This is a genomic window from Streptomyces sp. NPDC045695, assembly GCF_056432025.1.
The window spans coordinates 260817-318487 of the sequence record NZ_JBWKJU010000008.1; the positions used below are offsets into that span (position 1 = coordinate 260817).

General features: G+C 72.1%; 50 protein-coding genes, 2 tRNA genes and 1 pseudogene (1 of these 53 only partly in view). 44 read left to right on the plus strand and 9 right to left on the minus strand.

The window, feature by feature from the left end; genetic code table 11:
* The 6 genes from AC07DU_RS17220 to galE form a co-directional block, all read left to right on the plus strand.
* The coding region (locus AC07DU_RS17220; protein ID WP_479112118.1) for an Rne/Rng family ribonuclease at window positions 1-3353 on the plus strand (3353 nt) is incomplete at its 5' end.
* 266 nt (window positions 3354-3619) lie between these two features.
* A complete protein-coding gene (rplU, locus tag AC07DU_RS17225) occupies window positions 3620-3940 on the plus strand; it encodes a 50S ribosomal protein L21 (protein ID WP_214950890.1) in 321 nt (106 codons plus the stop codon).
* Between the two features lie 13 nt (window positions 3941-3953).
* Window positions 3954-4208 (plus strand): 50S ribosomal protein L27, encoded by a 255-nt coding sequence (gene rpmA, locus AC07DU_RS17230; protein WP_008738950.1) that lies wholly within the window; start codon window positions 3954-3956, stop codon window positions 4206-4208.
* Between the two features lie 167 nt (window positions 4209-4375).
* Window positions 4376-5821, plus strand: a complete 1446-nt coding sequence (gene obgE / locus AC07DU_RS17235) for a GTPase ObgE (RefSeq protein WP_360892903.1) — start codon at window positions 4376-4378, stop codon at window positions 5819-5821.
* A gap of 70 nt (window positions 5822-5891) precedes the next feature.
* Complete coding sequence (locus AC07DU_RS17240) at window positions 5892-7508, plus strand: glycosyltransferase family 2 protein (protein WP_479112120.1); 1617 nt, start codon at window positions 5892-5894, stop codon at window positions 7506-7508.
* A gap of 64 nt (window positions 7509-7572) precedes the next feature.
* Window positions 7573-8586, plus strand: a complete 1014-nt coding sequence (gene galE / locus AC07DU_RS17245) for a UDP-glucose 4-epimerase GalE (RefSeq protein WP_360892909.1) — start codon at window positions 7573-7575, stop codon at window positions 8584-8586.
* A 100-nt stretch (window positions 8587-8686) separates the two neighbouring features.
* Here the strand turns inward: galE and AC07DU_RS17250 are convergent, their stop codons facing one another.
* Window positions 8687-9859: a glycosyltransferase gene (locus AC07DU_RS17250; RefSeq protein WP_360892911.1), complete on the minus strand. Its 1173-nt coding sequence runs from the start codon at window positions 9857-9859 to the stop codon at window positions 8687-8689.
* Window positions 9856-12735: a bifunctional glycosyltransferase/CDP-glycerol:glycerophosphate glycerophosphotransferase gene (locus tag AC07DU_RS17255; RefSeq protein WP_479112122.1), complete on the minus strand. Its 2880-nt coding sequence runs from the start codon at window positions 12733-12735 to the stop codon at window positions 9856-9858. The genes AC07DU_RS17250 and AC07DU_RS17255 overlap by 4 nt, the downstream gene beginning before the upstream one ends.
* Before the next feature lie 193 nt (window positions 12736-12928).
* Between AC07DU_RS17255 and AC07DU_RS17260 the strand changes: the two genes are divergently transcribed.
* The 7 genes from AC07DU_RS17260 (at window position 12929) to AC07DU_RS17290 (ending at window position 19446) form a co-directional block, all read left to right on the plus strand.
* Window positions 12929-13966: a glycosyltransferase family 2 protein gene (locus AC07DU_RS17260; RefSeq protein ID WP_479112124.1), complete on the plus strand. Its 1038-nt coding sequence runs from the start codon at window positions 12929-12931 to the stop codon at window positions 13964-13966.
* Window positions 13963-14397: a GtrA family protein gene (locus tag AC07DU_RS17265; protein WP_360892920.1), complete on the plus strand. Its 435-nt coding sequence runs from the start codon at window positions 13963-13965 to the stop codon at window positions 14395-14397. Before AC07DU_RS17260 ends, AC07DU_RS17265 begins: the two co-directional genes overlap by 4 nt.
* Before the next feature lie 74 nt (window positions 14398-14471).
* Window positions 14472-15599 (plus strand): glutamate 5-kinase, encoded by a 1128-nt coding sequence (gene proB, locus AC07DU_RS17270; RefSeq protein ID WP_360892923.1) that lies wholly within the window; start codon window positions 14472-14474, stop codon window positions 15597-15599.
* 99 nt (window positions 15600-15698) lie between these two features.
* Window positions 15699-16100 (plus strand): hypothetical protein, encoded by a 402-nt coding sequence (locus AC07DU_RS17275; RefSeq protein ID WP_453371485.1) that lies wholly within the window; start codon window positions 15699-15701, stop codon window positions 16098-16100.
* Between the two features lie 197 nt (window positions 16101-16297).
* Window positions 16298-17575 (plus strand): glutamate-5-semialdehyde dehydrogenase, encoded by a 1278-nt coding sequence (locus AC07DU_RS17280; RefSeq protein ID WP_479035360.1) that lies wholly within the window; start codon window positions 16298-16300, stop codon window positions 17573-17575.
* 77 nt (window positions 17576-17652) lie between these two features.
* On the plus strand, window positions 17653-18207 hold the full coding sequence (locus tag AC07DU_RS17285; protein ID WP_360892929.1) for an SCO2584 family spore wall biosynthesis protein: 555 nt from the start codon (window positions 17653-17655) through the stop codon (window positions 18205-18207).
* A gap of 69 nt (window positions 18208-18276) precedes the next feature.
* Window positions 18277-19446 (plus strand): SCO2583 family membrane protein, encoded by a 1170-nt coding sequence (locus tag AC07DU_RS17290; protein ID WP_479112126.1) that lies wholly within the window; start codon window positions 18277-18279, stop codon window positions 19444-19446.
* Here AC07DU_RS17290 and AC07DU_RS17295 read toward each other — a convergent pair.
* On the minus strand, window positions 19430-20500 hold the full coding sequence (locus tag AC07DU_RS17295) for a M48 family metallopeptidase (RefSeq protein WP_453371463.1): 1071 nt from the start codon (window positions 20498-20500) through the stop codon (window positions 19430-19432). The genes AC07DU_RS17290 and AC07DU_RS17295 overlap by 17 nt on opposite strands.
* Before the next feature lie 140 nt (window positions 20501-20640).
* On the opposite strand from AC07DU_RS17295, the gene AC07DU_RS17300 reads away from it, so the two are divergent.
* From AC07DU_RS17300 to AC07DU_RS17365, 14 genes and pseudogenes are all read left to right on the plus strand, one after another.
* Window positions 20641-20808, plus strand: coding sequence for a hypothetical protein (locus tag AC07DU_RS17300; RefSeq protein WP_360892935.1), 168 nt, complete (start codon window positions 20641-20643; stop codon window positions 20806-20808).
* A gap of 60 nt (window positions 20809-20868) precedes the next feature.
* The gene (nadD, locus tag AC07DU_RS17305; protein ID WP_360892938.1) at window positions 20869-21486 is read left to right on the plus strand and encodes a nicotinate-nucleotide adenylyltransferase; all 618 of its coding nucleotides are present in this window, start codon (window positions 20869-20871) and stop codon (window positions 21484-21486) included.
* Window positions 21487-21510: 24 nt separating this feature from the next.
* Window positions 21511-23226, plus strand: coding sequence for an LCP family protein (locus AC07DU_RS17310; RefSeq protein ID WP_479112128.1), 1716 nt, complete (start codon window positions 21511-21513; stop codon window positions 23224-23226).
* Window positions 23227-23333: 107 nt separating this feature from the next.
* Window positions 23334-23780: a ribosome silencing factor gene (gene rsfS, locus AC07DU_RS17315; RefSeq protein WP_360892944.1), complete on the plus strand. Its 447-nt coding sequence runs from the start codon at window positions 23334-23336 to the stop codon at window positions 23778-23780.
* On the plus strand, window positions 23777-24433 hold the full coding sequence (locus AC07DU_RS17320) for a histidine phosphatase family protein (protein WP_479112157.1): 657 nt from the start codon (window positions 23777-23779) through the stop codon (window positions 24431-24433). The genes rsfS and AC07DU_RS17320 overlap by 4 nt, the downstream gene beginning before the upstream one ends.
* Before the next feature lie 133 nt (window positions 24434-24566).
* A tRNA-Ala gene (locus AC07DU_RS17325) sits at window positions 24567-24639 on the plus strand.
* A gap of 143 nt (window positions 24640-24782) precedes the next feature.
* On the plus strand, window positions 24783-25016 hold the full coding sequence (locus AC07DU_RS17330; RefSeq protein ID WP_008738908.1) for a hypothetical protein: 234 nt from the start codon (window positions 24783-24785) through the stop codon (window positions 25014-25016).
* Window positions 25017-25147: 131 nt separating this feature from the next.
* A tRNA-Ala gene (locus AC07DU_RS17335) sits at window positions 25148-25220 on the plus strand.
* A 247-nt stretch (window positions 25221-25467) separates the two neighbouring features.
* Entirely contained in the window at window positions 25468-28338 is a 2871-nt protein-coding gene (gene leuS, locus AC07DU_RS17340) for a leucine--tRNA ligase (protein ID WP_453371465.1), read from the plus strand.
* A gap of 129 nt (window positions 28339-28467) precedes the next feature.
* Complete coding sequence (locus AC07DU_RS17345; RefSeq protein ID WP_479112130.1) at window positions 28468-29178, plus strand: hypothetical protein; 711 nt, start codon at window positions 28468-28470, stop codon at window positions 29176-29178.
* A gap of 85 nt (window positions 29179-29263) precedes the next feature.
* Complete coding sequence (locus AC07DU_RS17350) at window positions 29264-30109, plus strand: DegV family protein (protein ID WP_479112132.1); 846 nt, start codon at window positions 29264-29266, stop codon at window positions 30107-30109.
* Window positions 30110-30447: 338 nt separating this feature from the next.
* Window positions 30448-31266, plus strand: coding sequence for a ComEA family DNA-binding protein (locus AC07DU_RS17355; protein WP_479112134.1), 819 nt, complete (start codon window positions 30448-30450; stop codon window positions 31264-31266).
* A 146-nt stretch (window positions 31267-31412) separates the two neighbouring features.
* A pseudogene (locus AC07DU_RS17360) lies at window positions 31413-33638 on the plus strand (ComEC/Rec2 family competence protein); the annotation flags it as partial.
* Between the two features lie 145 nt (window positions 33639-33783).
* A complete protein-coding gene (locus tag AC07DU_RS17365; protein WP_479035384.1) occupies window positions 33784-34665 on the plus strand; it encodes a YceI family protein in 882 nt (293 codons plus the stop codon).
* 23 nt (window positions 34666-34688) lie between these two features.
* On the opposite strand, the gene AC07DU_RS17370 is transcribed toward AC07DU_RS17365, so the two are convergent.
* The gene (locus tag AC07DU_RS17370) at window positions 34689-34931 is read right to left on the minus strand and encodes a hypothetical protein (RefSeq protein WP_479035387.1); all 243 of its coding nucleotides are present in this window, start codon (window positions 34929-34931) and stop codon (window positions 34689-34691) included.
* Between the two features lie 73 nt (window positions 34932-35004).
* On the opposite strand from AC07DU_RS17370, the gene holA reads away from it, so the two are divergent.
* Window positions 35005-35997, plus strand: a complete 993-nt coding sequence (gene holA / locus AC07DU_RS17375; protein ID WP_479112136.1) for a DNA polymerase III subunit delta — start codon at window positions 35005-35007, stop codon at window positions 35995-35997.
* Between the two features lie 193 nt (window positions 35998-36190).
* Here the strand turns inward: holA and rpsT are convergent, their stop codons facing one another.
* Window positions 36191-36457 (minus strand): 30S ribosomal protein S20, encoded by a 267-nt coding sequence (rpsT, locus tag AC07DU_RS17380; protein WP_109778829.1) that lies wholly within the window; start codon window positions 36455-36457, stop codon window positions 36191-36193.
* A gap of 197 nt (window positions 36458-36654) precedes the next feature.
* Between rpsT and lepA the strand changes: the two genes are divergently transcribed.
* The 3 genes from lepA to hemW all read left to right on the plus strand — a co-directional run bounded on the left by lepA (window position 36655) and on the right by hemW (window position 42181).
* Complete coding sequence (gene lepA / locus AC07DU_RS17385; RefSeq protein WP_360892964.1) at window positions 36655-38520, plus strand: translation elongation factor 4; 1866 nt, start codon at window positions 36655-36657, stop codon at window positions 38518-38520.
* 236 nt (window positions 38521-38756) lie between these two features.
* A complete protein-coding gene (locus AC07DU_RS17390) occupies window positions 38757-40649 on the plus strand; it encodes an AMP-dependent synthetase/ligase (RefSeq protein ID WP_479112138.1) in 1893 nt (630 codons plus the stop codon).
* Window positions 40650-40948: 299 nt separating this feature from the next.
* Window positions 40949-42181: a radical SAM family heme chaperone HemW gene (gene hemW, locus AC07DU_RS17395; protein WP_479035397.1), complete on the plus strand. Its 1233-nt coding sequence runs from the start codon at window positions 40949-40951 to the stop codon at window positions 42179-42181.
* Between the two features lie 19 nt (window positions 42182-42200).
* Here hemW and AC07DU_RS17400 read toward each other — a convergent pair whose 3' ends face one another.
* The 3 genes from AC07DU_RS17400 to AC07DU_RS17410 all read right to left on the minus strand — a co-directional run bounded on the left by AC07DU_RS17400 (window position 42201) and on the right by AC07DU_RS17410 (window position 44474).
* Entirely contained in the window at window positions 42201-42818 is a 618-nt protein-coding gene (locus AC07DU_RS17400; protein ID WP_360892973.1) for an ADP-ribosyltransferase, read from the minus strand.
* Window positions 42819-42919: 101 nt separating this feature from the next.
* Window positions 42920-43720 carry a DUF3097 domain-containing protein gene (locus AC07DU_RS17405; protein ID WP_453285613.1) on the minus strand — a complete coding sequence of 267 codons (801 nt, stop codon included), beginning with the start codon at window positions 43718-43720 and terminating at the stop codon, window positions 42920-42922.
* Window positions 43721-43748: 28 nt separating this feature from the next.
* Window positions 43749-44474 carry an MBL fold metallo-hydrolase gene (locus tag AC07DU_RS17410; protein ID WP_360892977.1) on the minus strand — a complete coding sequence of 242 codons (726 nt, stop codon included), beginning with the start codon at window positions 44472-44474 and terminating at the stop codon, window positions 43749-43751.
* Window positions 44475-44633: 159 nt separating this feature from the next.
* On the opposite strand from AC07DU_RS17410, the gene hrcA reads away from it, so the two are divergent.
* The 12 genes from hrcA to AC07DU_RS17470 all read left to right on the plus strand — a co-directional run bounded on the left by hrcA (window position 44634) and on the right by AC07DU_RS17470 (window position 55189).
* The gene (gene hrcA, locus AC07DU_RS17415; protein WP_360892980.1) at window positions 44634-45650 is read left to right on the plus strand and encodes a heat-inducible transcriptional repressor HrcA; all 1017 of its coding nucleotides are present in this window, start codon (window positions 44634-44636) and stop codon (window positions 45648-45650) included.
* On the plus strand, window positions 45651-46790 hold the full coding sequence (dnaJ, locus tag AC07DU_RS17420) for a molecular chaperone DnaJ (RefSeq protein WP_360892983.1): 1140 nt from the start codon (window positions 45651-45653) through the stop codon (window positions 46788-46790).
* A gap of 219 nt (window positions 46791-47009) precedes the next feature.
* Window positions 47010-48101, plus strand: coding sequence for a nitronate monooxygenase (locus AC07DU_RS17425; RefSeq protein WP_360893080.1), 1092 nt, complete (start codon window positions 47010-47012; stop codon window positions 48099-48101).
* On the plus strand, window positions 48098-48841 hold the full coding sequence (locus tag AC07DU_RS17430; protein WP_360892986.1) for a 16S rRNA (uracil(1498)-N(3))-methyltransferase: 744 nt from the start codon (window positions 48098-48100) through the stop codon (window positions 48839-48841). Before AC07DU_RS17425 ends, AC07DU_RS17430 begins: the two co-directional genes overlap by 4 nt.
* 84 nt (window positions 48842-48925) lie before the next feature.
* Window positions 48926-49285, plus strand: coding sequence for a histidine triad nucleotide-binding protein (locus tag AC07DU_RS17435; protein WP_360893083.1), 360 nt, complete (start codon window positions 48926-48928; stop codon window positions 49283-49285).
* 6 nt (window positions 49286-49291) lie between these two features.
* Complete coding sequence (locus tag AC07DU_RS17440; RefSeq protein WP_479112141.1) at window positions 49292-50197, plus strand: ribonuclease Z; 906 nt, start codon at window positions 49292-49294, stop codon at window positions 50195-50197.
* 159 nt (window positions 50198-50356) lie between these two features.
* Entirely contained in the window at window positions 50357-51451 is a 1095-nt protein-coding gene (locus tag AC07DU_RS17445) for a PfkB family carbohydrate kinase (RefSeq protein ID WP_453371473.1), read from the plus strand.
* 127 nt (window positions 51452-51578) lie between these two features.
* The gene (locus tag AC07DU_RS17450) at window positions 51579-52649 is read left to right on the plus strand and encodes a PhoH family protein (RefSeq protein ID WP_479112143.1); all 1071 of its coding nucleotides are present in this window, start codon (window positions 51579-51581) and stop codon (window positions 52647-52649) included.
* A 13-nt stretch (window positions 52650-52662) separates the two neighbouring features.
* Window positions 52663-53160, plus strand: coding sequence for an rRNA maturation RNase YbeY (gene ybeY, locus AC07DU_RS17455; RefSeq protein WP_360892996.1), 498 nt, complete (start codon window positions 52663-52665; stop codon window positions 53158-53160).
* Window positions 53157-54461: a hemolysin family protein gene (locus AC07DU_RS17460; RefSeq protein ID WP_360893000.1), complete on the plus strand. Its 1305-nt coding sequence runs from the start codon at window positions 53157-53159 to the stop codon at window positions 54459-54461. The genes ybeY and AC07DU_RS17460 overlap by 4 nt, the downstream gene beginning before the upstream one ends.
* The gene (locus AC07DU_RS17465) at window positions 54458-54811 is read left to right on the plus strand and encodes an MmcQ/YjbR family DNA-binding protein (RefSeq protein ID WP_360893002.1); all 354 of its coding nucleotides are present in this window, start codon (window positions 54458-54460) and stop codon (window positions 54809-54811) included. Before AC07DU_RS17460 ends, AC07DU_RS17465 begins: the two co-directional genes overlap by 4 nt.
* A gap of 9 nt (window positions 54812-54820) precedes the next feature.
* Entirely contained in the window at window positions 54821-55189 is a 369-nt protein-coding gene (locus AC07DU_RS17470) for a cytidine deaminase (protein WP_453285604.1), read from the plus strand.
* A 391-nt stretch (window positions 55190-55580) separates the two neighbouring features.
* On the opposite strand, the gene AC07DU_RS17475 is transcribed toward AC07DU_RS17470, so the two are convergent.
* A complete protein-coding gene (locus AC07DU_RS17475) occupies window positions 55581-56879 on the minus strand; it encodes an MFS transporter (RefSeq protein ID WP_479112145.1) in 1299 nt (432 codons plus the stop codon).
* Between the two features lie 71 nt (window positions 56880-56950).
* On the opposite strand from AC07DU_RS17475, the gene AC07DU_RS17480 reads away from it, so the two are divergent.
* A protein-coding gene (locus AC07DU_RS17480) for a GlxA family transcriptional regulator (RefSeq protein WP_479112147.1) crosses the window boundary here: on the plus strand, window positions 56951-57671 show its 5' portion. 275 nt of this gene lie beyond the right edge of the window; only the first 721 of its 996 coding nucleotides appear in the window; its start codon is at window positions 56951-56953; its stop codon lies off the right edge, out of view.

Genomic DNA, 57671 nt, shown 5'->3' on the forward strand with positions numbered 1-57671 from the left:
CTCCCGCGCCGCGTGCCCGCCGCCGTGCCACCCGCGCCGTCACCGCTCCGGCCGCCGAGGCAGCCGTGGCTCCCGCGGCCCCCGTCGAGGAAGAGGCCGCCGAGGCCGAAGCCGTCGTGGAGGAGGCCCCCAAGGCCGCCGCCCGAGCCTTCACCGTGGCCGACGCCCTGGACTCCCCGAAGCGCGGCGGCCGCCGCCGCGCCACCCGCTCCGCGGCCCCGGCCGCCACCCCGCAGCCGGCCGCCCAGCCCGCCGAGAGCGCCGAGCCCGCCGCCCCGGCCCGCGCCCGCCGCGCCGCGCGTCCCGCCGTGGCCGTCTTCCAGGCCCCGGTCTTCGCCGAGCCGATGTTCCAGACCCCCGAGACCGCCGCCATGGCCGCCGCGGCCGCTGCCGCCGCCCCGGCTGAGGCCGAGGAGGAAGAGGAGCTCACCGAGGTCACCGCCGAGACCGAGGCCGCCGCCGCCCCGCAGCCGGCCGGCCGTCGCCGTCGCCGTGGCCGCGGCGCCCCCGAGTCCGCGCCGGTCTCCCTGCCCGAGGTGCTCGCCGAGGAGGAGCCGGAGGCCGAGGCCGCCGAGCTCGACGAGGAGGGCGCCGAGTTCGAAGAGGGCGACGAGTCGGGCGAGCGTCCCTCGCGCCGCCGTCGCCGTGGTGGCCGTCGCCGCCGTCGCGGTGAGGCCGCCGACCTCGACGAGTCCGCCGAGGAGGAGACCGAGGCCGAGCAGGAGAGCGCCGAGCAGGAGGCGGGCGAAGAGGAGGACGACGAGGCCGAAGAGGCCCTCGGTTCCAGCTCCAGCCGCCGCCGTCGCCGCCGTCGCCGCCGCACCGGTGAAACCGCCGCCGAGTCCGCCGAAGCGGGCGACGAGGACGGCGTGCGTACGGTCGTCAAGGTCCGCGAGCCGCGCCCGGCCCGCGAGAAGGCCGAACCGGGTACCGGCGCGGACGAGGTCCAGTCCATCAAGGGTTCGACCCGCCTGGAGGCCAAGAAGCAGCGCCGTCGCGAGGGCCGCGAGCAGGGCCGCCGTCGCGTCCCGATCATCACCGAGGCCGAGTTCCTGGCCCGCCGCGAGGCCGTCGAGCGCGTGATGGTCGTCCGCCAGAGCGGCGAGCGCACCCAGATCGGCGTCCTCGAGGACAACGTGCTCGTCGAGCACTACGTCAACAAGGAAGAAGCCACCTCGTACGTCGGCAACGTCTACCTGGGCAAGGTCCAGAACGTGCTGCCGTCCATGGAGGCCGCCTTCATCGACATCGGCAAGGGCCGCAACGCCGTCCTGTACGCCGGTGAGGTCAACTTCGAGGCGCTCGGCATGGCCAACGGGCCGCGCCGCATCGAGTCCGCCCTCAAGTCCGGACAGTCGGTCCTCGTACAGGTCACCAAGGACCCGATCGGCCACAAGGGCGCCCGCTTGACCAGCCAGGTCTCGCTGCCCGGCCGCTACCTGGTCTACGTGCCCGAGGGCTCGATGACCGGCATCAGCCGCAAGCTGCCCGACACCGAGCGCGCGCGCCTGAAGACCATCCTCAAGAAGATCGTCCCCGAGGACGCGGGCGTCATCGTGCGCACCGCCGCCGAGGGTGCGAGCGAGGACGAGCTGCGCCGCGACGTCGAGCGTCTGCAGGCCCAGTGGGAGGACATCCAGAAGAAGGCGAAGCAGATCTCGACCTCTTCGCCGAGCCTCCTGTACGGCGAGCCGGACATGACCGTCCGCGTCGTGCGCGACATCTTCAACGAGGACTTCTCCAAGGTCATCGTCAGCGGTGACAGCGCCTGGGAGACCATCCACGGCTATGTGAACCACGTCGCCCCCGACCTGGCCGACCGGCTCTCGCGCTGGACCTCCGAGGTCGACGTCTTCGCGACGTACCGGATCGACGAGCAGCTCGCCAAGGCGCTCGACCGCAAGGTGTGGCTGCCCTCGGGCGGCTCGCTTGTGATCGACAAGACCGAGGCGATGATCGTCATCGACGTCAACACCGGCAAGTTCACCGGTCAGGGCGGCAACCTCGAAGAGACCGTCACCAGGAACAACCTGGAGGCGGCCGAGGAGATCGTGCGCCAGCTGCGGCTGCGCGACCTGGGCGGCATCGTCGTCATCGACTTCATCGACATGGTCCTGGAGTCCAACCGCGACCTGGTCCTGCGGCGCATGCTGGAGTGCCTGGGCCGCGACCGCACGAAGCACCAGGTGGCCGAGGTCACCTCGCTGGGCCTGGTCCAGATGACCCGCAAGCGGGTCGGCCAGGGTCTGCTGGAGTCCTTCTCCGAGACCTGCGTCCACTGCAACGGCCGCGGCGTGATCGTGCACATGGAGCAGCCGACGTCCATCGGCGGCGGCGGCAACGGCAAGCGTGCCAAGCGCCGCGGCGGCCGGGGCGAGTTCGACCAGCACGACCACGAGATCGAGACGGTCGAGACGGTCGAGGCCGAGGACTTCGAGACCGAGGCCGAGGTGGCCGCCGAGGCCGCCGCGCCGCGGGCCCTGCCCGAGCCGGAGTTCGTCGCGGACGAGGAGCTCTACAGCAGCCCGGCCGAGGCCGAGGCCGCAGCGGGCGTGAGCGGTCGCCGCAACCGGCGCCGCGCCACCCGCAAGGCCACCGCTCCGGCGGGCGCCCCGCGCGGTGCGCACACCCCGGCGCAGGCACCGGCCCCCGTGGCCGAGGTCATCGCCGAGCCCGTGACCGAGCCGGCCGACACCGTGCTGGAGCCGGCCGCCGAGGTCGTCGCCGAGGCCGTCGAGGCAGCGGAGACGATCGAGGCCGCCCCGGTCGAGGAGGCCGCGCCCAAGGGCCGTACCCGTCGCCGTGCGACCCGTAAGGCAACCGCCCCGGCGGGTGCCCCGGCCCCCGCGGCCGAGGCGGCCCCGGAGCCGGTCGTCGTCGCGGAGCCGGAGCCCGTCGTGGAGGCCGAGCCCGCGGTGGAGCCGGAGCCGGTCGTGGAGCCGGAGCCGGTCGTGGAGGCCGCGCCGGCGCCCGTCGCCGAGGCCGAGGAGGCCCCCGCGGCGGAGGCCGCACCGGCCCGTCCGCGCCGTCGTGCCACCCGTAAGGCCACCGCACCCGCCGGTTCCCCGGCAGGGGCGGCAGAGGCCGCCGTGATGGTCGTCGAGACCCCGGTGACCGAGTCCGCGACTCCCGTCGAGGAAGCGGCCCCGGCCAAGAAGGCCGCCAAGAAGGCTCCGGCCAAGAAGGCGACCACGGCGAAGAAGGCCCCGGCCAAGAAGGCGGCGGCCGCCAAGAAGACCGTGGCCAAGAAGGCGGCCACGACCAAGAAGACCGTGGCGAAGCGGGCGACGAAGAAGACCTCGGCGGCGGAGCAGCAGACGCCCCCGTCCGTCTCGGCTCCGACCGAAGCCTGATCGCGCGTCTCGTCCGCATCAGCGGCATGACCGTGGGCCCCGCCGAGCGGCGGGGCCCACGGCCTTGCGGGAGCCCGGTTTGACCCTCCGGAACCAGCCCCGTAACCTAGACCGTCGGCGTGTCTTAGTGCGCGCCACGCTCCTGAGCACCTTCCTCCAGGCTCTGCCCGGAGAGGCCGCTCGTCCATTCCGGATCAGTGCGGGCCCCAGGCCTGCCTGAGCGGCTGGCTTCAGGAGCATCCGTCCCGAGTGAGAGAGAGATCCGCGTGTACGCCATCGTGCGCAGCGGTGGTCGCCAGCACAAGGTTGCTGTCGGCGACATCGTTGAGGTTGACAAGATTCCCACTGCCAAGGTTGGCGACACGGTCGAGCTCTCGACCCTGCTCGTTGTCGACGGCGAAGCCGTGACCAGCGACCCGTGGGTCCTGGCCGGCATCAAGGTCCAGGCCGAGATCGTGGACCACCACAAGGGTGCCAAGATCGACATCCTTCGGTACAAGAACAAGACCGGCTACCGCCGTCGCCAGGGTCACCGCCAGCAGTACACGGCGATCAAGGTCACCGGTATCCCCGCGGCTGCGAAGTAAGAGGGACTGAGACATGGCACACAAGAAGGGCGCATCGTCCACCCGGAACGGGCGCGACTCCAATGCCCAGCGGCTCGGCGTGAAGCGCTTCGGCGGTCAGGTCGTTTCCGCCGGCGAGATCCTCGTCCGCCAGCGTGGCACCCACTTCCACCCGGGTGCGGGTGTCGGCCGTGGTGGCGACGACACGCTGTTCGCGCTGCAGGCGGGTGCCGTGCAGTTCGGCACGCACCGTGGCCGCAAGGTCGTCAACATCGTTCCGGCCGCCTGATCCAGCTCCTGCTGATCAAGCGAACGTAACTTCCCGAGGGCGGATCTCAGCTCTTCCCGGCGCGAGCCGGGAAGAGAGGTCCGCCCTCGGCGCGTTGTCACATAGACACGTTTAATGGGCAGCAAGGCCTGCCCGGGACATTCCCGTATGTATCTGGAGGAACACCCATGACCACCTTCGTGGACCGCGTCGAGCTGCACGTCGCCGCGGGTAACGGGGGCCACGGCTGCGCCTCCGTTCACCGGGAGAAGTTCAAGCCGCTCGGCGGCCCCGACGGCGGCAACGGCGGCCGTGGCGGCGACGTCATCCTCGTGGTGGAGCAGGCGATCACCACCCTGCTGGACTACCACCACAGCCCCCACCGCAAGGCCACCAACGGCAAGCCCGGCGAGGGCGGCAACCGCTCCGGCAAGGACGGCCAGGACCTGGTCCTGCCCGTCCCGGACGGCACCGTCGTCCTCGACAAGGAGGGCAACGTCCTCGCCGACCTCGTCGGCCAGGGCACCACCTACGTGGCCGCCGAGGGCGGTCGCGGCGGCCTCGGCAACGCCGCGCTGTCCTCCGCCCGCCGCAAGGCGCCCGGCTTCGCGCTCCTCGGCGTCCCCGGCACCACCGGTGACGTCATCCTGGAGCTCAAGACCGTCGCCGACGTGGCGCTGGTCGGCTTCCCGAGCGCCGGCAAGTCCTCGCTGATCTCGGTGCTGTCCTCCGCCAAGCCGAAGATCGCGGACTACCCCTTCACCACCCTCGTCCCGAACCTGGGCGTCGTCACGGCCGGCTCGACCGTCTACACGATCGCCGACGTCCCGGGCCTGATCCCCGGCGCCAGCCAGGGCCGCGGCCTCGGCCTGGAGTTCCTGCGCCACGTCGAGCGCTGCTCGGTGCTCGTGCACGTCCTGGACACCGCCACGCTGGAGTCCGACCGCGACCCGATCGCCGACCTCGACGTCATCGAGGAGGAGCTGCGGCTCTACGGCGGCGGCCTGGAGAAGCGCCCGCGCCTCGTCGTCCTCAACAAGGTCGACATCCCGGACGGCCAGGAGCTCGCCGACATGGTCCGCCCGGACCTCGAAGCGCGCGGCTACAAGGTCTTCGAGGTCTCCGCGGTCGCCCGCACGGGCCTCAAGGAGCTCTCCTACTTCCTCGCCGAGGTCATCGCCAAGGCCCGCGCCCGCAAGCCGAAGCAGGAGGCGACCCGCATCGTCATCCGCCCGAAGGCCGTGGACGACTCCGGCTTCACCGTCACCTACGACGAGGCCGAGGACGTCTACAACGTGCGCGGCGAGAAGCCGGAGCGCTGGGTGCGCCAGACCGACTTCAACAACGACGAGGCCGTGGGCTACCTCGCCGACCGCCTCAACCGCCTCGGGGTCGAGGACGCGCTGAGGAAGGCCGGCGCCCGCGCCGGTGACGGCGTCGCCATCGGCTCCGACGAGAACGCGGTCGTCTTCGACTGGGAGCCGACCATGATGGCCGGCGCCGAGATGCTGGGCCGCCGAGGTGAGGACCACCGGTTGGAGGCGCCGCGCCCGGCGACCACGCGCCGCAAGGAGAAGGAAGCCAAGCGCGGGGACTCGGCCCAGCAGGAGTACGACGAGTTCCGGCCGTTCTAGTCCCCTCCCCAAGGGATCCGCCCCGGAGGGTTTGAAGGCGCCTTTACGTCGGTCGCCTAGGATCCTCCGGGTGAACAGCAGCAACCTCCCCACCGTTTCCGTCGTGGTGATCGCGTACAACGACGCCGGGCTCGTGGGCGAGGCCGTCTCCTCGGCCCTCGCCCAGGGCCCGGTGGTCGCCGAGGTCATCGCGGTGAACGACGCCTCCTCCGACGACACCGCACGGGTGCTGGACGAGCTGGCCGCCGCCCACCCCCGGGTCAGGGTCGTGCACCGCACGGAGAACAGCGGGGGGTGCGGAACCCCGCGCAACGACGGGATCGCGGCCGCGACCGCCCCGTACGTGCTGTTCCTCGACAGCGACGACATCCTGCCACCGGGGGCGGCCGACGCCCTGGTGCGCACCGCCGAGGAGCACCGCGCCCCGGTCACCGTCGGCGCCGCCGTACGGCGAGAGCTCCCCCAGCGCCACGACGTGCCGTGGATGCCCGGCCTCTACACCCCGGGCGACGTCATCGAGCGGCCGGCGGACCGGCCCGAGCTCGTCCGCGACACCCTGTGCGTCAACAAGCTCTACGACCGCGCCTTCCTGGAGGAGCACGGCCTGCGCTTCCCCGACGGCCGGTTCGTCTACGAGGACTTCGTCTTCACCTCCCGCGTGCTCGCCGCGGCCCCCCGCATCGCCGTGACCGGCGAGCTCGTCTACGTCTGGCACGTGCGCCGCGGCGCCGCCCAGGTGTCGATCTCCCTGGACCGCAAGGACGTGGGGAACTGGCGCTCCCGCATCGAGGCCCACCGCACGGCCGCCCGGAACCTCGCCGCGGCCTCCCCGGTGCTCGGCCGTGCCTGCCAGGTGAAGTTCCTGGAGTACGACCTGCCGATGTACCTGCGCGAGCTCGGCAAGGACCCCGCATACCAGGCCGCCTGGTGGACCCTCACCCGCGACTACCTCACCACCTTCGCGCAGGCGGACGTCGAGGCCGCCGCCGCCCACGCCCGCTGGATCGTACGGGTGCTGCGCGCCACCGCGACGCCGCCCGCCGACGTGGAGCGGCTCACCCGGCTGGCCGCCGACCCGCCGCGCCTGCTGCCCCCGTACGCCGTCGGCGCCACGGGCGGGCCGGTGTGGAGCGAGGAGCTCCCCGTGGAGCTGGACGGGCTGCCCGGGCTGCCGGTCGCCGCACTGCCCGTCACCGTCGACGCCGAACCGGCCGGGCGCGGCGCCGTCCGGATCCGCGTGCACGAGCTGTACGGGCGCCTCGCCGAGGCCGGGCCCCGCACGGTCCAGCTGAGCTTCCTGCCCCGTGCGGGAGGCGAACCCGTACGCGCCCAGCCCGTCGAGCTGCGCCCCGACGCGCAGGGGGGCTGGAGCGCCCTGCTGCCCTTCCGCCTCGCGGACCTGGCCGTCACGGGCCGCCGCCAGGGGCTGCGCAGGATGCAGGCGTGGAACGTGCGCGTGGGCGTGCGGTGCGCCGACGGCAGCGAGGTGACCACCTCGCTGCGCCCCCGGGGCAGGCTCCTGCGCCGCCGCGCCCTGCCCAGCAGCCGGTACGGTGTTCTGCTGGCGCAGCCCTACCGGACGGGGGCCGGCGCCCTCGCGCTGCGCCTCGCGCCGGGTCCCGAGGGCGCGCTCTACCTCGTACGCAACCGCCTCCACCGGGCCCGGGCGGCCCGCGGGGCGGGCTGAAGGCCTTCACGGCTGGAGCCCTTCACTTTCCCCACCGAAGTCGGACAGGACCAAGGAGATACACATGACGTTTCTGATCACCGGCGGCGCCGGCTACATCGGCGCACACGTCGTCCGGGCGATGCTGCTCGCGGGCCAGAAGGTCGTCGTCCTCGACGACCTGTCCACGGGCAACGAGGACCGCGTCCCCGAAGGCGTCCCGCTGGTGGTCGGCTCGGTCCTGGACCGGCTGATCCTGGACGAGACCATCGCCGAGCACAAGATCACCGGCGTGGTGCACCTCGCGGGCAAGAAGCAGGTCGGTGAGTCCGTCGAGAAGCCGCTGTACTACTACCACGAGAACGTGCACGGCCTGACGGTCCTGCTCCAGGCCGTGGCCGCCGCCGGCATCCGCAACTTCCTCTTCTCCTCCTCCGCCTCCGTCTACGGCATGCCCGACGTGGACCTGGTCACCGAGGACACCCCGTGCGCGCCGCTGAGCCCCTACGGCGAGACCAAGCTGGCCGGCGAATGGCTGGTCCGCGCCGCCGGCAAGGCGCACGGCATCTCCACCGCCTGCCTGCGCTACTTCAACGTGGCGGGCGCCGCGACCCCCGAGCTCGCCGACACCGGCGTCTTCAACCTGGTCCCGATGGTCTTCGAGCGCTACGACGCCGGCCAGGGCGCCAAGATCTTCGGTGACGACTACCCGACGCCCGACGGCACCTGCATCCGCGACTACATCCACGTCGAGGACTTGGCCGAGGCCCACGTGGCGGCGGCCCGCAAGCTCGCCGAGTGGGGCGCGGCCGGGGAGTACAAGGACCTCACCGTCAACATCGGGCGCGGCGAGGGCGTCTCGGTCGCCGAGATGGTCGAGCTCCTGAACAAGAACACCGGGCACGACTACCCGCCGGTGATCAGCCCGCGGCGCGCCGGCGACCCGGCGAAGGTCGTGGCCTCCGCCGACAAGATCACCAGCGAGCTGGGCTGGAAGGCCCGGCACGACGTCCGTGAGATGGTCACCTCCGCCTGGGCGGGCTGGGAGGCCAACAAGGTCGCGCGCACGGACCGCCACAAGGACGTCCACCAGGCCTGAGCGCCCGGACACCGACGAAGCCGCCCGCCCCGGACGCGTCCGGGGCGGGCGGCTTCGTGTGTCAGGCGCCGGGAGCGCCGGCGCTCCGGGAACTCGGCGCTCAGCGCTCCAGGAAGGCGAACAGCTCTTCCCACCGGTCGGTGATCTCGCTGCTGGAGTAGCGCTGCACCGCGCGGAAGGCCTGGTCCCCGAGCCGGTCGCGCAGCTCACGGTCGGACATCAGCGCGTGCAGGTGCCCGGCCAGCTCCATCGTGTTGCCCAGCCGGGCCAGCAGCCCGTCCTCGCCGTACTCGACGATCTCCCGTACGCCGGGCGCGCAGTCGAAGGCGGCCACCGGCACGCCCGCCGCCATCGCCTCCAGCAGGGTGATCGGGAAGCCCTCGGCCCGCGAGGCCTGGGCGAAGACCGAGGCCCCGCGCAGTGCGCCCAGTACGTCGTCGGTGCTGCCCATCCACTCCACGGAGTCGTCCAGCCCCAGCGAGGTGCAGTGCGCCCGCAGCGTCGGCTCCTCCACGCCCGCGCCGTAGATCCGCAGCGTCCAGTCGGGGTGCAGCGGCGCGGCGTCCGCCCACGCGTCGAGCAGCAGGTCGACGCCCTTCTCGAAGGCGAGGCGCCCGACGCACGCCACGACCTTCTCCGTGCGCGGGGCGGGGGAGTCCGGCATGAAGGGCAGCGGGTTCGGCATGCTGCCCACGTTCTCCATGCCCGCCCGGATCCACAGGTCCGCGTCCTCGCGGGTCAGCACCAGCAGCCGGTCGACCTGGGAGTAGTAGCGGCGGACCCGATCGCCCCGGGTGGACTTCTGGCTGGCCTCGAACGACTCGTGGCTCATCCCGATGACGCTGAACCCCTTGGTGTCGGCGAGCGCCACCCACTCCATCGCCCAGACCTGCGTGACGATGACGACACCGCCCGGACGCGCCGCCCGCAGCAGCTCGCTCAGCTGCTCCGCCTTGGCCCGCATCTGCGCCCGCCGGGCCGCCTGGCGGCGCCGCTCGGGTGCGTTCAGCCGGCCCTTGACCCCGCGCAGCCGGCGCGCCGACGGCGGGTGGGCGTCGTAGAGCGTGGTCATCTCGTACGGCAGGTCCTGCGGCAGCTTCTGCCGGATCTCCTCGGCGACCGGGGCGATGCCGACGATGTGCACGCGGTGCCCGCGGCCGGTGAACTCCCGGGCCATCTGGTGGGACCAGGTGGTGACGCCGCCGAGCTCGTCGACGTTGTTGGAGACGATGAAGATGTCACGGCCGCCCGGGGTGGCGGTCTGCTGGCTCACTTGCCGCTCCTGGTGAAGAACTTCTCGACGATCTGGCCGGCCGCGTCCCCGCGGTCGTACTCGCCGAACTCGGCGAGGAAACGCTCCCGCGCCTGGGCGTACTTGGCGTCGGCCTCCTCGAAGGCGGCGAGTGCCTGCAGGAGTTCGTCCGCCGTGGCCACCACCGGGCCCGGGGCCTTCTCCTTCAGGTCGAAGTACGTGCCGCGGATGTCCGTGGCGTACTTCTCGTAGTCGTACGCGAAGAACAGCATCGGCCGGTCCAGGACCGCGTAGTCGAACATCACGGACGAGTAGTCGGTGATCAGCCCGTCGGCGAGGGCCAGCAGCGGGGTGATGTCGTGGTGCCCCGACACGTCGATGACCCGTCCCTGCACGGACGGCGGCAGCGAGACGCTGTTCAGGTAGTGGGTCCGCACCAGCAGCGTGAAGCGGTCGCCGAGCCGGTCGGCGAACTCCTCCACGTCGAAGGGGAAGACGAAGCCCTCCACCGTGCCGTCGGCGGCCGCCCGGAAGGTCGGCGCGTACAGCAGGACCTTCTTGTCCGGGTCGATGCCGAGCTCGGCCGCCAGGGGTCCACGGACCCGCTCGCCGCTCTGCACCTCGGCCCGGTGCGCCTCGACGAGGGCGTCGTTGCGCGGGTAGCCCGTGCGCAGCAGCACCTCGTCGCGCAGCCGGAAGCCCTTGGCGAGGGTGCGGGTGTCGTGCTCGGAGCGGATCAGGAAGTGGTCGAAACGGTCGACGGCCGCCTGGAAGCGGGCCTGGCCGGCGCGGCCCTGTGCCTTGGTGCGGGGTTCGTGGAAGCCCATCCGCTTGAGCGCGGAGCCGTGCCAGGTCTGGATGTACGTGGTCCCCGGGCGCTTGGTCAGCGCCAGCGGGAAGCCCTGGTTGTCGACCCAGAACTCGGCCTGGGCCAGCGCCCGCAGGTAGGCCCAGCTCCAGCGCCGCACCAAGGTGGCCTCCTTGGGGAAGCCGGTGGGCTTGGCGCCCGCGTACGACCAGATCGCCTCGAACGGCGCACCCCGGCGCACCATCTCCTCGTAGATGGCCTTCGGGCTGTCGCTGTACTGCTTGCCCATGTGGCTCTCGAAGACGACCGTGCCCTTCTTGAGCGGCAGCTTCGAGAAGACCTCGTGGTAGACCTTCACCTTCTGCTCGCCGGAGCCCATGTTCCGGCGGCCCCGCAGGGCCTTGCGCAGGCCCCGCTTGACCACGCCGGCCGCCTTGCCCTGTATGGCGCCGTTGATCAGCGCCTGGGTGCGGACGGCGGCGGCGCTCTCGGCGGTCAGGACGTAGCTGAGGTTGCCCTTCTTGGTCATCTCCGGCTCGAAGCGGTCGGAGACCAGCCGGGTCAGCCGCGGCCGCACGCGCAGGCGGGCCGCCGACTCCAGGTCGAGCCCGCCGACCGAGACGCGCGTGGTGATCTTCTGGCCGCCGGCGGTCAGCTTGAGCCGGACGTCCCAGACGGCGTCGATGATGCCGAGGGGCCGGACGGTGCCGGCGACGTCGGCGCTGCCGGACCACTCGATCGTGTCACCCGCGTGGCGCACGGTTGTCACCGGGAAGCTGAACGAGCGCACGCCGATCTGCCGGCGGGCCCGGAATTCGAGCGAGGCCTTCAGCTCCGCGTCGGCCGGGATCCGGCCCAGCGGGTTCACGACGGCGCCCGCGAGCGTGACCGTGCCGCGCCCGTCGTCCTCGTAGGAGGTCAGACGGTTGCCCAGCTGGAGGGAGGTGAGCGGGGTGGTGTGGAAGCCCTGCTCGGTGACGTCCAGTATCCGGCGGGCCTCGGCGCCGTCGGGGCCGTCGAGGTGCTCGGCACACCAGTAGACGCGGCCGTCGCGCTCGGCGAGCGGGGAGGAGAGCCGGCCCTTGTTGGTCATGGCGTCGGCGGCCGGGAGCAGGTTGGCCCAGTCCTCCTTACCCAGCAGGTAGGCGCAGATGGCCTGGAGGTACGTGACGTTCTCGTACGCGGCCGGGTCGATGCCCGCGAGGTAGCCGTTGGCGAGGCGGGCGAACTCCTGGCGGTACTCGTCGCTGAGCAGCGGCAGGTCACGCAGGTGCAGCACCAGGTCGTGCTTGAGGAACTTGGCGTCCTTCGCGGACTTGATGTCCGCGTGGCCCTGGGCCGCGAGCAGCTCGTCGACGCGGCGGTGGATCTCCATCCGGTGGACGAAGTTCGCGATCTCGTGGCGCCGGTTGCTGATCGACTTCGCCGCGGCCTTCTCGACCACGTTCCAGAAGTAGACGTGGTTCGGGATCAGGGTGATGCGGCGGGCGGCCACGTACGCCTGCGCGGAGAACAGCAGGTCCTCGTAGTGGATGCCGACCGGGAACTCCAGGCCCTGCTCCAGCAGGAAATCGCGCCGGTAGCACTTGTTCGTGGAGAGGGTGTCGTAGACCAGCAGGTCGGGGAACTCGGTGATCGACTCCAGCGTGCGCGTGCGGGCGTAGATCCAGGGGTACCACTCGGTGGTCTTGCCCCACCGGTTGTCGAGGTGCACGCGTACGCACATGCCCGAGACCAGGTCGGAGCCGGTCCGCTCGGCGGCCTCCAGCATGTTGCGGCAGGCGTTGCGCTCCAGGACGTCGTCGCTGTCCAGGAACATGACGTACGTGCCGGTGGCCTGCTGGATGCCGTGGTTGCGGGGCGCGCCGCAGCCACCGCTGTTCTCCGGCAGCTGGAAGGCGCGCACTCTCCCGGGGTGCGCCGACTCCAGTTCCTGGGCGACCGCGTAGGAGCGGTCCTTGCTGCAGTCGTCGACGATCACGACTTCCACACCGTGCAGGGTCTGGTCCAAAACCGACTGGACTGCTGTCGACAGACGCTCTGCGTCGTTGTAGACGATGACGACCACGGAGACGTCGGGCACGTGCACCTCGATCCCTTCGATTCGTTTCGTTGCGTTTCGGTCAGCTCATTCCGCTTATCTCGTCCACGCTACCGTGTGCCGCCCTCGCCTCAGGCAGGCCGACGCCCCGCCCACCGCCGCCGTGCATACTTCTAAGGAAGAGGTGAATGGCGGGTCCGGTCGCCCACAATCACCCGTTCGGAGCCAGCAGGAAGTGTTCATGACGAAGCTGTCCGTAGTTGTCCCTTGCTACAACGAGGAAGCGGTCATCGATCGCTTCGACGTGGAGATCCGCAGGGTCCTGGACGCCCTTCCCGTCGAGTACGAGGTCTGCTACGTCGACGACGGCAGCCGCGACGGCACCCTCGACAAGCTCCGGAAGATCGCCGCGGCCTACGGCGAGCAGACCCGGTACGTCTCCTTCAGCCGCAACTTCGGCAAGGAGGCCGGCATGCTCGCGGGCCTGCGCGAGGCCACCGGCGACGCGGTCGTGATCATGGACGCGGACCTCCAGCACCCGCCGGAGCTCATCGCGACCATGCTCGAGCACTACCGGCAGGGCCACGACCAGATCATCGCCCGCCGCACCCGCGAGGGCGACAAGAAGCTCCGCTCCGCCCTCAGCCGCCTGTACTACCGGGGCGTCAACCGCTGGGTGGACGTGGAACTCACCGACGGCGTCGGCGACTTCCGCATGCTGTCGCGCCCCGCCGTCGACGCCCTGCTGTCACTGCCGGAGTACAACCGCTTCTCCAAGGGCCTGTTCTCCTGGATCGGCTTCGACACCGTCCACTTCGACTACCGCAACGCGCAGCGCGAGGCCGGCGAGACGAAGTGGAAGTTCGGCTCCCTGCTGAACTACGGCATGGACGGCCTGATCTCCTTCAACAACCGGCCGCTGCGCATCGGGATCTGGTTCGGCGTGTCCCTGGTCGCCCTGACCGGCCTGTACGCGCTGTGGATCACGATCACGGCCATCACCAACGGGGTCGAGTCGCCGGGCTACGTCACCCTGGTGGCGATCATCACCGGTCTGGGCGGCGTCCAGCTGATCATGCTGGGGCTCATCGGCGAGTACATCGGCCGCATCTACTACGAGACCAAGCGCCGGCCGCACTTCCTGGTGCAGGAATCGCACGGCGCGCCGCCCGCCGCGCACGACCCGCAGACCTCCCTGACCGGCTCCGCCGCACGGGGCGCCCGCACCCCGCGGACCGCACGGGCCGCGGAGCCGACGATCGCGGAGCGCAGCGCATGACGGGCAGGCGGGACCAGCTCGGCCAGATCCTCCGCTTCGCCCTCGTCGGGGGGGTCAACACCGGAACCTTCTTCGGCATCTACCTCCTCCTGCACCCGTGGATGCCGTACTTCGCCGCGTACTCCCTCGCCTTCGTACTGGCGATGGTCGGCTCGTTCTTCATGAACACCTACTTCACCTACCGGACCCGGCCGACCTGGAAGAAGTTCCTCCTCTTCCCGCTGACGAACGTCACCAACTACGTCATCCAGTCGGCCGGCCTCTACGCCTTGGTGACCTGGGCCGGAATGGACACCCGGATCGCCCCGCTGGTCGCGGCGGTCGTGGCCATCCCGTTCACCTTCCTGCTCTCCCGCAAGATCCTCGTCCCGAAGGCCGCCCGGGACCGGGAGCCGCAGCCGGAGCCGGCCGGCAGCTCGTCCACGGTCTGAAACCCCCGAGCGGCCCCCGCGGGCCACCCCGTAGATTGAGGTGGCAGATTCCGGCAAGGGGCAAGGGGACAGACGTGTCAGCGGCTAGGCAAGATGTCGTAGGCGCCCGCAGGATCGTGGTCAAGGTCGGCTCCTCCTCCTTGACCACCGCGGCCGGCGGACTCGACGCCGACCGGGTGGACGCGCTGGTCGACGTCCTCGCCAAGGCGCGCAGCGGCGGCGAGAAGGAGATCGTGCTCGTCTCCAGCGGAGCCATCGCCGCCGGACTCTCCCCGCTCGGCCTGCGCCGCCGTCCCACGGACCTGGCCCGCCAGCAGGCTGCCGCCAGCGTCGGCCAGGGACTGCTCGTCGCCCGCTACACGGCCTCCTTCGCCCGGTACGGCGTCCGCGTCGGCCAGGTCCTGCTGACCACGGACGACACCAGCCGGCGCGCCCACTACCGCAACGCCTACCGGACCCTGGACCAGCTCCTGGCCATGGGAGCACTCCCGGTCGTCAACGAGAACGACACCGTCGCCACGGACGAGATCCGCTTCGGGGACAACGACCGCCTGGCCGCCCTCGTCGCCCACCTCGTGCGCGCCGACCTCCTCGTCCTGCTCTCCGACGTGGACGGCCTCTACGACGGCGACCCGTCCCTGCCCGGCACCACCCGCATCGACGAGGTCCACGGGCCCGAGGACATCGCGCACGTCTCCATCGGCAGCGCCGGCAAGGCGGGCGTGGGCACCGGAGGCATGGTCACCAAGGTCGAGGCGGCGCGGATCGCCGCCGCGGCGGGCATCCCCGTCGTCCTCACCTCCGCGAGCCAGGCCGCCGACGCCCTGGCGGGGCGGGGGACCGGCACGCTGTTCCACTCCACCGGGCGCCGCTCGGCGGACCGGCTGCTCTGGCTCCAGCACGCGTCGACCCCGCAGGGCCACCTGGTGCTCGACGAGGGAGCCGTCCGCGCGGTGACCCAGCGCGGCAGCTCCCTGCTGCCCGCGGGGATCGCGGCGGTCGAGGGAGACTTCGTCGCCGGGGACCCGGTGGAACTGCGCTCCGCCGACGGCCGGGCCGTCGCCCGGGGCCTCGTCAACTTCGACGCCAAGGAGCTCCCGCAGCTCCTCGGCCGCTCCACTCGCGAGCTCGCGCGGGAACTCGGACCCGCGTACGAACGGGAGGTCGTCCACCGGGACGATCTGGTCCTGCTGGAGGGCTGAGGTTCGGTAAAACCGCAGCGCGGCGGCCCAGGGACTGGTCAACTGTGAAGGCGGACCGACGCACGCGGCGGAGACAGGAGGCGGCTGGTGAGACGAGCGCTGACCAGCGTAGGCGCAGGGGACGGTGACGGCGTCGGGGGCGGGGAAGAGCAGCACCACTCCTCACGCCTGTGGCACGTGACCCTGAGCGTCTCCGGCAAGCCCGCCCCCCTGCCCGAGGTCCGGCGCGGGCTGGAACAGCTGGCCCACGACCACCCCTTCCTGCTCACGAGCCGGTACGCCGACGACCATGCGGAGATCCGCTACTGGGAAGAGGCCCGCGACCTCCACGACGCGGCGGCCGTCGCCCTGCGCCTGTGGGGCGAACACCGTTCCTCGGCGAACCTCCCGCCCTGGGAGATCGTCGGGCTGGAGGTCATCGACCGGGCCACCTACCACCTGCGGGTCGCGGAGGGCTACGGGCCGCCCCCGGCCCACCCGGTGGGCGTCCACCCCTACTGAACGCCGCGCAGATCCAGCCCCGCCGGCGTTTGAGGCGCGGGGTCTGGGGCGGAGCCCCAGGTCCTTGCAGCCGCCCGGCGTCCCGGGACCGGGTCCGGGTCCGGGCAGCGCCCGGCCGGTGCAGCGGCGCCCGGGACGGCCGTCTCGGGGGGTGAAACCCCATCGGCGGGATACCGGCGGGGGATTACCCTGGCGGCATGACCTCGCTCGATGCCGCCACCTCGCCCGTCCTCGCCACCGCGCAAGCCGCCCGCACCGCCGCCGCGGCCATCGCCCCACTCCCGCGGTCCGCCAAGGACGCCGCCCTGCTGGCGATCGCGGACGCGCTGGAGGCCCGTACGGCCGAGATCATCGCGGCCAACGCCGTGGACACGGACAAGGCCCGCGCCGCCGGCACCAGCGAGACCGTCATCGACCGCCTGACCCTCACCGCGGAGCGCGTCGCCGCCATCGCCTCCGACGTGCGCGACGTCGCCGCGCTCCCCGACCCCGTCGGCGAGGTCGTCCGCGGCAACACCCTCCCCAACGGCATCGACATCCGGCAGATCCGCGTCCCGCTGGGCGTCGTCGGCATCATCTACGAGGCCCGCCCCAACGTCACCGTGGACGCCGCCGCCCTCTGCCTGAAGTCGGGCAACGCGGTCCTGCTGCGCGGCAGCTCCTCCGCGTACTCCTCGAACACCGCGCTCGTCGCCATCCTGCGCGACGCCGTCGCCGGCGCGGGCCTGCCCGCCGACGCGATCCAGCTCGTCCCCGGCGAGTCCCGCGACTCCGTCCGCGAGCTGATGCGCGCCCGCGGGCTGGTCGACGTCCTCATCCCGCGCGGCGGCGCCTCCCTCATCAAGACCGTGGTCGAGGAGTCCACCGTTCCGGTCATCGAGACCGGTACCGGCAACTGCCACGTCTACGTCGACGCCCAGGCCGATCTCGACATGGCCGTGGACATCCTCATCAACTCCAAGGCCCAGCGGCCCTCCGTCTGCAACTCGGCCGAGACCCTCCTCGTCCACCGCGACATCGCCGACGCCTTCCTGCCGCGCGCCCTCGACGCGCTCGCCGACGCCGGCGTCACCGTCCACGGCGACGCCCGGGTCCTCGCCGCCGCCGAAGGCACCAAGGTCACCGCGCTGCCCGCCACCGACGAGGACTGGGCCGCCGAGTACCTCTCCTACGACATCGCGGCCGGCGTCGTGGACTCCCTGGACGACGCCGTCACCCACATCCGGCGCTGGACCTCCGGTCACACCGAGGCGATCGTGACCACCTCGCAGGCCGCCGCACGCCGTTTCACCCAGCTGGTCGACTCGACCACGGTTGCCGTGAATGCGTCCACCCGGTTCACGGACGGTGGTCAGTTCGGCTTCGGCGCCGAGATCGGCATCTCCACCCAGAAGCTGCACGCCCGGGGCCCCATGGGCCTTCCCGAGCTCACCTCCACCAAGTACATCGTCACCGGCGACGGTCACGTCAGGTAGCCGGTCCTTGGACACGGTGTGGCCGGAATGCGGCGCACACCCTGCCCAAAGGCGCCCCCCGGGTCTAGGGTGGTCCTGTGCCGGACGACGTGGGGGGCAAGCCGTTCCCGGACGACGGGGAGCCCGACGACGACCGCGGAGGCGCGGATCAGTACTTCGCCTCCGTGGTGTTCGACGAGGCCTTCGTCCGGAATGCCGAGTTCCATGAACCGAGCGCCGCCGAGCGCCAGCGGGCGGCCGACCGAGCCCGCGCGGAGGCCGAAGCGGCCCGCGCCGTCGCCGGCGGCTGGACGGGCGACGACGACTACGACGGCTACGGATACGGCTACCCCGAGGGGTACGAAACCGACGACCACGGCTGGGACCACGACCGCAGCTACGGCTACCCCGACGGCCCCTACGGAGCCTACGGCGGCAGCCTGCGCCCCTACCGCGGCCGCTCGCCCTGGCTGCGCCCGGTCGCCTGGGTGCTCGCCTTCGTGATGGGCCTCGGCATGGTCGCGCTCGCCTTCAGCGCCGTCTACCGCAGCGCCTCGGGCGAGGCGGAGCCCGCCCCGGCGCCCGCCAGCACCCCGCTGCGCGAAGTCACCGGCGTCGGCGCGTTTACGTACCCCTCCGACCGCCAACCCTGAAGGTAACGACCCCACTCGCACACGTCGGAGCTGGGGGCTTCTCTGAAGCGGGGACAGCGGGGAGAAGCGATGGCCGTGCCAGGAGATCCACCCAACGGCACCCCCGAGGGCATGGGCGGGGGCGACGACGAATTCCGGTCGGACGAGTACCGCTCGGACGAGTACCGGTCGGTGGTGTTCGACGAGGACTTCGTCCGCGCTGCCCGGCTCCAGGAGTACTCCGCCCAGGAGCGCATGGGCGAGCACGCCCGGGCCGTGCGCAGCCGCTCCCTGTGGTCCAGCGGCGGCTCCCTGTCCGGGACCGGCACCCCGGGCCGCGCCGCCCGCCAGGGCATGCTGCTCGTGCTGCTCATCGCCACGGCCTTCGCCGCCGCCGTCTACCTCGGGCTGCGCAACCCCTACGTGCCCCCGCCCGGCTCACCCGCCGAGGCGCTCAGCAGCACGGTGGTCCCGCTCGCGCCCGTCACCCCCGTGCCCGGCGGGCGGCCGGCCGAGCTGTACGGGCAGAGCCCCGCGGCCGACTACCGCGTCGGGGCGGCCGGGATCACCCTGCCCGCGGTGCGCCGCACGCCCCACTTCACCGACGTCCAGGTCATCACCGCGCTGTCCATCGCCAAGGACTACCTGGTGCAGTCCTCGCTGGACCCCGACGTCCTGTCGGGCGCCGGCTCCCGGCCCGTGCGCGTCCTGCTCGACCCGGACCAGCTGGCGCAGTTCGACCGCAGCATGACCTCGCCCTCCGGCGACGGCCGGCACGCGGCCACCGGCTGGCTGGTCCGCTTCGACCCGTCCACCGCCGTCGTGGCCGACCCCCGGGTGCGGGTGAGCGGAACCCTCGCCTTCGAGGAGCTGACCCCGGAGGTGCTGGAGGTCACCACCGACCACACCTTCGTCTACGCCGTACGCCCGGCCACGGGAGCCCCGGCCGCGGCCGACGGCGCCTCGCTCTTCACCCTCCGGCGCGAGCTGCGGATCCGCTTCGACCGCGGGGACCTCGCAGCCCGGCGGCTGGAGCTGGCCTCGGCCCATGTGATGGCCGGACCGCAGGACTGCTCCGCCGACCCCGCCGCGGGCTTCCGCCCGCTCCTGGCGGGCGCGGGGCCGACGACGGTGGGCCCGCCCGCGAGCGACCCGTACGTCAGCGGCCGGCCGCGGCGCACCGCCGGGCTGTGCGGCGTACTGGCGCAGCCCACGACCCCGCAGACCCCGCCGGCCCCGCCCGTCAGCCCTGGCCCGTAGTCCCGCCCTTGCCCTCGGACCCGTTGGCCGGCCCGGTGCCGGTGAACCGGTCCCGGAGCTTTCCGCCCAGGTCGCCCGCGCCACCGGCGAGGTCGCCGACCAGCTTCATCAGCGGGTCCTTGCTGGTGCGCACCGAGTCGGCGTAGTGCGCGGCGGACTGCCGGAAGGAGTCGGACACCGAGGTGTCCTTGTCCTCCTCGCGCCGCGGGTAGTGGCCGTCCATGATCCGCTGGAAGTCGCGGTTCTCCGACCACTTCTTCAGCTCGGCCGCGCGCACGGTGGTGAACGGGTGCGTCCGGGGCAGCACGTTCATGATCTTCAGGACGGAGTCGCGCAGATCGCCGCTCTCCTCGTACTCCTCGGCCTGGGCCAGGAAGGCGTCCACGTTCATCTCGTGGAGGTGGTTGCCGCCGGCGACCTTCATCAGGCCCCGCATCGAGGCCTGCACGTCCTGGCCCACCAGCAGCCCGGCCCGGTCGGCCGAAAGCTCCGACTTGCGGAACCACTCCCGCAGCGCGGTCACGATCGCCATGATCGCCATGTTGCCCAGCGGGATCCACGCGACCTTCAGCGCCAGATTCGTCAGGAACAGCAGGATCGTGCGGTACACGGAGTGCCCCGACAGCGCGTGGCCCACCTCGTGGCCCACCACCGCCCGCATCTCCTCCTCGTCGAGCAGCTCGACCAGGCTCGTGGTCACCACGATGATCGGCTCGTCCAGGCCGATGCACATGGCATTGGGCTTCGGGTCCTGCTGCACGTACATCTGCGGGACCTTCTCCAGGTCCAGGATGTGACAGGCGTCGCGGAGCATGTCGTAGAGGTGCGGGAACTGCGTCTCGCCCACCCGCACGGAGTCCGACAGGAACAGCAGGCGCAGGCTGCGCTCCGGGAGCAGCCCGCTCAGGGCCTTGAACACCGTGTCGAAGCCGCTCAGCCTGCGCAGGGCGACGAGGGCGGAGCGGTCCGCCGGATGTTCGTACGCCCGCGAGGAAATACCGGGGAACCTCCTGCGGTCCCGCGCCGGTGCCTTCTCGAATCCCGTCTCCGTCATAGCGCCCTCCCCTGGATTGACCTGACCGACCTTGCGTCTATCCTCTCCAACGCCTGAGTCGGCGTGAGCGTGCCCCAGGCCCCCGCATACGATGTGAGCGAAGTCTCCGCCCGCTCCCCGACTCGATAGGTACCTGCCTGATGAGCCTCTCCTCCACCGCCCACAACCTGGTCGTCCTCGCCTCGGAGGGGGCCGAGCAGCACAGCGGCAACCACGACAGCCTCAACCCCTACCTGACCGGTGGCGGCGCCTTCGTCATCCTGCTGCTGATGCTCTGGGTCACCACGCGCCTGAACCGCGACCGCTGAACCGCGACCGCTGAGCCCGCCGGGACCGCACCGTCCGCCGGGCCAGTAGGCTCTGCGCTCATGGGAGAGCAGGAGATGCCTACCGGTCCGGTCAAGCGCCGGCTCGGCGTGATGGGCGGGACGTTCGACCCGATCCACCACGGACACCTGGTGGCCGCCAGCGAGGTGGCCGCCCTTTTCCACCTCGACGAGGTGGTGTTCGTGCCGACCGGCGAGCCGTGGCAGAAGTCGCAGCGGGCGGTCTCGCCCGCCGAGGACCGCTACCTGATGACGGTCATCGCCACGGCCTCGAACCCCCAGTTCTCGGTGAGCCGCATCGACATCGACCGCGGCGGGCCGACGTACACGATCGACACCCTGCGGGACCTGAAGGCGCTGAACGACGACGCCGACCTGTTCTTCATCACGGGTGCCGACGCGCTCGCACAGATCCTGACCTGGCGGAACGCCGACGAGCTCTTCTCGCTCGCCCATTTCATCGGTGTCACCCGGCCGGGCCACGTACTCACCGACGACGGGTTGCCCAAGGGCGGCGTCTCCCTGGTCGAGGTGCCCGCGCTGGCGATCTCGTCCACGGACTGCCGTGCGCGGGTCGCCCAGGGGGATCCTGTCTGGTATTTGGTGCCGGACGGCGTGGTGCGCTACATCGACAAGCGTGAGCTGTACCGGGGAGCCTGAGCTTCCGGAGAGAGGGGCCCCGCGGTGAACGACCGACAGGATCCGTACGACCCGTATGCCGCCCAGGAGCAGCAGCTCATCGGCTACGACGCGTACGGGCGGCCGGTGTACGGCCAGGCGCCCGCCCAGCCCGCTCCGCCCCCCGCGCAGTACGAACAGCAGCAGTACGGCTACGGCTACGACTACCAGGGCTACGGCGAGCAGCCCCAGCAACCGCAGCAGCCGCAGCAGACGTACTACCCGCAGCAGCCGGCCGCCCAGGAGTACGGGCAGCAGTACGCGCAGCAGCAGTACGCGCAGGCCCCCGCGTACGGGTACGACACGCAGCAGACCCAGCAGTGGATCCCGCAGCAGACCGCACCGGAGCCCGAGGCGCGGCCCGCGCCCCCGGCCCCCGCCGAGCGGCCGGTCGCCCACGTCCCCGAGCCGCGTAGCCCCGAGCCGCGCCGCCCCGACGGCGAGCCCGAGGCGGGCCGGGACTACCGCACCGAGATGTTCGCCTTCATCGACCAGCCGGACGAGGAGTCCGAGGACGTCATCGACTGGCTCAAGTTCACCGAGAGCCGGACCGAGCGCCGCGAGGAGGCCCGCCGCCGCGGCCGCAACCGGGTGGTGGCGCTGATCGTCGTCCTCGCCCTGTTCACCGTGGGCGGCCTCGGCTACCTCTGGTACGCGGGCGGGCTGCCGTTCCTCGACGGCCCCGGTCAGAAGAAGAACGCCGCGAGCGCAGATCCGGCGGCGCAGAAGCGCGACATGATCGTCGTCCACCTGCACAACACCAAGAAGGGCGGCACCGCCTCGGCGCTGCTCGTCGACAACGTCACCACCAAGCAGGGCGCGACCGTCCTGCTGCCGAACGCCCTCGCCGTCACCCACCAGGACGGGACCGCCACGTCCCTGGGCAAGGCCGTCGAAGAAGGCGGCCTCGGCACCCGCGAGGCACTCGACTCCGTCCTCGGCACCCGCATCGGCGGCACCTGGCGCCTGGACACCCCCTTCCTGGAGAACCTGGTCGAGCTGGTCGGCGGCATCGAGGTCGACACCGACGCCGCGGTCCCGGCCGACGACGCGGTCAAGGCCCCGGCCGTGGCACAGGGCCCGAAGCAGAGCCTGAGCGGCCCGATGGCCGTCGCGTACGCCACGTACCGGGGCCAGGGCGAGCCGGAGGCCAAGCAGCTGGAGCGCATGGGCAAGGTCCTCCAGGCGGTCCTGCGCAAGGTCCCGGGCGACCCGAAGGCGGCGGCCGTGATGGTCGAGAGCATCGGTCAGATCCTCGACCCGGCCCTGAACGCGCAGACGCTCGGCGCCCTGCTGTCCCGGCTCGGCGCGCACGCCAAGGTGGGCGCGTACCGCACCGACCTCCTCGCGGTGAAGCCGGACGGCGCCCTCACGGACGAGGCGAACAAGGGTGTCGTCAAGGAGGTGCTGGGCGGTTCGGCCGCGCAGGCGCAGCCCGGCGCCGCCCCGCGCGTCGGTCTCAAGGACGCCAACGGCGACGAGAAGACGCAGGTCGCGGCGAAGGCGGCGCTGATGAACAGCGGCTACACCTTCGTCGACGGCGGCAAGGCCGACAAGACCGCGGCCGCCTCGCAGATCACGTACCAGGACGACGCGCAGCGGGACCGGGCCATCGACGTCGCCAAGACGCTGGGGCTGCCCGAGACGGTCGTGAAGAAGGCCGAGAACGCCGTGAACGCGGACGTCGTGGTCATCCTGGGCAAGGACTACAAGGGGTCCTGAGCGGCTCCGGCAGACGCCTTCGCCCGCGCGGGACGCTCCGCGCGGGCGGTGTCCGCGGTACGTGAGACCCTTGTATGGATCTGCCCGCCAACCCGAAAGCATGGCCAGTGACCGCCACGGACCGCTCCATCGAGCTCATCACCGCCGCCGCCCAGGCCGCGGCCGACCGGCTCGCGCACGACATCATCGCGTACGACGTCAGCGACGTGCTGTCGATCACCGACGCCTTCCTGCTCGCCTCGGCGCCCAACGACCGCCAGGTCAAGTCGATCGTCGACGAGATCGAGGAGCGCCTGCTCAAGGAGCTCGGCGCCAAGCCGGTGCGCCGCGAGGGCGACCGGGACGCCCGCTGGATCCTGCTCGACTACATCGACATCGTCGTCCACGTCCAGCACAGCGAGGAGCGGGTCTTCTACGCGCTGGAGCGCCTGTGGAAGGACTGCCCCGAGATCGAGCTCCCCGAGGACGCCAAGCTGACCCTCGGCAAGGCCGAGGAGCACGCCAAGCTGCGTGAGGCGGCGGGCGACGAGGACCAGGACGGTGATCTGTTCTGAGCGCGACCACCTCGGGCAAGTCCGGTAGGAAGATCGTCCTCTGGCGGCACGGCCAGACCGCGTGGAACCTGGAGCGGCGCTTCCAGGGCTCCACGGACATCGAGCTGACCGAGGCGGGTGTGGGCCAGGCGCGCCGCGCCGCGCGGTTGCTCGCCTCGCTGAGGCCGGACGCCATCGTGGCCTCCGACCTGCAGCGCGCCTCCGCCACGGCAGCCGAGCTGGCCGCCGTCACGGGGCTGCCCGTGGCACACGACGCGGCGCTGCGCGAGACGTACGCCGGTGAGTGGCAGGGCCTCACGCACGACGAGATCCTCGCGAAGTACGGCGAGCAGTACGCCGCGTGGAAGCGCGGCGAGCCGGTCCGCAGGGGCGGCGGTGAACTGGAGACCGAGGTCGCCGACCGCGCCGCGCCGGTGGTGCTGGAACACCTCGCCCGGCTGCCGCACGACGGCACCCTCGTCGTGGTCAGTCACGGCGGCACCATCCGGACGACGATCGGGCGCCTGCTGGGCCTGGACTCGTCCGACTGGGAGAGCCTGGGCGGGCTCTCCAACTGCTGCTGGTCCGTCCTCGGTGAGGGCGCGCGCGGCTGGCGTCTGATGGAGCACAACGCCGGCACGCTGCCGGAACCGGTGCTCGGCGACGACGACTGAGCAGCTCACTGCCGTTCCCCGGCGCTCCCTGCCCGGGCCGCCACCCGGATTTCACTTTCCGGCTGGTCACAGGCTAGAGTTCTTCTTGTTCGCAGCGCGGAACACCGGAGACGGGGGGAGCGCGGCGGAGAGCGGGGCTATAGCTCAGTTGGTAGAGCGCCTGCATGGCATGCAGGAGGTCAGGAGTTCAATTCTCCTTAGCTCCACAATCAGGATCCCGTCCCCAACAGGGGGCGGGATCCTTGTTTTTGTGCCCTTTGCGTTTGCTGACCCGGCCCGCGCCGGCATGGCAGAATCGGACCGCCGGAGGGGAGATCACGGCCCCGACGCGGGAGGGAGTCGCTGACGGATGGGTGCACACCGGCGCCGGTGCGACTGGTGCAACAACGGCACGCCGATCGTGCGGGACATGGACCCCGTCAACCCCGACTACCAGTACTGGTGCGAGGAATGCGCGCGGGCGCTGATCATAAAGGGCGACCCGATCGAGACGTACCGAGAGCTGGAAGGGGAGCCGATCTACGGGCGGCTGCTCGACGAGCACTGCACGCTGAAGCGGTTCTATCAGTTTGCGAGAGCGTGACAATTCGGATCAAAGCGGACATGGCCCGTGGTGCACGGAAACCGATTTTTGGACCAGGGCCATGACCGTGTAATGTTTGGGACGTCGCCAAGGGGAACCGGCAAGGGGAACCGAAGCGGCAAGCAGAACAAGGGGCTATAGCTCAGTTGGTAGAGCGCCTGCATGGCATGCAGGAGGTCAGGAGTTCAATTCTCCTTAGCTCCACAGTGAAGAAGCGGGCCACCCGGATCGGGTGGCCCGCTTCTCGTTGTGCGGTCGTCCGAGCGGGCGCCATCGGTGCTGCGGTACCCTGACGCCATGCGTGCCGTACGCCTTCTGCTTACCGAGCCGCGCTGATCAGTACCGACCCCACGAGACGGTCGGCCTCGGCGCGGCGCCCCCTCCTGTGCGAGGGGTTTTTTCGTTTGGGCAGCCAGAGACGGCAGAGACGATCGATGGAGCTTCAGAAATCATGAGCGAGACGAACACCCCGGCCCCCGAGGCGGCCGAGGCGCACCGCTACACGGCTGCCATGGCCGCCGACATCGAGGCACGCTGGCAGGACGTATGGGACGCGCAGGGCACCTACGAGGCCCCGAACCCGACCGGTGACCTGGCCGGGGACCCGTCGGTGGTCGCACGGCCCAAGAAGTTCATCATGGACATGTTCCCGTACCCCTCCGGTGCGGGCCTGCACGTCGGCCACCCGCTCGGCTACATCGCCACCGACGTCTACGCCCGCCACCAGCGGATGACCGGCCACAACGTCCTGCACACCCTGGGCTTCGACGCCTTCGGCCTGCCGGCCGAGCAGTACGCCGTGCAGACCGGCACGCACCCGCGCGTGTCGACCGAGGCCAACATCGAGAACATGAAGGTCCAGCTGCGCCGGCTGGGGCTGGGCCACGACAAGCGCCGGTCCTTCGCGACCATCGACCCGGACTACTACAAGTGGACGCAGTGGATCTTCCTGCAGATCTACAACTCCTGGTACGACGCCGACGCGGGCAAGGCCCGGCCGATCACCGAGCTGGTCGCCGCCTTCGAGAACGGCTCCCGCGAGGTTCCCGCAGGCCGTGACTGGGCCGCACTGAGCGCGGGCGAGCGGGCCGACGTACTGAACGAGTACCGGCTGGCGTACGCCTCGGACGCGCCCGTGAACTGGTGCCCCGGGCTGGGCACCGTACTGGCCAACGAGGAGGTCACCGCCGACGGCCGTTCCGAGCGCGGCAACTTCCCCGTCTTCAAGTCCAGGCTCAGCCAGTGGAACATGCGGATCACCGCGTACGCCGACCGGCTGCTGGACGACCTGGACGCGCTGGACTGGCCCGAGGCCATCAAGCTGCAGCAGCGCAACTGGATCGGCCGCAGCGAGGGCGCGCGCGTCGACTTCGCGCTGGGCGACGAGGCCATCACCGTCTTCACCACCCGCCCCGACACCCTGTTCGGCGCCACCTACATGGTGCTGGCGCCCGAGCACCCGCTGGTGGAGAAGTTCATCCCGGCCGCCTGGCCCGAGGGCACCCACGACGTGTGGACCGGCGGGCACGCCACGCCGGCGGAGGCCGTCGCCGCGTACCGCAAGCAGGCCGCCTCGAAGTCGGACGTCGAGCGGCAGGCCGAGGCCAAGGACAAGACCGGCGTCTTCACCGGCGAGTACGCGGTCAACCCGGTCAGCGGCGCCAAGGTTCCCGTCTTCATCGCCGACTACGTGCTGATGGGCTACGGCACCGGCGCGATCATGGCCGTTCCGGCGCACGACAGCCGCGACTTCGAGTTCGCGCGCGCCTTCGAGCTGCCGATGCGCTGCGTGGTCGCCCCGACCGACGGGCGCGGCACCGACCCGGCGGAGTGGGACGACGCCTTCGTCGCGCACGACGCCGTACTGGTCAACTCGGTCGGTGAGGGCGTCTCCCTGGACGGCCTGGACGTCGCCGAGGCCAAGGCCGCGATCACCGCGTGGCTGGAGTCGCGCGGCATCGGCGAGGGCACCGTCAACTTCCGGCTGCGCGACTGGCTGTTCAGCCGCCAGCGCTACTGGGGCGAGCCCTTCCCGATCGTCTACGACGAGGACGGCGTCGCGCACGCGCTGCCCGAGTCGATGCTGCCGCTGGAACTGCCGGAGGTCGAGGACTACTCGCCGCGCACCTTCGAGCCGGACGACGCCACCTCCAAGCCGGAGACCCCGCTCTCGCGTAACGAGGCATGGGTCAACGTCGAGCTGGACCTGGGCGACGGCCGTGGCACCCGCTCCTTCCGGCGCGAGACCAACACCATGCCGAACTGGGCCGGTTCCTGCTGGTACGAGCTGCGCTACCTGGACCCGCACAACGCGTCGGCGCTGGTCGACCCCGCGATCGAGCAGTACTGGATGGGCCCGCGCGAGGGCGCTCCGCACGGCGGTGTCGACCTGTACGTGGGCGGCGCCGAGCACGCGGTGCTGCACCTGCTGTACGCGCGCTTCTGGTCCAAGGTCCTCTTCGACCTGGGGCACGTCTCCTCGGCGGAGCCGTTCCACAAGCTGTTCAACCAGGGCATGATCCAGGCGTACGCCTACACCGACGCGCGCGGTGTGTACGTCCCGGCGGCCGAGGTCGAGGAGCGCGACGGCGGCTACTTCTACCAGGGCCAGCCGGTCAAGCGTGAGCACGGCAAGATGGGCAAGTCCCTCAAGAACGCCGTCACCCCGGACGAGATCTGCGAGGAGTACGGCGCCGACACGCTGCGCCTGTACGAGATGGCGATGGGTCCGCTGGACGTCTCGCGTCCGTGGGACACCCGGGCCGTCGTCGGCCAGTACCGGCTGCTGCAGCGCCTGTGGCGCAACATCGTCGACGAGGAGACGGGCGCCGTCACCGTCGTCGACGGCGAGCCGGGCGAGGACACCCTGCGCGCGCTGCACAAGGCGATCGACGGGGCCGGTGCGGACCTGGCCGGGCTGCGCTTCAACACCGCCATCGCGAAGATCACCGAGCTGAACAACGCCCTGACGAAGGCCGGTCGCCCCCTGGAGCGCTCCGTCGCGGAGTCCCTGGTGCTGCTGGTCGCCCCGCTGGCCCCGCACATCGCGGAGGAGCTGTGGCACCGGCTGGGTCACAGCGATTCGGTGGTCCACCAGGACTTCCCGGTCGCGGACCCGGCGTACGTCGTGGACGAGAGCGTGACCTGCGTCGTGCAGGTCAAGGGCAAGGTCAAGGCGCGGCTGGAGGTCCCGCCGACGATCTCGGAGGCGGAGCTGGAGCAGCTGGCCGTGACCGATGAGGGTGTCGTCGCGGCGCTGGGCGGTGCGGAGATCCGCAAGGTGATCGTGCGCGCGCCCAAGCTGGTGAACATCGTCATCTGACGTCACCCGCTCCCCATGGGGGACATCCCGTACGGGCAGGTTGGGGGTTCGATGGGAACCCCCGGCCTGCCCGCGGCGTTTACGGTGGAGGGGACGGACACGACGCGCGGGACTTGGGAAGGGACACTCATGGAGGTCGCGTTGATCATCTTCGCGCTGATGGTGCTTTTCACCTTCCTTGGGCTGGGCGTGTACGCGACCGTCAAGGTGGTGGGGGCGGCCAAGCGCGGCGTGGACCGCACCCTGACGCAGGCCCGCCGGACGGTGGAGGACACCACCTTGAAGGCGAAGAGCCTGGGCCAGGTCGGCGTCCCGGGGGCGCTGGCGCAGCTGCGGCTCGACCTGAGGACCTCGCTGCGGGCCACGCAGCAGGCGCTGCACGACGGGGCCAAGGCGGACGCCTCGCTGAAGGAATCGATCGCGCTGTTCGAGCGGCTGAGCGCACACGGGCGTGAACTGGACGACGAGCTGAAGCGGCTCGAGCAGGATCCTGACCGCAAGCGGATCGCGGACAGGCTGCCCGACCTGCGGGAACGAACGGCCAAGATCACGCAGGCCGCCGACTCGCTGCGGTGGGCGGCGCGTGACCGGGCCCGCCGTTTCGCGGAGGACGACCTGTCCGTCCTGGCGGCCCAGATCGAGGTCGAGTCGGGCGCGCTGCGGGACTGGTCGCGCGGGCCGGTGGACGACCTGACGACGGCGGCCGCGGCGTGGGACGCGGCGCAGGCGCAGGGGCAGGGGCAGGGGAACGCACAGGCGCGGCCGGCCGCCTTGAACCCGGCCGTTCCGGCGACCCCGTATCCGTGGGAGAAGGCCCGGCGGCCGGAGAGCACGACGTAGGTCCAGCCCCCCGCAAGGCCGCCGCACAGCCCCGACGATGAGTCCGGGCTGCCGTCACGCCCCCACTGGCGGTAACCTCCGGCTCATGTCCCGCCATGTCGCCATCGTCACCGATTCCACGGCCTACCTGCCCCGACCGGCCATGGCGCGGCACGGAATCACCGCCGTCCCGCTCACCGTGGTGCTCGGCGGAGAGGCGCTTGAGGAGGGCACCGAGATCTCGGCGCGCAGCCTGGCCATGGCCCTGCAGAAGCGCCGCTCGGTCACCACCTCGCGCCCCGGCCCGGAGCAGTTCGTCCAGGCCTACCGGGAGGCGGCGCAGGCCGGCGCCACCGGCATCGTCAGTCTTCACCTGTCCGCGGAGTTCTCCGGCACCTACGACGCCGCCGTTGTCGCCGCCCGGACCGCGCCGGTGCCCGTACGCGTCGTGGACACGGGAATGGTCGCGATGGCGCTCGGGTTCTGCGCGCTCGCCGCCGCCGAGGTGGCCGAGGCGGGGGGCTGCGTGGACGAGGCCGTGGCCGCCGCCGAGAAGCGGGCGGCGGACATGTCCGCGTACTTCTACGTCGACACTCTCGACTACCTCCGCCGCGGCGGCCGGATCGGGGCGGCGCAGGCGCTCCTCGGCTCGGCCCTGGCGGTGAAGCCCCTGCTGACACTGGAGGGCGGGCGGATCGAGATGCTGGAGAAGGTGCGGACCGCCTCCAAGGCCATCGCCCGCCTGGAGGAACTGGCCGTCGAGCGGGCCGGGTCCGCGAGCGTCGACGTGGCGGTCCACCACCTGGCGGCCCCGGAGCGGGCCGAAAAGCTGGCCGAGCGGCTGCGCGAGCGCATCCCCGGTCTCGTCGAGCTGCACGTCAGCGAGGTCGGCGCGGTCATCGGCGCGCACACCGGGCCGGGGCTGCTGGCGGCGGTCGTCTCACCTCGCTGATCACCGGAACGAGTGGCCGGGTTATCCACAACGGGTCGGTTGTCCACCGGAATTGAAGCCTCCGAGCGGGCTTCGGGAGGCGCCCCTACGGTCGTGGCATGACTCTTCGCACACGTACCCCCCATCCGTCGGGCGCCACCAGCGGCCCGGGTCGCTCCCGTCTCTCCGACAGCCGTCTGCGGCACCGCCGTGGCCGCCGTGGCGGCCCTGGCGGCCCTGGCGGCTCTGGCCTTCCGGGTCGGCTCGGTGATCCGGGCCAGCCCGGTCGGTCGGACCACCCCGGCCGTTCGGACCCGGCCGGGCCCTCGGGGCGTCGGGCTGCTCATCCGGAGCCGGACGTGGTGAGGCTGAGGGCCGAAGCCCTGCTGGGCGGCAGCAGCCCGCCGGCCGCGGTGGAAGCCGGGGCCGAGCCCCACACCCCGCCGGAGGGCGCGGCCGGGCTGTCGGCCGGGGACGCGCGATGGCTGGCCGTGCGGGAGCGGCTGCCGCTGTGGTTACAGGCCCGGTGCGGGGTGGAGCCGCGCACGGTTGCGGCCGTCGCGGTGGTGCTGGTCGCCGCGGTCGGATTCGCCGCGCAGCAGTTCTGGTCGGCCCGGCCGGGGCCGGTGACCGCCCCGGCAGTGGTCGCTCCGGGGCCTGCGCCCCCACCGGCCCTGGCCGCTGTGGGCGCAGGGCCGACCGTGCCGCCCGGGGCCGGTGCGGGTGCCGGGGCCGGGGCCGGTGCGAGCGGGGCCGCCGCGCGCATCGTCGTCGACGTCAGCGGCAAGGTCCTGCGGCCGGGGGTACTGCGCCTGCCCGCCGGTTCGCGGGTGGAGGACGCGCTGGCCGCCGCCGGGGGAGTGCGCCCGGGCACGGACACCACCGGGCTGAACCGGGCCCGGGTGCTGGTGGACGGGGAGCAGGTGTGGGTGGGCGGCCCGGCGCCACCGCCGCCGGGCGGGCCCGTCGGGGGAGGCTCGGGCGCCGGTCCGCTCAGCCTGGGCACGGCCACGGTCGCGCAGTTGGACGGCCTGCCCGGGGTCGGACCGGTGCTGGCGCAGCACATCGTCGACTTCCGCACCGCCCGTGGGGGATTTCGTTCCGTGGAGGAACTCCGCCAGGTGACCGGCATCGGGGAGAGGCGCTTCGCCGACCTGCGCAAGCTGGTGCGGCCGTGAACGGGTCCGAGGGGCGGGGCCCGGCGGATCTCCGGCTCGCCGTGCCCGCCGTGGCCGCTTGGGCGGCGGCCGCCCTCGCCCTGGACGCGCCCGCCGGTTCGACCGCCGTCGGGGTGGGGCTCGGGGTGGTCTGCGCGGGGCTGCTGATGCTGGGGGCGGGTCGGCGGCCGGGGCCGCGCTGGAGGGTCGTCCCCGCCGTGGCGGCGGCCCTGCTGTGCGCGGCCGCGGGAGCCGGGGTGGCGGGGCTCCAGCGGGCCGAGGCCCGCGCCGGACCGGTCGCGGGGCTGGCCCGGGACCATGCCCGCGTCCTCGCCGAGCTCACCGTCGCCTCCGACCCGAGGGCCGCCCGCGGTGGGAGCGGGCCACCGGTGGTGCTGCTGGACGCGGTGGTGACCCGGGTGAGCGGGCCCGACGGGAAGAGCACCCGGGTGCGCACCCCGGTGCGGGTGCTGGCCGGGCATCCGGGTTGGGCCGGGCTGCTGCCCTCCACGCGCCTGGCCGTGGTCGCCCGGCTGGCGCCGGCGCGGGGCGGGGAGCGGGCCGTGGCGCTGCTGCGCCCGGCCGGGGACACCCCGCCCCGGGTGAGCGGCGGCCCGGACCGGGCGCAGCGGCTCGCGGGGCGGTTGCGGGCCGGGCTGCGCGAGGCCACCGCCGGGCTCGCGCCGGACGCCGGGGCCCTGCTGCCCGGGCTGGTCGTCGGGGACACCTCCAGGGTCCCGCCCGATCTCCACGAGGCTTTCCGGGCCACCGATCTGCTGCACCTGCTGGCCGTCTCCGGGTCCAACCTGACCGTGGTGTTGTTCCTGCTCATCGGGCCCCCGGCCCGTGCGCAGCAGGCCGAGCGGAGCGGGCTGGCGCCCCGGCTCGGGCTCTCGCTGCGGGCGACCGCCCTGTGCGGGGCGGGCCTGACGCTGGCGTTCGTGGTGGTGTGCCGGCCGGAGCCGAGCGTGCTGCGGGCCGCGGCCTGCGGAGCGGTGACCCTGCTGGCCCTCGCCACCGGGCGGCGCAGGTCGCTGATTCCCGCGCTGGGCGCCGCCGTTCTGCTGCTGGTGCTCTACGACCCGTGGCTGGCCCGCAGTTACGGCTTCCTCCTCTCCGTCCTGGCCACCGGGGCCCTGCTCACCCTCGCCCCCCGGTGGAGCGAAGCCCTGCGGGCGCGGGGGATGGGCCCCCGGCTCGCCGACGCACTGGCGGCCGCCGCAGCCGCCCAGGCGGTGTGCGCGCCGGTGGTCGCCGTGCTCGCGGCCCGGGTCAGCCTGGTGGCGGTGCCGTGCAATCTGCTGGCCGAGCTCGCGGCGGGTCCGGCGACGGTGCTGGGCTTCGCGGCGCTCGCGGTGGCGCCGCTGTGGATGCCCGCCGCGGAGGTGCTCGCCCGGTGCGCCGGGGTGCCGGCCGGGTGGATCGCGGCCGTGGCCCGGGCCGGGGCGCGGTTGCCGGGCGCGGAGTCGCCCTGGCCGGGCGGCCTCACCGGAGGCGTGCTGCTGGCCGCCGCGACCGTGGCCGTCGTAGGCGTGGGGAGCGTCCGCTACCGGCGGCGGCGATGGCTCTGCTCCGCGCTCGCGGCGCTGCTGCTCCTCGCCGTGCTGCGGCCACCGCAGCTCACCCGTACGCTCACCGGCTGGCCCCCGCCCGACTGGAGCTACGTCCAGTGCGCCGTGGGCCAGGGGGACGCCGCCGTACTCGCCGTGGGCCCGGGGGAGGCCCTGGTGGTGGACGCGGGCCCGGATCCGGTCGCGGTGGACGGCTGCCTGCGCGCCCTGGGGGTGCACCGGGTGCCGATGCTCCTGCTGACGCACTTTCACGCCGACCACGTGGCAGGGCTGTCCGGGGTGCTGAGGGGCCGGTCCGTGGGGGTGATTCAGGTCACCGGTCTGGAAGAGCCGCCGGGGCAGGCCGAGTTCGTCCGCCGCACCGCTTCGGCCGCCGGGGTGCCGGTGGTGCGGGCGGCGCAGGGGGAGCGGCGCCGGGCCGGCCCGCTGGAGTGGCAGGTGCTGTGGCCGCCGTCCGCCGGAGCGCCGCCCGAGGGGCCCAACGATGCGAGCGTCGCCCTGCTGGTACGGGCCGCGGGGCTGACACTGCTGCTGCTCGGCGATCTCGAACCGCCCGCACAGCAGGCCCTGTTGAGGGAACATCCGCACCTGGGCCCCGTGGACGTCCTCAAGGTCGCGCACCACGGCTCCGCGCACCAGGACCCCGGGCTGCACGCCCGGATCCGGCCACGGCTCGCGATCGTCCCCGTCGGCGTGGCCAACCGCTACGGGCACCCCGCACCGGGTACGCTCGCCCGGCTGGGGGACCTGGGGGCGACCGTACTGCGCACCGACACCGACGGCTCGATCGCGGTCAGCGGAACCGGCGGGCGGCTGCGGGCGTTTCCAGCCAAGAGGCGGCGGAGGCGGCGCGGGCGGCCCGGTCGAACCGGGGGAGACCGTCTTGTTTGCCCCCGCCCCGACAGCATGATCGAATTCGTTCTCGCCAGAGCGGTACAAGTCCACACAGCACGGGGGTGCAACAACCATGTTCGGTCGCCGACGGGGGATGGAGACGGCCGGAAGTCCCAGTCAGCGGTCATCCGCGACACTGACGCTTCCGCCGACGGCGCGTCTGCTCAGCTGCCGGGTACTCGACACGGTCCACCAGCCGGTCCGCCAGGCCACCTTCGAGGTGACCGACCCGATCGGCCGCCGGATCGTCCGGGGCGAGACCGATCCGTACGGCGGATTCACGGCAGCCGTCCCGGAGGGGGAGTACCGGCTCTCCGTCACCGCCGAGGGGTACGCGCCGTTCCACGGGGCGACGCTCGTGGGGGACCCGGCGCAGCCCGGGACCGCGGAGATCGTCCTCGACGCGGTCGAACCGCCCCTGCTGCCGCAGCCCGGTCACTGGGAGCTCGACCCGGCGCACTCGTCCATCGGCTTCACGGCCCGGCACATCGGCCTGGCCCGGATCCGCGGCCGGTTCAACACGTTCGCCGGCGCCGTACGGATAGCCGAACGCATGGAGGACTCCTCCATGCACGTGATCATCGATGCGGCGAGCATCGACACGGGGGCGCGGCTGCGCGACGACCACCTGAGGTCGGGGGACTTCCTGGACGCGGCCCGGCACCCCACGGTGGAGTTCTACAGCGAACGGTTCATCCACCGCATCGGCAGCCGCTGGGCCGTGGCGGGCGCCCTCACCCTGCACGGGGTCAGCAGTGCCGTCACCCTGGACACCGAGTACCTGGGTCTGGGTACGGGCATGGAGGGCGAGGTGCGGGCCGCCTGCCGGGCCACCACCGAGCTGGACCGCGGGGACTTCACCCTGAACTGGCAGTCGATGCTGGCCCACGGGATCGCGGCGATCGGCTCCAGTGTGGAAGTGACCCTGGACGTGCAGATCGTGCACAAGGCCTGACGGGCCGCGGACTGCCCCGGCTCCTACGAGGTCTCCAGCCAGCCCTCGTACTCGGCGGCGAGGTCGTCCAGCGAGGTGGGCTCAAGGCGTTCCTGCGGATCCTCGACGACCACCAGCCACTGGGCGTCCTCGGCGTCGTCCTCGCCGGCCAGTGCGTCGCGGACCAACTGCGGTTCCTCGGGCAGGCCGAAGCGGTCGACGACCTCCTGGGCCACCTCCTCGGCGGCGTCGCGGTCGGGCAGGACGAGTACATGTCGCACGTTCACCCGACCATTCTCAAGGATCGGGTGAGGGCGGTGGCGCGGGGGACTGTCGGTGCGGCGTGGGATGCTGGAGGCGATGGCCACCAGGAAGAATTCCACCGACGATCCGCTTGCCCCGCTCACCCTCGCGGTGGGGCAGGAGGAGCTGCTGCTCGACCGTGCCGTACGGGAAGTGGTGGCGGCCGCCCGCGCCGCCGACGCCGATACGGACGTCCGCGACCTCGCCCCCGAGCAGCTCCAGCCCGGCACGCTGGCCGAGCTGACGAGCCCCTCGCTCTTCTCCGAGCGCAAGGTCCTGGTCGTGCGCAATGCGCAGGACCTGTCCGCGGACTCGGTCAAGGAGGTCAAGGCCTACCTCGACGCGCCCTACGAGGAGATCATCCTGGTCCTCCTCCACGCGGGCGGGGTCAAGGGCAAGGGCCTGCTGGACGCGGCGCGCAAGGCGGGCGCGCGGGAGATCGCCTGCCCGAAGATGACGAAGGCGGCGGACCGGCTGTCCTTCGTGCGGGGCGAGTTCCGCACGCTGGGCCGGTCGGCGACCCCGGAGGCGTGCCAGAGCCTCGTCGACGCGATCGGCAGCGACCTGCGGGAGCTGGCGAGCGCGGCGACGCAGCTGTGCGCGGACGTCGAGGGCACCATCGACGAGGCGGTCGTCGGCCGCTACTACACGGGCCGGGCCGAGGCCTCCAGCTTCACGGTCGCCGACCGGGCGGTCGAGGGGCGTGCGGCGGAGGCCCTGGAAGCCCTGCGCTGGTCCCTGTCCACCGGGGTGGCGCCGGTCCTGATCACCAGTGCCCTGGCCCAGGCGGTCCGCGCGATCGGCAAGCTGGCCTCCGCCCCGCGCGGAGCCCGCCCGGGCGACCTCGCCCGGGACCTCGGCATGCCGCCGTGGAAGATCGACCGGGTCCGCCAGCAGATGCGGGGCTGGTCGGCCGACGGGGTCTCGGAGGCGCTGCGCGCCGTGGCCGCGGCCGACGCGGGGGTCAAGGGCGGTGGCGACGACCCCGAGTACGCCCTGGAGAAGGCCGTCGTGGCGGTGGCCCGAGCGGCCCGCCCCCGCCGTTCCTAGAAAAGGCCACGGACCGTCCCGGGCAGCGCGAAGGCCCCGGCCGGCACCCTGGGGAAGGGTGGCGGCCGGGGCCTTCGGTCACTGCTTCGGTTGCGCCGCACCCGCGTGGCGAACGCTTCGTGTGCGGCGCGGGGTGCCGGTCAGGAGCGGGAGAGAGGGCCCGCTGGATCCGTTCCGGCGATCACATCAGAGCTCAGCCCTGGAGGGAGGCAACCTTGGTGGCCAGCGCCGACTTCTTGTTGGCGGCGGCGTTCTTGTGGATGACACCCTTCGAGACAGCCTTGTCGAGCGCACGCGCGGCGTCACGGGAAGCCACGGTGGCCTTCTCGACGTCACCGGCGAGGACGGCCTCGCGGGCCTTGCGGATCGCGGTCTTGAGCGAAGACTTGACGGCCTTGTTGCGCAGGCGCGCCTTCTCGTTCGTCTTGTTCCGCTTGATCTGGGACTTGATGTTCGCCACGAAAGAGCCTTTTCAGGTTCAGAGTTTGATCTTCGGATTGTGCCTCGACAGCTGAGAGGGCATACGAGACACAGCTGCCCAGGGTACCAGCCACGCTTCTGGTGGCCCAAACCGAGCGCACTACCCCGTCCATGGGACCATGGGAGGACTCAGACTCCGTTCCGAGTTCCGACTGCGACCGAGAATCAGGACACTGCGTGCCCGCGATCCCCAGCCACGTGCCCGAGCCGAGCCGTACCGACCCGGCGCTGATCCGCAATTTCTGCATCATCGCGCACATCGACCACGGCAAGTCGACCCTTGCCGACCGGATGCTCCAGCTCACCGGTGTCGTCGACCAGCGGCAGATGCGCGCTCAGTACCTCGACCGCATGGACATCGAGCGTGAGCGCGGCATCACGATCAAGTCCCAGGCGGTCCGGCTGCCCTGGGCGCCCACCACGGGCGAGGACCAGGGCAAGACCCACGTCCTCAACATGATCGACACCCCCGGGCACGTCGACTTCACCTACGAGGTCTCCCGCTCCCTCGCCGCGTGCGAGGGCACGGTCCTCCTCGTGGACGCCGCCCAGGGCATCGAGGCGCAGACCCTCGCCAACCTGTACCTGGCGATGGAGAAGGACCTCGCGATCGTCCCGGTCCTGAACAAGATCGACCTGCCGGCCGCCCAGCCGGAGAAGTTCGCCGAGGAACTGGCGAACCTGGTCGGCTGCCAGCCCGAGGACGTCCTGCGCGTCTCGGCGAAGACCGGTCTCGGCGTGGACGCGCTGCTCGACAAGATCGTCGCCACGGTCCCGGCCCCGGTCGGTCCCAAGGACGCCCCGGCCCGCGCCATGATCTTCGACTCGGTCTACGACTCGTACCGCGGTGTCGTGACCTACGTCCGTGTCGTCGACGGCCAGCTCAACAAGCGCGAGCGCATCCGGATGATGTCGACCGGCGCCACGCACGAGCTGCTGGAGATCGGCGTCTCCTCCCCGGAGATGACCCCGGCCGACGGCATCGGCGTCGGCGAGGTGGGCTACATCATCACCGGCGTGAAGGACGTCCGTCAGTCCAAGGTCGGTGACACGATCACCAGCCTGAGCAACGGCGCGACCGAGGCCCTCGGCGGCTACAAGGACCCGAAGCCGATGGTCTTCTCGGGCCTGTACCCGCTCGACGGCTCGGACTACCCGGACCTGCGCGAGGCCCTCGACAAGCTCCAGCTCAACGACGCCGCGCTCGTCTACGAGCCGGAGACCTCGGCCGCCCTCGGCTTCGGCTTCCGCGTCGGCTTCCTCGGCCTGCTGCACCTGGACGTGGTCCGCGAGCGCCTGGAGCGCGAGTTCGGCCTCGACCTGATCGCCACCGCCCCCAACGTGATCTACCGCGTGGTCATGGAGGACGGCAAGGAAGTCAGCGTCACCAACCCGAGCGAGTTCCCCGAGGGCAAGATCTCGGACGTGTTCGAGCCGGTCGTACGGGCCACGGTGCTCGCCCCGACCGAGTTCATCGGCGCCATCATGGAGCTCTGCCAGCAGCGCCGCGGCACCCTGCTCGGCATGGACTACCTCTCCGAGGACCGGGTCGAGATCCGCTACACCCTCCCGCTCGCGGAGATCGTCTTCGACTTCTTCGACCAGCTGAAGTCCAAGACGCGCGGTTACGCCTCCCTCGACTACGAACCCACCGGCGAGCAGTCCTCCAGCCTGGTCAAGGTCGACATCCTGCTGCACGGCGACAAGGTCGACGCCTTCTCCGCCGTCACGCACAAGGACGCCGCCTACGCCTACGGTGTGCGCCTCGTCGCCAAGCTGCGCGAGCTCATCCCGCGGCAGGCCTTCGAGGTGCCGATCCAGGCCGCGATCGGCTCCCGCGTCATCGCCCGCGAGACCATCCGCGCCATCCGCAAGGACGTCCTCGCCAAGTGCTACGGCGGTGACATCTCCCGCAAGCGCAAGCTCCTGGAGAAGCAGAAGGAAGGCAAGAAGCGCATGAAGATGGTCGGCTCCGTGGAGGTCCCGCAGGAGGCCTTCATCGCCGTCCTCTCCAGCGACGAGTCCGGCGGCAAGAAGAAGTAGCCGCCCCCCGGCCATCCGGTACGAAACAGGCCTCCGCGCTCCGGCGCGGGGGCCTGTTTCGTTATGAACCGGCCGCTTGCGGGCCCTTACGCACGCGCCGAGCGCGCTCTAGTCTGATCACTGCTCGATGGTTACTCGCCAGTCACTAGCCGGCACGTCTCAAACCCGCCAGTCCCAAGCGCCCCGCAAGCGCCCTACGCCCGCGCGCAGCCGCACGGGCCGGTCCGGAGGATGTCGTGAGCGACACACAGACCTATCTCGAGAACCGCCCGCCCAGCGTGGCGGCGCTCTTCCTTGAGCGCGTCGCAGCGACGCCCGACGACGAGGCCTACCGGTACCCGGTGCCCGCGACGGGCGGCCAGGGCGCCACAGACGACTGGAAGTCGCTCAGCTGGGGTCAGGCGGCCGAGCGCGTCTTCGCCATCGCCGCCGGGCTGATCGCCCTCGGCCTGGAGTCGGAGCAACGCGTCGCGCTCTCCTCCAACACCCGGGTCGACTGGATCCTCTCCGACCTCGGCGTGATGTGTGCCGGCGGCGCGGTCACCACCATCTACCCCAGCACGAACGCCGACGAGTCGGCCTTCATCCTCGCGGACTCCGAGAGCCGGGTGCTCATCGCCGAGGACGCGAAGCAGCTGGCGAAGGCGCGCGAGCGCCGCGCCGACCTGCCGCACCTCGCCCACGTCGTGGTCCTGGACGCCGCCGACGCCGTCGCCGCCGCGGGCGACCCCGAGGGCTGGGTGCTCTCGCTCGTCGATCTGGAGGCGAGCGGCAAGGAGTACCTCGCCAAGCACCCCGAGGCGGTCAAGGAGCGGATCGCGGCGATCACCTCCGACCAGCTCGCCACCCTCATCTACACCTCCGGCACGACCGGCCGCCCCAAGGGCGTCCGGCTGCTGCACGACAACTGGTCGTACCTGGCCAAGGCCATGGTCGCCACCGGCCTCATCCACAAGGACGACGTCCAGTACCTGTGGCTGCCGCTGGCCCACGTCTTCGGCAAGGTACTGACCTCCGGGCAGATCGAGGCCGGCCACGTGACCGCCGTCGACGGCCGCATCGACAAGATCATCGAAAACCTGCCGGTCGTGCAGCCGACGTACATGGCGGCCGTTCCGCGCATCTTCGAGAAGGTGTACAACGGCGTGGCCGCCAAGGCCCGCGCAGCCGGCGGCGCCAAGTACAAGATCTTCCAGTGGTCGGTCGGCGTCGCCCGCGAGTACGCCAAGGTCACGCAGGACAACTACCGCCGCACCGGCCGCGCGAGCGCCCCCTTCGGCCTCACAACCAAGCACAAGATCGCGGACGCGCTCGTCTACTCCAAGCTCCGCGAGGCCTTCGGCGGCAAGCTCCGCGCGGCCGTCTCCGGCGCCGCCCCGCTGGCGCCGGACATCGGCTTCTTCTTCTCCGGCGCGGGCATCCACATCCTGGAGGGCTACGGCCTGACGGAGTCCAGCGCGGCCTCCTTCGTCAACCCGGGCGAGGCCTACCGCACCGGCACCGTCGGCAAGCCGCTCCCCGGCACCGAGGTCCGCATCGCCGACGACGGCGAGATCCTGCTGCGCGGCCCCGGCATCATGCAGGGCTACCACCAGCAGCCCGACAAGACCGCCGAGGTCCTGGAATCCGACGGCTGGCTGCACACGGGAGACATCGGCGAGCTCTCGGCCGACGGCTACCTGCGCATCACCGACCGCAAGAAGGACCTGATCAAGACCTCGGGCGGCAAGTACGTCGCCCCGGCGGAGATCGAGGGCCAGTTCAAGGCGATCTGCCCGTACGTGTCGACCATCGTCGTGCACGGCGCCGACCGGAACTTCTGCTCGGCCCTGATCGCGCTCGACCAGCCGTCGATCATGGTCTGGGCGGCCGAGAACGGGCTGGAGGGCAAGACGTACGGGCAGGTGCTGGCCGCGCCGGAGACCGTGCGGCTCATCGAGACGTACGTGCAGACCCTCAACGAGGGCCTGCAGAGGTGGCAGACGATCAAGAAGTTCCGGCTGCTACCGCGCGATCTCGACGTCGAGCACGGTGACCTCACGCCGAGTCTGAAGCTGAAGCGTCCGGTGGTCGAGCGTGAGTTCAAGCACCTGATCGAGGAGATGTACGAGGGGTCGCGCGAGGCCTGACGCCTGCCGCGGGCTCGGCGGGGTGGGGTGGTGGGGCCGCGCTCCTCGGACCCTGCCCTGCCCTGCCGGGCCGTGGCTGCCTGCCGTGCGGGCCGTGTGCCGGGGCTCCGCCCCGGACCCCGCGCCTCAAACGCCGGCGGGGCTGAAGATCGGGGCTCGGCCCCGGACCCCGCGCCTCGAACGCCGGTGGGGCTGGATGGGCCGCCGGCGGGGCTGGATGTGCCGCCGACGAGGGTGGATGTGCGCCCGGTGGCCGGAGGGCGGGCGGTGGGGACGGAACGGTGCGGGACAATGGGGGTATGCCTTCCGCACTGCCCGACGGTGAACCCATGCCCGAAGACGGCTCGCTGCCGTCGCACGCCCTGGTGGGTGCGGGGGAGCGGCCGCTCGGGTTCTACCTGCACGTCCCGTACTGCGCCACGCGCTGCGGGTACTGCGACTTCAACACCTACACGGCCACCGAGCTGCGGGGTACCGGCGGCGTGCTCGCCTCCCGGGAGAACTACGCCGACACCCTGATCGACGAGGTCCGCCTCGCCCGCAAGGTGCTCGGCGACGACCCGAGGGCCGTCCGTACCGTCTTCGTGGGCGGCGGCACGCCGACGCTGCTGCCCGCCGGGGACCTCGTACGGATGCTCGCGGCGATCCGGGACGAGTTCGGCCTGGCCGAGGACGCCGAGATCACCACCGAGGCCAATCCGGAGTCCGTCAATCCGGCCTACCTGGCCGAGCTGCGCGCCGGTGGCTTCAACCGGATCTCCTTCGGCATGCAGAGCGCCAAGCAGCACGTCCTGAAGGTGCTCGACCGCACGCACACGCCGGGACGGCCGCAGGAGTGCGTCGCCGAGGCGCGCGCGGCCGGCTTCGAGCACGTCAACCTGGACCTGATCTACGGGACCCCGGGCGAGTCCGACGAGGACTGGCGGGCGTCCCTCGCGGCGGCGCTGGGCGCCGGGCCGGACCACATCAGCGCCTACGCGCTGATCGTGGAGGAGGGCACGCAGCTGGCGCGGCGGATCCGCCGGGGCGAGGTCCCGATGACGGACGACGACGTGCACGCCGACCGGTACCTGATCGCGGACTCGGTGATGGCCGAGGCCGGCTACTCCTGGTACGAGGTCTCGAACTGGGCCACCTCGCAGGCCGGGCGCTGCCTGCACAACGAGCTCTACTGGCGCGGCGCCGACTGGTGGGGCGCCGGGCCGGGAGCGCACTCGCACGTGGGCGGGGTGCGCTGGTGGAACGTGAAGCACCCCGGCGCGTACGCCGCCGCCCTGGCCGAGGGCCGCTCCCCGGGCGCCGGACGCGAGCTCCTCTCGCAGGAGGACCGGCGGGTCGAGCGGATCCTGCTGGAGCTGCGCCTGGTGGACGGCGTCCCGTTGTCGCTGCTCGCGCCCACCGGGCTCGCGGCGTCCCGCCGCGCCCTGACGGACGGACTGCTGGAGCCCGGCCCGTATGAGGCCGGGCGGGCCGTGCTGACCCTGCGCGGGCGGCTGCTGGCCGACGCGGTGGTCCGGGACCTGGTCGACTGACCAGATCCCGAGGGGAGGGTCAGCCCGGGTAGTTCTCCCGCCAGGGCTGGTAGTACGGGTTGTCCTGGCACTCGTTCATGATCTCGACCTTGCGCACCTTGTCGACCGGGCAGACCGCGACGATGAAGGAACGGTCGATGCCACCGGGGAAGGCGACCTCCACCTGGGAGGCCCACTTGTGGGTGTCGCCGATGGTCTGGTTGACGTCCACCCCGCCGGGGGCGTCGATGTAGTAGTTCCAGCCGCTCTTCCACCACGTCTTGTACAGGTCGTGGTCGTAGGTCGTGGAGACGTACGGGGAGGGCTGGTTGACCAGTACGTACTGCTCGATGTCGTACTGCCCGGTGAGCGTGTCCTTCGGGTGGAAGCCCTCCTCGAAGACGGTCGACGGCGGACGGCTGTCGGCCCGGTAGAGCTGGTTGCAGTTGGTGCGCCAGGCGGGGGCCGGGGTGATGCGGTCCAGGTCGGCCCGCTGGTCGGCGGCGGCGAAGAGGTGGTCCTCGACGAGCGGGCAGGAGTTCGCCGGAGCGGCGTGCGGGGCGGCCGCGGGGGCCGCGTTGGCGGAGGCGGACGGGAGGAGCGCGGCGGCGAGCGCGGCGGCGACGGCGAAGCGCCGCCACAAGGCAGAGGTGATCATGATCAGCACCCTTGCCCCGCGTGGTCGGCAGTACACGCACTGTCACCCGAAGGTGAGTGTGTGCCGGCCCTGCCTTGACGCCCCGCCCCACCAGACTTTCCCTAGGGAGCCGTCACGAAGTCGATGAGCTCCTCGACACGGCCCAGCAGGGTCGGCTCCAGATCGCGGTACGAGGTCACCCGGGACAGGATGTGCTGCCAGGCGGCCCCGGTGTTCTGCGGCCAGCCCAGGGCCCGGCAGACGCCCGTCTTCCAGTCCTGGCCGCGCGGGACCACCGGCCATGCCGCGATCCCCAGCGCGGACGGCTTCACGGCCTGCCAGACGTCCACGTACGGGTGGCCCACGACCAGCACGTCCGGCGAGGTCACCGACGCCGCGATGCGGGACTCCTTCGAGCCCGGCACCAAGTGGTCCACCAGGACCCCCAGGCGGGCGTCGGGGGCCGGGGCGAACTCCGCCACGACGGCCGGGAGGTCGTCGACGCCCTCCAGGTACTCCACCACGACGCCCTCGATGCGCAGATCGTCACCCCAGACCCGCTCCACGAGCTCCGCGTCGTGCCGGCCCTCGACGTAGATCCGGCCCGCCCGGGCCACCCGGGCCCGCGCGCCCGGCACGGCGATCGACCCGGACGCCGTACGGGAGGGCGCGGACGGGCCCCGGGAGGGGCGGACCAGGGTGACGACGGCGCCCTCCAGCAGGAAACCCCGCGGCTCCATCGGGAACACCCGCCGTTTGCCGAAGCGGTCCTCCAGGGTCACCGTCCCCGCCTCGCAGGCCACCACCGCGCCGCAGAAGTCCGTACCCGCCACCTCGACCACCAGGTCGGGTTCGGCCGGCACCTGCGGCACGGCCGCGGGTCGCTTCCACTGCGGGGTCAGGTCGGGGGAGTACTCGCGCATCCGGCCGACACTAGGAGAGCCGCGGGCGTCATGCCCCCGACACGCCGAAACGGGCGGCCAGTGTGGCGCGTTGCGCACGCACGAAGTCCGCCCCGACCACCGCACCGTGACCCGGCACGTACAGCGCGTCGTCCCCGCCCAGCGACAGCAGCCGGTCCAGGGCGGCGGGCCACTGCCCGGGCACCGCGTCCGGGCCCGCCAAGGGCTCGCCCGACTCCTCCACCAGGTCCCCGCAGAACACCACCTCGCGCTGGCCCGGCACGAAGACCGCCAGGTCGTGACCGGTGTGCCCGGGCCCCACATTGGCCAGCAGCACCTGCACCCCGCCCAGCTCCAGCGTCCACTCGCCCGACACCGGATGCCCGGGCGCCACCAGCAGGTCCACCGCCTCGGCGGCCTCCGCCGGCGCCAGCCCGTGGCGCACCGCGTCCGCTCGCAGCTCGTCGCGGCCGGACGACAGCAGCGCGGCCAGTCCGACCGCCCCGAACACCTCGGCCCCGGAGAAGGCCGCCGCGCCCAGGACGTGATCGAAATGACCGTGCGTGAATGCGATATGGGTCACGCGCCGACCCGTCAGGCGCTCGGCCTCGGCCCGCACCTGCGCGCCCTCCCGCACGCACGAACCGGGATCCACGAGGAGCACCGAATCGTCCCCCACCACCAGTCCCACCGTGCAGTCCCACACCGGGAGCCGTCGCCGGCCGGCCCGTCCGGTCAGCCGTTCCCAGCCCGCCTCTTCCCAATGCACGTCCATACGGCGACGCTACCTGGCGGGCCTCCCTTGCCAGGGGCTCACCGCCCGGCCGTACACTGAGCGGGGGATGTCTGGCACTCGAACGCCCAGAGTGCCAACGACCACGGCAGTAACGACCACGGCCGTACACGGCAACGGACCACAGCTGGAGGTGTGCGCATGCTCAGCGAACGCAGACTCGAAGTGCTGCGCGCCATCGTCCAGGACTACGTCGGGACGGAGGAGCCGGTCGGCTCCAAGGCGCTCACCGAGCGGCACCGGCTCGGAGTCTCGCCCGCCACCGTGCGCAACGACATGGCCGTGCTGGAGGAGGAGGGCTACATCGCCCAGCCCCACACCAGCGCCGGCCGGATCCCCACCGACAAGGGCTACCGCCTCTTCGTCGACCGGCTGGCGGGGGTCAAGCCGCTGTCGACGCCCGAGCGGCGGGCCATCCAGAACTTTCTCGACGGCGCGGTCGACCTCGACGACGTCGTCGGGCGTACGGTGCGGCTGCTCGCGCAGCTCACCCGTCAGGTCGCGGTCGTCCAGTACCCCAGCCTGACCCGGTCGACCGTCCGGCACGTGGAGCTGCTCTCGCTGGCTCCCGCGCGCCTGATGCTCGTACTGATCACGGACACCGGCCGCGTCGAACAGCGGCTGATCGACTGCGCGAGCCCCTTCAGCGAGACCTCGCTGGCCGACCTGCGCGCCCGGCTCAACAGCCGCGTCGTCGGCCGGCGCTTCACCGATGTGCCCCCACTCGTCCAGGACCTCCCCGAATCCTTCGAGGCCGAGGACCGCGGCACCGTCTCCACGGTGCTGTCGACCCTCCTCGAAACCCTGGTCGAGGAAGCGGAGGAGCGGCTGATGATCGGCGGTACCGCCAATCTCACCCGCTTCGGACACGATTTTCCCCTGACGATCAGGCCGGTGCTCGAAGCGCTGGAGGAGCAGGTCGTGCTCCTCAAGCTGCTGGGCGAGGCCAACGAGTCGGGAATGGCCGTACGGATCGGGCATGAGAACGCCTACGAGGGACTGAACTCCACGTCGGTCGTCTCGGTCGGTTACGGTTCGGGCGGCGAAACAGTCGCCAAACTCGGCGTGGTCGGACCGACCCGCATGGACTACCCCGGAACGATGGGAGCGGTACGCGCAGTGGCACGTTACGTCGGACAGATCCTGGCGGAGTCGTAAGTGGCCACGGACTACTACGCCGTTCTCGGCGTGCGCCGCGACGCATCGCAGGACGAGATCAAGAAGGCCTTCCGGCGCCTCGCGCGTGAACTCCACCCGGATGTGAATCCGGACCCGAAGACGCAGGAGCGCTTCAAGGAGATCAACGCGGCCTACGAGGTGCTCTCGGACGCCCAGAAGAAGCAGGTCTACGACCTCGGCGGCGACCCGCTGTCCGCCTCCGGCGGTGGCGGCGGCGCGGGCGGTTTCGGGGCGGGTGGCTTCGGCAACTTCTCCGACATCATGGACGCCTTCTTCGGCCAGTCCTCGCAGCGCGGCCCGCGCTCGCGGACCCGGCGCGGCCAGGACGCCATGATCCGCCTCGACCTGGAACTGGACGAGGCGGCCTTCGGGACCACCAAGGACATCCAGGTCGACACGGCCATCGTCTGCACCACCTGCTCCGGCGAGGGCGCGGCCCCCGGTACCTCGGCGCAGACCTGCGACATGTGCCGCGGCCGCGGCGAGGTCTCGCAGGTCACCCGGTCCTTCCTGGGCCAGGTCATGACCTCGCGCCCCTGCCCGCAGTGCCAGGGCTTCGGCACCGTGGTCCCGACCCCGTGCCCCGAGTGCGCGGGCGACGGCCGGGTCCGCTCCCGCCGCAGCCTCACGGTCAAGATCCCGGCCGGTGTCGAGAACGGCACCCGCATCCAGCTCGCGGGTGAGGGCGAGGTCGGCCCCGGCGGCGGCCCCGCCGGCGACCTGTACGTGGAGATCCACGAGCTGCCGCACCCGACGTTCCAGCGGCGCGGGGACGACCTGCACTGCACGGTGACCATCCCGATGACGGCGGCCGCGTTGGGCACCAAGTGCCCGCTGGAGACGCTGGACGGGCTGGAGGAGATCGACATCCGGCCCGGCACCCAGTCCGGCCAGGCGATCCCGCTGCACGGGCGCGGCGTGACCCACCTGCGCGGGGGCGGGCGCGGTGACCTGATCGTCCACGTCGAGGTCACCACCCCGAGCAAGCTGGACGCCCAGCAGGAGGACCTGCTGCGCCAGCTGGCGAAGCTCCGCGGCGAGGAGCGGCCCACCGGCCAGTTCGCGCCGGGTCAGCAGGGGCTGTTCAGCCGCCTGAAGGACGCGTTCAACGGCCGCTGACCGGCCCTTGAGCACCGCCACGAGCCCGGCCCGGGGATTCCCCGGGCCGGGCTCGCCGCATCGGGCCGGAGCCGGCCGGATGCGGACCGGACGAGGACCGGACGAGGACCGGACGAGGACCGGAGGGCGGTCGTCCGTCACCTCGGGAAGCGGACTATGCCAGGCGAATGCCGTGATTCGGCCCGCTGAGCGGGACATGGCACGATGCAGTCCATGTCCATGTCCACGGCACCGAACGGTCTCTCCCCCCACCCGATCGTGCAGGCTCCCATGGCGGGCGGCGGCTCGGGACCGCAGCTGGCCGCGGCCGTGTGCGAGGCGGGCGGACTGGGCTTCCTGGCCGGTGGCTACAAGACCGCCGACGGGATGTACCAGGAGATCAAGCAGCTGCGGGCGCTGACCCGGCGCCGCTTCGGCGTCAACCTCTTCATGCCGCAGACCGGTTACGTGGACCCGGCCGCCGTCGAGGCGTACCGCGGGCAGCTGGCGGGGGAGGCGAGCTGGTACGGGATCTCCCTCGCCGACGAGGAGATCATCGGCACCAGCGACGACGGCTACGACGCCAAGCTCGCCATCCTCCTCGAAGACCCGGTCCCGGTCGTCTCCTTCACCTTCGGCTGTCCCCCCTCCGCGACCCTCGCCGCCCTGCGCAAGGCCGGTACGTACACGGTCGTCACGGTGACCTCCGACGACGAGGCCCGTACCGCCCAGCAGGCGGGCGCCGACGCCGTCTGCGTCCAGGGCGTCGAGGCCGGCGGCCACCAGGGCACCCACCGGGACGACCCGCAGGCGGACGGCACGGCCGCCGTGGGGCTCCTCGCGCTGGTGGCGCAGGTACGGGAGGCCGTGGCCCTCCCGATCATCGCCGCGGGCGGCCTGATGCGGGGCGCGCAGATCGCGGCGCTGCTGGCGGCCGGTGCGGAGGCGGCGCAGCTCGGGACGGCCTTCCTGGCCTGCCCGGAGTCGGGCGCCGCCCCGGAGCACAAGAAGGCGCTGACGGATCCGCTGTTCGTCCGCACCGAGCTGACCCGGGCCTTCTCCGGACGGCCGGGGCGGGGGCTGGTGAACCGCTTCATGCGCGAGCACGGGCCGTACGCCCCGGCCGCGTACCCACAGGTCCACCACCTGACCTCGGGGCTGCGCAAGGCGGCCGCCGCGGCCGGGGACGCGCAGGGCATGGCCCTGTGGGCGGGCCAGGGCCACCGGCTGGCGCGGGCGCTGCCGGCCGGGGAGCTGGTGGAGGTGCTGGCGGCCGAACTGGCCGAGGCACAGAGCACGTTGAAGACCAGACAGATGAGGAGTGCGTCATGACGGCCCCGGTGTTCGTGGTCGAGGAGGTCCCGGCGGGACCGGAGTTCGTCCTGGACGGTCCGGAGGGCCGGCACGCGGTGTCCGTGAAACGGCTGAACCCGGGCGAGGCGGTGGTCCTCACGGACGGTCGCGGCGGCTGGGCCGAGGCCGTCGTCAAGGCCGCGGAGGGCAAGGACCGGCTCGTCGTGGCCGTCTCCTCGGCCGGACAGGAACCGGAGCCGCCGGTCCGCATCACGGTGGTCCAGGCCCTGCCCAAGGGGGACCGGGGCGAGCTGGCCGTCGAGACGATGACCGAGACGGGCGTGGACGCGATCGTGCCCTGGCAGGCGTCGCGCTGCATCACGCAGTGGCGCGGCGACCGGGGTGCCAAGTCCCTGGCGAAGTGGCGGGCCACGGCCCGGGAGGCGGGCAAGCAGTCCCGCCGGGTGCGTTTTCCGGAGGTGGCCGAGGCTATGTCCACCAAGCAGGTGGCGGCGCTGCTGGCCGGCGCCGACCTGGCGATGGTGCTCCACGAGGACCGCGACACCCCCTCCGGGGCCCTGGCCACGGCCGAGCTCCCGCAGAGCGGCTCCGTGGTGCTCGTGGTCGGTCCGGAGGGCGGGGTCTCCCCGGAGGAACTGGCCGTCTTCGCCGAGGCGGGCGCCCGCCCCTACCGCCTGGGCCGCTCCGTCCTGCGCACCTCCACGGCCGGAACGGCCGCCACCGCCGTGCTCCTGGCCCGCACGGGCCGCTGGTCCTGACCCGCTGGGTCTGAAGGGGACGCCCGCGGCAGCGCCCCGCTGGATACGATGCCCGAACCGATCAACGTCACGGAAGGCGAAGCAATGGCCGGGGAACCGCAGGCCGACTGCCTGTTCTGCAAGATCGTCGAGGGGCACGTCCCCGCGGACGTGGTCCGGGAGAGCGAGACCACGATCGCCTTCCGGGACATCAACCCGCAGGCGCCCACGCACGTGCTCGTCATCCCCAAGGCGCACTACCCCGACGCGGCCTCCCTGGCCGCCGCCGAGCCGGGCGTCGTCGCCGACATACTGACCGAGGCCGGGCGGATCGCCGCCGACGAGAAGATCGACGACCACGGCTACCGGGTCATCTTCAACACCGGCGCCGGCGCCGGCCAGACCGTCTTCCACGCGCACCTGCACGTCCTCGGCGGCCGCGGCCTCCAGTGGCCCCCCGGCTAGACGGACGTGTCCGTACGCGAGTTCGTGGTCCTGGGCACCGCGAGTCAGGTGCCCACCCGCCACCGCAACCACAACGGCTACCTCCTGCGCTGGGACGGCGAGGGCATCCTCTTCGACCCGGGCGAGGGCACCCAGCGCCAGATGCTGCGCGCCGGGGTGGCCGCGCACGACATCAACCGGATCTGCATCACCCACTTCCACGGTGACCACAGCCTCGGCCTCGCCGGGGTGATCCAGCGGATCAACCTCGACCAGGTCCCGCACCCCGTCACCGCGCACTACCCCGCCTCCGGGCAGAAGTTCTTCGACCGGCTGCGGTACGCCACGGCCTACCGGGAGACCGTGCCGCTGCGCGAGGAACCGGTGGCCCGGGACGGGGCGCTGGCGCAGGGGACCTCGTACGTCCTGGAGGCCCGGCTGCTCTCGCACCCGGTGGAGTCCTTCGGCTACCGGATCACCGAGCCCGACGGGCGGCGCGTGGTGCCCGAGCTGCTCGCCCGGCACGGGATCAAGGGGCCGGACGTGGGCCGGATCCAGCGCGAGGGCCGGCTGGGCGAGGTCACCCTCGACGAGGTGAGCGAGCCGAGGCCCGGACAGCGGTTCGCGTTCGTCATGGACACCCGGCTGTGCCCCGGCGTGGACGCACTCGCCGAGGGCTGCGACATGCTGGTGATCGAGTCGACCTTCCTCGACGAGGACGAGCGGCTCGCCACCGACCACGGCCACCTCACCGCGGGGCAGGCGGGGCGCGTGGCGCGGGACGCGGGGGTGCGCCACCTCGTGCTGACGCACTTCTCGCAGCGCTACACCGACCCGGCGGAGTTCGAGCGCCAGGCCCGCGCGGCGGGATACGAGGGCGAGCTCACGGTGGCCGCGGACCTGGTGCGCGTGCCGCTCCCGAAGCGGGGCTGAGGCCGGGCGGCGCCGCCGCCGGGGCGCCGCCCCCGGCGGGCCCGGTCCCCGGCACGCCGACGGCTGGACCGATGGATGATCTGGGCCACACTGGGTTTGGTCCTGTCGCGCGTGGGCAGGGCTGCCAGCTTTCCGCCGGAAACCCATCGGGGAGTAGACGTGACCAGTAGGGACTACGACAGCCGCTCAGCCCCGGTGGACCCGCTCGGTCCGCTGCGCGATCCCCAGGAACCGGGCTGCGACGTCTTCCTGACCGGCACGGTCTTCCTCGACATCATCTTCACGGGCCTGGACTCCGCGCCGGTACGCGGTACGGAGTCCTGGGCGCGCGGCATGGGCTCCAGCCCCGGCGGCGTCGCCAACATGGCCACCGCCCTGGCCCGGCTGGGCCTGCGCACCTCGCTGGCCGCGGCCTTCGGGGACGACCACTACGGCGAGTACTGCTGGGACGCCCTCGAACAGGGCGAGGGCATCGATCTGTCCATGTCGCGGACCATCCCCGGCTGGCACAGCCCCGTCACGGTCTCCATGGCCTACGAGGGCGAGCGCACGATGGTCTCGCACGGCCACGAGGCCCCGCCCCCGGCGGGCCCCGGCCCCTTCCCCCAGTGCCCGCCCAGAGCCCGTGCGGCCGTGGCCTCGCTGGGGCCCGGCCGCGGCGAGGAGTGGATCGGTGCGGCCGCCCGGCGCGGCTCGCGCGTCTTCGCCGACGTGGGCTGGGACGAGAGCGGGCGGTGGGACCTGGGGGCCCTGGCCGACCTGGAGCACTGTGAGGCCTTCCTGCCGAACGCGGGCGAGGCCATGCGCTACACGCGGACCGACTGCCCGCGGGCGGCGGCCCGGGCGCTGGCGCGCAAGGTGCCGATCGCGGTGGTGACCATGGGCGCCGAGGGCTCGTACGCGGTGGACGGGCGGACGGGGGAGACGGCGGAGGTCCCGGGGATCATCGTGGACGAGCTGGACCCGACGGGCGCGGGGGACGTGTACGTGGCGGGCTTCGTCACCGGCACCCTGGCGGGCTGGCCGCTGGCGGACCGGCTGGCCTTCGCCGGGCTGACGGCGGCCCTGTCGGTCCAGGAGTTCGGCGGCTCCCTGTCGGCCCCCGGCTGGCCCGAGGTGGCCCACTGGTGGCGGGCCGCCCCCGACGCGCTGCACGGCCGGTACGGCTTCCTGGACGACCTGATCCCGCCGGGCTCGACCCCGGCCGCACGCCGCCGGGCGGTGCCGACGATCGGATTCCGGCACTCTGCGTGACCCCTGGTTCCACGGAGCCGAAAACCTCTCGGGGAAGCGGCTGCGGAGACGTAGGCTTGGTACTCCGGAGGTCGTCGAACGGCGCGGCCCCTCAGCGGGAGGTATGTGCAGGCCACAGTGCCGGCCCATGACTCAGACACCGACAGCCCACATTCGCCCCCAGCGCCCCGAGGGCGAGGGGGGACGCCCAGCGCCGGGGCAGGCGCGAGCCCACTTCACCGTGCCGGCCAGGCACCCGATGGTGACCGTGCTCGGTTCGGGTGACGCCCTGTTGCGCGTGATCGAGAAGGCCTTTCCGAAGGCCGACATCCATGTTCGGGGCAATCAGGTCAGCGCGATCGGTGCGGCGACGGAAGTCGCCCTGATCCAGCGCCTGTTCGACGAGATGATGCTGGTGCTCCGCACCGGGCAGCCGATGACGGAGGACGCAGTGGAACGCTCGATCGCCATGCTCAAGGCGAGTGAGAACGGCAACGGCCCGGACGAGACGCCCGCCGAGGTGCTCACCCAGAACATCCTCTCCAGCCGCGGCCGCACCATTCGGCCCAAGACCCTCAACCAGAAGCGGTACGTCGACGCGATCGACAGGAACACGATCGTCTTCGGCATCGGTCCCGCGGGCACGGGCAAGACCTACCTCGCCATGGCCAAGGCGGTCCAGGCGCTGCAGTCCAAGCAGGTCAGCCGGATCATCCTGACCCGTCCCGCGGTCGAGGCGGGGGAGCGGCTCGGCTTCCTGCCGGGCACCCTCTTCGACAAGATCGACCCGTACCTGCGCCCGCTCTACGACGCGCTGCACGACATGATCGACCCGGACTCGATCCCCCGCCTGATGGCGGCGGGCACGATCGAGGTGGCCCCGCTGGCCTACATGCGCGGCCGCACGCTCAACGACGCCTTCGTCGTCCTCGACGAGGCGCAGAACACGACCGCCGAGCAGATGAAGATGTTCCTGACCCGGCTCGGCTTCGACTCGAAGATCGTCGTGACCGGTGACGTCACGCAGATCGACCTGCCGGGTGGCGCCAAGAGCGGTCTGCGCCAGGTCCAGGAGATCCTCGACGGGGTGGTCGACATCCACTTCTCGCGGCTCACGTCCGAAGATGTCGTCCGCCACAAGCTGGTCGGCCGTATCGTCGACGCGTACGAGAAGTACGACGACAGCCAGCCGGCCCCGAACGGCCATCAGCGGAAGTAGAGCTCAGCGCACCATGTCGATCGACGTCAACAACGAGTCCGGAACCGAGGTCGACGAGCAGGCGATCCTCGACATCGCCCGCTACGCGCTCACCCGGATGCGGATCCACCCGCTCTCGGAGCTCTCCGTCATCGTCGTCGACGAGGCGGCGATGGAGCAGCTCCACATCCAGTGGATGGACCTGCCCGGCCCCACCGACGTCATGTCCTTCCCGATGGACGAGCTCCGTCCGCCGACGAAGGACGACGAGGAGCCCCCGCAGGGGCTCCTCGGCGACATCGTGCTCTGCCCCGAGGTCGCGAAGAAGCAGGGTGAGGACGCCCCCACGCAGCACTCCATGGACGAGGAGCTCCAGCTCCTGACCGTCCACGGGGTGCTGCACCTGCTCGGCTACGACCACGAGGAGCCGGACGAGAAGGCCGAGATGTTCGGTCTCCAGGCGGCCATCGTCGACGGCTGGCGCGCCGAGCGCGGCATCACCGGCCCGTCCCCGGCGCCGACCGTCTCGTGAACGCACCTCAACTGATCACCGGAGCGGTGCTGCTGGTGGTCGTGGCCTGGTTCGCGGCGTGCGCCGAGTCCGGGATCGCCCGCATCTCGAGCTTCCGCGCGGAGCAGGCCGTACGCGAGGGCCGGCGGGGCAGCGAGAAGCTCGCCCAGGTCGCCGGCGACCCCACCCGCTACCTCAACGTGGCGCTGCTGGTCCGCGTCACCTGTGAGATGGCGGCGGGGGTGCTCGTCACCTACGTCTGCCTCGACGAGTTCGGCGAGAACTGGACCGCGCTGCTCGTGGCGATCGGCGTCATGGTGCTCGTCTCCTTCGTGGCCGTGGGCGTCTCCCCGCGCACGATCGGCCGCCAGCACCCGCTGAACACCGCGACGGCGGCGGCGTACGTGCTCGTGCCGCTGGCCAGGGTCATGGGACCGATCCCCCAGCTGCTGATCCTCATCGGCAACGCGCTCACGCCCGGGAAGGGCTTCCGCAAGGGGCCCTTCGCCTCCGAGGCCGAGCTGCGCGCGATGGTGGACCTCGCGGAGAAGGAGTCGCTGATCGAGGACGACGAGCGGCGGATGGTCCACCAGGTCTTCGAGCTCGGGGACACCCTGGTGCGCGAGGTGATGGTGCCGCGCACCGATCTGGTGTGCATCGAGCGGTACAAGACGGTCCGTCAGGCGACCACGCTCGCGCTGCGGTCCGGTTTCTCGCGCATCCCGGTGACCGGGGAGAACGAGGACGACATCGTCGGGATCGTGTACCTGAAGGACCTGGTCCGCAAGACCCACATCAGCCGCGAGGCCGAGGCCGACCTGGTCTCGACGGCGATACGGCCGGCCGTCTTCGTGCCGGACACCAAGAACGCGGGCGACCTGCTGCGCGAGATGCAGCAGGTGCGCAACCACGTGGCCGTCGTCATCGACGAGTACGGCGGCACGGCCGGCATCGTCACCATCGAGGACATCCTGGAGGAGATCGTCGGCGAGATCACCGACGAGTACGACCGGGAGCTCCCGCCGGTCGAGGACCTGGGCCATGACCGCTACCGGGTGACCGCACGGCTGGACATCACCGACCTCGGCGAGCTGTTCAAGGTCGAGGCCTTCGACGACGAGGACGTGGAGACGGTCGGCGGGCTGCTGGCCAAGGCGCTGGGCCGGGTGCCGATCGCGGGCGCCTCGGCGGTGCTGGAACTGCCCGACGGGCGTCCGCTGCGGCTGACGGCGGAATCCCCGGCGGGGCGCCGCAACAAGATCGTGACGGTGCTGGTGGAGCCGGTGGCCGCGACCCCGGGCGAGGGCGAGGAGGGCGAATGACGCCGGAACAGCTGCGGGAGTTCTGCCTGAGCTTCAACGCGGCGGTGGAGGAGTTCCCCTTCACGCCGGAGACCTCGGTGTTCAAGGTCCTGGGGAAGGTGTTCGCGCTCAGCGCGCTGGACGCCGCGCCCCTGAAGGTCAACCTCAAGTGCGAGCCGGAGCTCGCGGTGCGGCTGCGCGCCGAGCACGAGGCGATCGTGCCCGGCTGGCACATGAACAAGCGGCACTGGAACACGGTGACCGTGGGCGGCCTGCCCGATGCCATGGTCCGCGAGCTGGTGGAGGACTCCTACGACCTGGTGGTGGCGGGTCTGCCGCGAGCGGAGCGGTTGCGCCTCGACCGGCCGTGACCTGACCATATGCTTTCGCCCATGAGCGAGAGCACGGGGATCGACCCCGAGGACAGCAAGATCATCACGTTGGCGCGCAGCGCCCGGGCGCGCAACGGCGTGCCCGAGGGGGCCGCGGTGCGGGACGAGACGGGCCGTACGTACGTCGCCGGGACGGTGGACCTCGACTCCCTGAAGCTAAGCGCGCTGCAGACCGCGGTGGCGATGGCGGTGGCGAGCGGTGCCCGGTCCCTGGAGGCCGCCGCCGTCGTCAGCGCGGCCGACGCCCCCGCGGACGCGGACCGCGCGGCCGTGAGCGACCTCGGCGGACCGGACACCCCGGTCCTGCTGGCGGCGCCGGACGGCACCCTGAAGTCGACGACGCCCGCGGGAGTCTGACCCTCGGGGGAGCCCGCCGTGTGCCGTGCCGGCGGCTCTGTGGGCCGGTTCCGGCGCGGCCGTTGCCCTCCCGGGCCGGGCCGGGTCGGGTCGGGGTGGGGCCGGTTCCGCCGGAACCGGGCGCGCCGTTGCCCTCCCGGGCCGGGCCGGGTCGGGAGTTGGCCGGTTCCGCCGGAACCGGGCGCGCGCCGGGGCGTCTCCTCGGGCGCCGAACGTGCGAGGGGTCGGGGATTGCGGCCTTGTTGTGTTCGACTCCCTGCGGGGACGCCCCGGCACACACCCGGCCCCGTCGGAACCGGCGGCTGTCTCAGCCCGCCGGGCACATCCAGCCTCGCCGGGTGGCAATCAGCCTCGCCGGCGATTGAGGCGGACACCCCCTGGACGACAGGGCCTAGCGGCGCCGGATCACCATCGCCATCGTCGCGGCCATCGCGCACAGCGCGCCCGAGGCGTACCAGACGACGTCGTAGGAGCCGGTGAGGTCCCGGACCGCGCCGCCCAGGAAGGCCACCACCGCCGCGCCGACCTGGTGCGAGGCCAGGACCCAGCCGAAGACGATCGCCCCGTCGTCCCCGTAGTGCTCCCGGCACAGCGCGATCGTCGGGGGGACGGTCGCGACCCAGTCCAGGCCGTAGAAGACGATGAAGAAGATCAGCGGCGGCCGTACCGACGGCGCCAGCAGCATCGGCAGCAGGATCAGCGACACCCCGCGCAGGGCGTAGTAGACGGCCAGCAGCCGCCGGGCCTCGAAGCGGTCCGTGAACCAGCCCGACGCCACCGTGCCGACCACGTCGAACACGCCGATCACCGCCAGCAGCCCGGCCGCCGCCGTCACCGGCATGCCGTGGTCATGGGCGGCGGGGACGAAATGGGTCCTGACCAGCCCGTTGGTGGAGGCCCCGCAGATCGCGAAGGTGCCCGCCAGCAGCCAGAACGGGCCGGTACCGGCCGCCCGGAACAGCACCGTCAGCGCCCGGCGGGCCGCACCCGGGACGGGCGCCGGCTTGGCCGTGTACGTGCCCCCGTACGGCGCGAGCCCCACGTCCGCAGGGTGGTCGCGCAGCAGCAGCCAGACGAAGGGGACGACGGCCAGCGCCGCCAGGGAGACCGTCACCGCCGCCGGGCGCCAGCCGTGGCGCTCCACCAGCCAGGCCAGCAGCGGCAGGAACACCAGCTGGCCCGAGGCCCCCGCCGCCGTCAGGATGCCCGTGACCAGGCCGCGCCGGGCGGTGAACCAGCGTCCGGTCACCGTCGCCGCGAACGCCAGGGCCATCGAGCCGCTGCCCAGGCCCACCAGTACGCCCCAGTACAGCACCAGCTGCCAGGAGGCGGTCATCCACACCGTGGCCACCGATCCGCCCGCGATGACGAGCAGGGCCAGCGCCACGACCCGGCGGATGCCGAAACGGTCCATCAGGGCCGCCGCGAAGGGCGCGGTGAGCCCGTACAGCGCGAGGTTCACCGAGACGGCGAGGGCGATGGTGCCGCGCGACCAGTCGAACTCCGCATGCAGCGGCTCGATGAGCAGCCCGGGCAGGGAGGCGAAGCCGGCGGCGCCGACGATCGTCACGAAGGCGACGGCCGCGACGAACCAGGCGCGGTGCACGCGTCCGGGCCGGCGCGGGGCCCGCGGGGTACCGGGCGAGGCGGAGGCGGGGCCGGTGGGGGCGGTGGAGGCTGTCTGGGTCACGCAGACAGCCTCCGGTCCACGGCGTCCCGTACGACAGTGGCCTGACTGTCACCCTTCGATACGATCGGGCCATGGAGCCCGAGCCGCACGCCCACCGCGTCGTCGTCCTCGCCCTCGCCGGGCTGCTGCCCTTCGAGCTCGGCATCCCGCACCGCATCTTCGGCCGTGCCAAGGACCCGGCCGGGCGGCCGCTCTACGAGATCCTGACCTGCGCGCTCGCCCCCGGCCCGGTGCGCACCGACGCCGACTTCGCCATCCAGGTGGAGCACGGTCCGCAGCTGCTGGCCACCGCCGACACGGTGGTGGTCCCGGCCTCCTACGAGCTGGGCCCCGTCCACGAACACGGCAGGCTGACCGACGAGCTCGCCGCCGCCCTCGCGCACATCCGGCCCGGCACCCGCCTCGTCTCCATCTGCACCGGCGGTTACGTGCTGGCCGCCGCCGGGTACCTCGACGGCCGCCCCGCCACCACCCACTGGGCCAGCGCCGAGCACTTCCAGAGGCTGTTCCCGGCCGTACGGGTCGACCCCGGGGTGCTCTACACCGACGACGGTGACGTGCTGACCTCCGCCGGGGTCGCCGCCGGCATCGACCTGTGCCTGCACGTGGTGCGCCGCGACCACGGGGCGGCCGTAGCCAACGAGGTGGCCCGGCGGACCGTCGTGCCGCCGCACCGCGACGGCGGGCAGGCGCAGTTCATCGAACGTCCGGTGCCCGAGCCGCAGCTCGCCACCACCACGGCGGCCCGCGCGTGGGTGCTGGACCGGCTGCACGAGCCGCTCAGGCTCAGCG

Excerpts from the sequence above, each read along its gene's own strand:
- AC07DU_RS17260 (WP_479112124.1), top strand. The coding sequence starts at position 12,929 with ATGACGAAGCTGTCCGTAGTTGTCCCTTGCTACAACGAGGAAGCGGTC.
- AC07DU_RS17435 (WP_360893083.1), top strand. The coding sequence starts at position 48,926 with ATGGCCGGGGAACCGCAGGCCGACTGCCTGTTCTGCAAGATCGTCGAG.
- AC07DU_RS17430 (WP_360892986.1), top strand. The coding sequence starts at position 48,098 with ATGACGGCCCCGGTGTTCGTGGTCGAGGAGGTCCCGGCGGGACCGGAG.
- leuS (WP_453371465.1), top strand. The coding sequence starts at position 25,468 with ATGAGCGAGACGAACACCCCGGCCCCCGAGGCGGCCGAGGCGCACCGC.
- obgE (WP_360892903.1), top strand. The coding sequence starts at position 4,376 with ATGACCACCTTCGTGGACCGCGTCGAGCTGCACGTCGCCGCGGGTAAC.
- AC07DU_RS17300 (WP_360892935.1), top strand. The coding sequence starts at position 20,641 with ATGAGCCTCTCCTCCACCGCCCACAACCTGGTCGTCCTCGCCTCGGAG.
- ybeY (WP_360892996.1), top strand. The coding sequence starts at position 52,663 with ATGTCGATCGACGTCAACAACGAGTCCGGAACCGAGGTCGACGAGCAG.
- galE (WP_360892909.1), top strand. The coding sequence starts at position 7,573 with ATGACGTTTCTGATCACCGGCGGCGCCGGCTACATCGGCGCACACGTC.
- AC07DU_RS17400 (WP_360892973.1), bottom strand. The coding sequence starts at position 42,818 with ATGATCACCTCTGCCTTGTGGCGGCGCTTCGCCGTCGCCGCCGCGCTC.
- AC07DU_RS17405 (WP_453285613.1), bottom strand. The coding sequence starts at position 43,720 with ATGCGCGAGTACTCCCCCGACCTGACCCCGCAGTGGAAGCGACCCGCG.
- nadD (WP_360892938.1), top strand. The coding sequence starts at position 20,869 with ATGGGAGAGCAGGAGATGCCTACCGGTCCGGTCAAGCGCCGGCTCGGC.
- AC07DU_RS17410 (WP_360892977.1), bottom strand. The coding sequence starts at position 44,474 with ATGGACGTGCATTGGGAAGAGGCGGGCTGGGAACGGCTGACCGGACGG.
- AC07DU_RS17345 (WP_479112130.1), top strand. The coding sequence starts at position 28,468 with ATGGAGGTCGCGTTGATCATCTTCGCGCTGATGGTGCTTTTCACCTTC.
- rpmA (WP_008738950.1), top strand. The coding sequence starts at position 3,954 with ATGGCACACAAGAAGGGCGCATCGTCCACCCGGAACGGGCGCGACTCC.
- hemW (WP_479035397.1), top strand. The coding sequence starts at position 40,949 with ATGCCTTCCGCACTGCCCGACGGTGAACCCATGCCCGAAGACGGCTCG.
- AC07DU_RS17465 (WP_360893002.1), top strand. The coding sequence starts at position 54,458 with ATGACGCCGGAACAGCTGCGGGAGTTCTGCCTGAGCTTCAACGCGGCG.
- AC07DU_RS17470 (WP_453285604.1), top strand. The coding sequence starts at position 54,821 with ATGCTTTCGCCCATGAGCGAGAGCACGGGGATCGACCCCGAGGACAGC.
- AC07DU_RS17350 (WP_479112132.1), top strand. The coding sequence starts at position 29,264 with ATGTCCCGCCATGTCGCCATCGTCACCGATTCCACGGCCTACCTGCCC.
- AC07DU_RS17330 (WP_008738908.1), top strand. The coding sequence starts at position 24,783 with ATGGGTGCACACCGGCGCCGGTGCGACTGGTGCAACAACGGCACGCCG.
- AC07DU_RS17365 (WP_479035384.1), top strand. The coding sequence starts at position 33,784 with ATGTTCGGTCGCCGACGGGGGATGGAGACGGCCGGAAGTCCCAGTCAG.
- AC07DU_RS17280 (WP_479035360.1), top strand. The coding sequence starts at position 16,298 with ATGACCTCGCTCGATGCCGCCACCTCGCCCGTCCTCGCCACCGCGCAA.
- AC07DU_RS17295 (WP_453371463.1), bottom strand. The coding sequence starts at position 20,500 with ATGACGGAGACGGGATTCGAGAAGGCACCGGCGCGGGACCGCAGGAGG.
- holA (WP_479112136.1), top strand. The coding sequence starts at position 35,005 with ATGGCCACCAGGAAGAATTCCACCGACGATCCGCTTGCCCCGCTCACC.
- AC07DU_RS17265 (WP_360892920.1), top strand. The coding sequence starts at position 13,963 with ATGACGGGCAGGCGGGACCAGCTCGGCCAGATCCTCCGCTTCGCCCTC.
- AC07DU_RS17425 (WP_360893080.1), top strand. The coding sequence starts at position 47,010 with ATGTCCACGGCACCGAACGGTCTCTCCCCCCACCCGATCGTGCAGGCT.
- AC07DU_RS17290 (WP_479112126.1), top strand. The coding sequence starts at position 18,277 with ATGGCCGTGCCAGGAGATCCACCCAACGGCACCCCCGAGGGCATGGGC.
- hrcA (WP_360892980.1), top strand. The coding sequence starts at position 44,634 with ATGCTCAGCGAACGCAGACTCGAAGTGCTGCGCGCCATCGTCCAGGAC.
- AC07DU_RS17450 (WP_479112143.1), top strand. The coding sequence starts at position 51,579 with ATGACTCAGACACCGACAGCCCACATTCGCCCCCAGCGCCCCGAGGGC.